Source organism: Pseudoalteromonas sp. NEC-BIFX-2020_002 (genome assembly GCF_013002825.1).
In the GTDB taxonomy this organism is placed as follows: domain Bacteria; phylum Pseudomonadota; class Gammaproteobacteria; order Enterobacterales; family Alteromonadaceae; genus Pseudoalteromonas; species Pseudoalteromonas neustonica.
Genome location: NZ_JABEPJ010000006.1, coordinates 115343 through 173013, shown reverse-complemented (window position 1 = coordinate 173013; position 57671 = coordinate 115343). Strand labels below are relative to the sequence as shown.

49 protein-coding genes (2 of these 49 running past the window's edge) are annotated in these 57671 nt (G+C 40.1%); 27 read left to right on the top strand and 22 right to left on the bottom strand.

From position 1 onward, the window contains the following. The 9 genes from serC to HJP15_RS09125 all read left to right on the top strand — a co-directional run. Positions 1–153 carry the final stretch of a 3-phosphoserine/phosphohydroxythreonine transaminase gene (gene serC / locus HJP15_RS09165; protein ID WP_054203626.1) on the top strand. It extends 930 nt beyond the left edge of the window, so 153 of the gene's 1083 nt are visible here — the last part of the coding sequence; its start codon lies off the left edge, out of view; its stop codon occupies positions 151–153. Further along, a complete protein-coding gene (gene aroA, locus HJP15_RS09160) occupies positions 153–1430 on the top strand; it encodes a 3-phosphoshikimate 1-carboxyvinyltransferase (RefSeq protein WP_054453452.1) in 1278 nt (425 codons plus the stop codon). Before serC ends, aroA begins: the two co-directional genes overlap by 1 nt. A gap of 107 nt (positions 1431–1537) precedes the next feature. Continuing rightward, positions 1538–2248: a (d)CMP kinase gene (gene cmk, locus HJP15_RS09155; protein WP_054453454.1), complete on the top strand. Its 711-nt coding sequence runs from the start codon at positions 1538–1540 to the stop codon at positions 2246–2248. Between the two features lie 95 nt (positions 2249–2343). Further along, positions 2344–4011: a 30S ribosomal protein S1 gene (gene rpsA / locus HJP15_RS09150; protein ID WP_029216020.1), complete on the top strand. Its 1668-nt coding sequence runs from the start codon at positions 2344–2346 to the stop codon at positions 4009–4011. A gap of 62 nt (positions 4012–4073) precedes the next feature. Continuing rightward, positions 4074–4361, top strand: a complete 288-nt coding sequence (gene ihfB, locus HJP15_RS09145) for an integration host factor subunit beta (RefSeq protein WP_016707218.1) — start codon at positions 4074–4076, stop codon at positions 4359–4361. 21 nt (positions 4362–4382) lie between these two features. Beyond that, complete coding sequence (locus HJP15_RS09140) at positions 4383–4664, top strand: lipopolysaccharide assembly protein LapA domain-containing protein (protein ID WP_054203629.1); 282 nt, start codon at positions 4383–4385, stop codon at positions 4662–4664. A gap of 2 nt (positions 4665–4666) precedes the next feature. Beyond that, positions 4667–5803: a lipopolysaccharide assembly protein LapB gene (lapB, locus tag HJP15_RS09135; protein WP_054203630.1), complete on the top strand. Its 1137-nt coding sequence runs from the start codon at positions 4667–4669 to the stop codon at positions 5801–5803. A 48-nt stretch (positions 5804–5851) separates the two neighbouring features. After that, a complete protein-coding gene (gene pyrF, locus HJP15_RS09130) occupies positions 5852–6556 on the top strand; it encodes an orotidine-5'-phosphate decarboxylase (protein ID WP_054203631.1) in 705 nt (234 codons plus the stop codon). A 98-nt stretch (positions 6557–6654) separates the two neighbouring features. Next, positions 6655–7029, top strand: a complete 375-nt coding sequence (locus HJP15_RS09125) for a hypothetical protein (RefSeq protein WP_054203632.1) — start codon at positions 6655–6657, stop codon at positions 7027–7029. Positions 7030–7039: 10 nt separating this feature from the next. On the opposite strand, the gene HJP15_RS09120 is transcribed toward HJP15_RS09125, so the two are convergent. Beyond that, entirely contained in the window at positions 7040–7873 is an 834-nt protein-coding gene (locus tag HJP15_RS09120; RefSeq protein WP_054203633.1) for a CvfB family protein, read from the bottom strand. Positions 7874–7875: 2 nt separating this feature from the next. Further along, the gene (locus tag HJP15_RS09115; protein WP_054203684.1) at positions 7876–9204 is read right to left on the bottom strand and encodes a DEAD/DEAH box helicase; all 1329 of its coding nucleotides are present in this window, start codon (positions 9202–9204) and stop codon (positions 7876–7878) included. A 210-nt stretch (positions 9205–9414) separates the two neighbouring features. On the opposite strand from HJP15_RS09115, the gene trhO reads away from it, so the two are divergent. Then, on the top strand, positions 9415–10422 hold the full coding sequence (trhO, locus tag HJP15_RS09110) for an oxygen-dependent tRNA uridine(34) hydroxylase TrhO (protein WP_054203634.1): 1008 nt from the start codon (positions 9415–9417) through the stop codon (positions 10420–10422). Positions 10423–10493: 71 nt separating this feature from the next. On the opposite strand, the gene HJP15_RS09105 is transcribed toward trhO, so the two are convergent. After that, on the bottom strand, positions 10494–12341 hold the full coding sequence (locus HJP15_RS09105; protein ID WP_170173578.1) for an ABC transporter ATP-binding protein: 1848 nt from the start codon (positions 12339–12341) through the stop codon (positions 10494–10496). Positions 12342–12419: 78 nt separating this feature from the next. Then, complete coding sequence (locus tag HJP15_RS09100; protein WP_054203636.1) at positions 12420–12749, bottom strand: Mpo1-like protein; 330 nt, start codon at positions 12747–12749, stop codon at positions 12420–12422. A 199-nt stretch (positions 12750–12948) separates the two neighbouring features. Between HJP15_RS09100 and HJP15_RS09095 the strand changes: the two genes are divergently transcribed. Next, positions 12949–15105 (top strand): prolyl oligopeptidase family serine peptidase, encoded by a 2157-nt coding sequence (locus HJP15_RS09095; protein WP_170173577.1) that lies wholly within the window; start codon positions 12949–12951, stop codon positions 15103–15105. A 62-nt stretch (positions 15106–15167) separates the two neighbouring features. Here HJP15_RS09095 and HJP15_RS09090 read toward each other — a convergent pair whose 3' ends face one another. Next, a complete protein-coding gene (locus HJP15_RS09090; RefSeq protein ID WP_054453458.1) occupies positions 15168–16457 on the bottom strand; it encodes an anti-phage deoxyguanosine triphosphatase in 1290 nt (429 codons plus the stop codon). A 169-nt stretch (positions 16458–16626) separates the two neighbouring features. Between HJP15_RS09090 and HJP15_RS09085 the strand changes: the two genes are divergently transcribed. From HJP15_RS09085 to HJP15_RS09075, 3 genes are all read left to right on the top strand, one after another. Continuing rightward, complete coding sequence (locus HJP15_RS09085; RefSeq protein WP_054203639.1) at positions 16627–17436, top strand: glucosaminidase domain-containing protein; 810 nt, start codon at positions 16627–16629, stop codon at positions 17434–17436. Continuing rightward, the gene (locus HJP15_RS09080) at positions 17429–18097 is read left to right on the top strand and encodes a DUF2987 domain-containing protein (protein WP_054203640.1); all 669 of its coding nucleotides are present in this window, start codon (positions 17429–17431) and stop codon (positions 18095–18097) included. The genes HJP15_RS09085 and HJP15_RS09080 overlap by 8 nt, the downstream gene beginning before the upstream one ends. A gap of 276 nt (positions 18098–18373) precedes the next feature. Beyond that, on the top strand, positions 18374–18850 hold the full coding sequence (locus HJP15_RS09075) for a GreA/GreB family elongation factor (protein WP_170173576.1): 477 nt from the start codon (positions 18374–18376) through the stop codon (positions 18848–18850). A gap of 123 nt (positions 18851–18973) precedes the next feature. Here HJP15_RS09075 and asnB read toward each other — a convergent pair whose 3' ends face one another. The 7 genes from asnB to HJP15_RS09040 all read right to left on the bottom strand — a co-directional run bounded on the left by asnB (position 18974) and on the right by HJP15_RS09040 (position 26507). Further along, a complete protein-coding gene (gene asnB, locus HJP15_RS09070) occupies positions 18974–20647 on the bottom strand; it encodes an asparagine synthase B (protein ID WP_169326360.1) in 1674 nt (557 codons plus the stop codon). 154 nt (positions 20648–20801) lie between these two features. Continuing rightward, complete coding sequence (pcp, locus tag HJP15_RS09065) at positions 20802–21470, bottom strand: pyroglutamyl-peptidase I (protein WP_212760655.1); 669 nt, start codon at positions 21468–21470, stop codon at positions 20802–20804. Further along, on the bottom strand, positions 21463–22488 hold the full coding sequence (locus HJP15_RS09060) for a DUF979 domain-containing protein (protein WP_054203643.1): 1026 nt from the start codon (positions 22486–22488) through the stop codon (positions 21463–21465). The genes pcp and HJP15_RS09060 overlap by 8 nt, the downstream gene beginning before the upstream one ends. Continuing rightward, a complete protein-coding gene (locus tag HJP15_RS09055) occupies positions 22485–23192 on the bottom strand; it encodes a DUF969 domain-containing protein (protein WP_054203644.1) in 708 nt (235 codons plus the stop codon). Before HJP15_RS09055 ends, HJP15_RS09060 begins: the two co-directional genes overlap by 4 nt. A gap of 10 nt (positions 23193–23202) precedes the next feature. Beyond that, entirely contained in the window at positions 23203–24141 is a 939-nt protein-coding gene (locus tag HJP15_RS09050) for a 5-oxoprolinase subunit C family protein (protein ID WP_170173575.1), read from the bottom strand. Continuing rightward, a complete protein-coding gene (gene pxpB, locus HJP15_RS09045) occupies positions 24138–24803 on the bottom strand; it encodes a 5-oxoprolinase subunit PxpB (RefSeq protein ID WP_054203646.1) in 666 nt (221 codons plus the stop codon). Before pxpB ends, HJP15_RS09050 begins: the two co-directional genes overlap by 4 nt. Positions 24804–24989: 186 nt before the next feature. Further along, positions 24990–26507, bottom strand: coding sequence for a leucyl aminopeptidase (locus tag HJP15_RS09040; RefSeq protein WP_170173574.1), 1518 nt, complete (start codon positions 26505–26507; stop codon positions 24990–24992). Positions 26508–26680: 173 nt separating this feature from the next. On the opposite strand from HJP15_RS09040, the gene msrA reads away from it, so the two are divergent. After that, complete coding sequence (msrA, locus tag HJP15_RS09035; RefSeq protein ID WP_170173573.1) at positions 26681–27973, top strand: peptide-methionine (S)-S-oxide reductase MsrA; 1293 nt, start codon at positions 26681–26683, stop codon at positions 27971–27973. Between the two features lie 258 nt (positions 27974–28231). Further along, complete coding sequence (locus HJP15_RS09030; protein WP_170173572.1) at positions 28232–30169, top strand: HAMP domain-containing methyl-accepting chemotaxis protein; 1938 nt, start codon at positions 28232–28234, stop codon at positions 30167–30169. A gap of 80 nt (positions 30170–30249) precedes the next feature. Here the strand turns inward: HJP15_RS09030 and HJP15_RS09025 are convergent, their stop codons facing one another. Continuing rightward, on the bottom strand, positions 30250–31455 hold the full coding sequence (locus tag HJP15_RS09025; RefSeq protein ID WP_170173571.1) for a zinc-binding metallopeptidase family protein: 1206 nt from the start codon (positions 31453–31455) through the stop codon (positions 30250–30252). Positions 31456–31520: 65 nt separating this feature from the next. Further along, complete coding sequence (locus tag HJP15_RS09020; RefSeq protein WP_170173570.1) at positions 31521–32321, bottom strand: SHOCT domain-containing protein; 801 nt, start codon at positions 32319–32321, stop codon at positions 31521–31523. 610 nt (positions 32322–32931) lie between these two features. Here HJP15_RS09020 and HJP15_RS09015 point away from each other — a divergent pair. From HJP15_RS09015 to HJP15_RS08980, 8 genes are all read left to right on the top strand, one after another. Beyond that, entirely contained in the window at positions 32932–36243 is a 3312-nt protein-coding gene (locus HJP15_RS09015) for a transglutaminase family protein (RefSeq protein ID WP_169326366.1), read from the top strand. Positions 36244–36344: 101 nt separating this feature from the next. Beyond that, complete coding sequence (locus tag HJP15_RS09010; RefSeq protein ID WP_170173569.1) at positions 36345–38861, top strand: circularly permuted type 2 ATP-grasp protein; 2517 nt, start codon at positions 36345–36347, stop codon at positions 38859–38861. Then, complete coding sequence (locus tag HJP15_RS09005; protein WP_054453477.1) at positions 38858–39736, top strand: transglutaminase family protein; 879 nt, start codon at positions 38858–38860, stop codon at positions 39734–39736. Before HJP15_RS09010 ends, HJP15_RS09005 begins: the two co-directional genes overlap by 4 nt. Positions 39737–39778: 42 nt before the next feature. After that, positions 39779–41233, top strand: coding sequence for a circularly permuted type 2 ATP-grasp protein (locus HJP15_RS09000; protein WP_054453479.1), 1455 nt, complete (start codon positions 39779–39781; stop codon positions 41231–41233). A gap of 1 nt (position 41234) precedes the next feature. Next, on the top strand, positions 41235–42158 hold the full coding sequence (locus HJP15_RS08995) for an alpha-E domain-containing protein (RefSeq protein WP_170173568.1): 924 nt from the start codon (positions 41235–41237) through the stop codon (positions 42156–42158). A 239-nt stretch (positions 42159–42397) separates the two neighbouring features. After that, positions 42398–42775 (top strand): BlaI/MecI/CopY family transcriptional regulator, encoded by a 378-nt coding sequence (locus HJP15_RS08990; protein ID WP_054203656.1) that lies wholly within the window; start codon positions 42398–42400, stop codon positions 42773–42775. Positions 42776–42779: 4 nt separating this feature from the next. Further along, on the top strand, positions 42780–44186 hold the full coding sequence (locus HJP15_RS08985) for a M23/M56 family metallopeptidase (protein ID WP_170173567.1): 1407 nt from the start codon (positions 42780–42782) through the stop codon (positions 44184–44186). Between the two features lie 69 nt (positions 44187–44255). Then, positions 44256–45539, top strand: coding sequence for a M23 family metallopeptidase (locus HJP15_RS08980; protein ID WP_170173566.1), 1284 nt, complete (start codon positions 44256–44258; stop codon positions 45537–45539). A gap of 132 nt (positions 45540–45671) precedes the next feature. Here the strand turns inward: HJP15_RS08980 and HJP15_RS08975 are convergent, their stop codons facing one another. The 8 genes from HJP15_RS08975 to HJP15_RS08940 form a co-directional block, all read right to left on the bottom strand. Next, positions 45672–46328 carry a 3-oxoacid CoA-transferase subunit B gene (locus HJP15_RS08975; RefSeq protein WP_054453488.1) on the bottom strand — a complete coding sequence of 219 codons (657 nt, stop codon included), beginning with the start codon at positions 46326–46328 and terminating at the stop codon, positions 45672–45674. Between the two features lie 12 nt (positions 46329–46340). After that, a complete protein-coding gene (locus HJP15_RS08970) occupies positions 46341–47039 on the bottom strand; it encodes a CoA transferase subunit A (RefSeq protein WP_054203660.1) in 699 nt (232 codons plus the stop codon). A gap of 57 nt (positions 47040–47096) precedes the next feature. Next, a complete protein-coding gene (locus tag HJP15_RS08965; RefSeq protein WP_054453492.1) occupies positions 47097–48005 on the bottom strand; it encodes a hydroxymethylglutaryl-CoA lyase in 909 nt (302 codons plus the stop codon). Continuing rightward, positions 47998–49974, bottom strand: coding sequence for an acetyl/propionyl/methylcrotonyl-CoA carboxylase subunit alpha (locus tag HJP15_RS08960; protein ID WP_170173565.1), 1977 nt, complete (start codon positions 49972–49974; stop codon positions 47998–48000). The genes HJP15_RS08965 and HJP15_RS08960 overlap by 8 nt, the downstream gene beginning before the upstream one ends. Before the next feature lie 8 nt (positions 49975–49982). Then, entirely contained in the window at positions 49983–50753 is a 771-nt protein-coding gene (locus HJP15_RS08955) for an enoyl-CoA hydratase/isomerase family protein (RefSeq protein WP_054203663.1), read from the bottom strand. A gap of 10 nt (positions 50754–50763) precedes the next feature. Continuing rightward, complete coding sequence (locus tag HJP15_RS08950) at positions 50764–52383, bottom strand: carboxyl transferase domain-containing protein (RefSeq protein ID WP_054203664.1); 1620 nt, start codon at positions 52381–52383, stop codon at positions 50764–50766. A gap of 11 nt (positions 52384–52394) precedes the next feature. After that, entirely contained in the window at positions 52395–53570 is a 1176-nt protein-coding gene (locus HJP15_RS08945; protein WP_170173564.1) for an isovaleryl-CoA dehydrogenase, read from the bottom strand. Between the two features lie 64 nt (positions 53571–53634). After that, complete coding sequence (locus HJP15_RS08940) at positions 53635–54069, bottom strand: MerR family transcriptional regulator (RefSeq protein WP_054203666.1); 435 nt, start codon at positions 54067–54069, stop codon at positions 53635–53637. Between the two features lie 329 nt (positions 54070–54398). Between HJP15_RS08940 and HJP15_RS08935 the strand changes: the two genes are divergently transcribed. The 3 genes from HJP15_RS08935 to HJP15_RS08925 form a co-directional block, all read left to right on the top strand. Further along, positions 54399–55580 (top strand): thiolase family protein, encoded by a 1182-nt coding sequence (locus HJP15_RS08935; RefSeq protein ID WP_054203667.1) that lies wholly within the window; start codon positions 54399–54401, stop codon positions 55578–55580. Between the two features lie 90 nt (positions 55581–55670). Continuing rightward, positions 55671–57161, top strand: a complete 1491-nt coding sequence (locus HJP15_RS08930) for a CoA-acylating methylmalonate-semialdehyde dehydrogenase (protein ID WP_169326374.1) — start codon at positions 55671–55673, stop codon at positions 57159–57161. Positions 57162–57280: 119 nt separating this feature from the next. Then, on the top strand, positions 57281–57671 hold the beginning of the coding sequence (locus HJP15_RS08925) for an acyl-CoA dehydrogenase family protein (RefSeq protein WP_054203669.1). 767 nt of this gene lie beyond the right edge of the window; 391 of the gene's 1158 nt are visible here — the first part of the coding sequence; its start codon is at positions 57281–57283; its stop codon lies beyond the right edge, outside the window.

Here is a 57671-nt window from a genome sequence, read left to right as displayed (position 1 = left end):
TTTCTATCACACGCTAAAGAAGCTGGTTTACTAGCCCTTGAGGGACACCGTATTGTTGGTGGCATGCGCGCGAGTATTTATAACGCAATGCCACTTGCCGGTGTACAGGCTTTAGTTGATTTCATGGCAAAGTTTGCCAAGGAGAACAGCTAATGGAGCAACTACGTTTAGAGCCAATTAATAACGTAAATGGTAGCGTGACATTACCTGGCTCAAAAAGTTTATCAAACCGTATTTTATTATTGGCAGCACTTGCCGAAGGCACAACGGTTGTTGAAAATTTATTGGACAGTGACGATATTCGCCACATGCTAGGCGCATTAAAATTATTGGGTGTAGATGTAAGCCTCAATGATGATAAAACAGTTGCAACAGTAAAAGGTGTTGGCGGGCAATTATTAACCCCATCAGAGCCATTATTTCTTGGTAATGCTGGTACAGCGTATCGTCCTCTAACGGCCGTACTTGCTGCTGTATCAGGCGAGTACGAATTAATTGGTGAACCGCGTATGGAAGAGCGACCAATTGGTCATTTGGTTGATGCACTGCAAGCGCTTGGCGGTGATGTAACTTATTTAAAAAATAAAGATTATCCGCCACTAAAAATCGTGGGTGGACAGATTAAGGGCGGACAGGTTGAAATTGACGGCAGTATTTCAAGTCAATTTTTAACCGCGCTATTAATGGCAGCCCCCTTATTCAGTGGTGACACCAAGATCACAATTAAAGGCGCGTTAGTTTCAAAACCGTATATTGATATTACCCTCGATGTCATGGCACGTTTTGGTATTGCAGTAGCGAATGATGATTACAAAACCTTTATCGTAAAAGGCGCACAGCAATACCAAGCGATTGAACGCATTATGGTTGAAGGTGATGCGTCATCAGCCTCTTATTTCGTAGCTGCAGCTGCGATTGCAGGTGGTGAAATAGAAATCAAAGGCGTTGGTGCTAAATCAGTGCAAGGTGACATTGGTTTTGCCAAAGTGATGGAGCAGGTGGGTGCTAAAATTGATTGGTATGATGAGCGCTTAGTTGTTCGCAAAGGGCAATTGAAAGGTGTAGACATAGATGCCAACGCTATTCCTGATGCAGCGATGACACTTGCAACAGTGGCTTTATTTGCAGATGGCCCTACAGCTATTCGTAATATTTATAATTGGCGCGTAAAGGAAACTGACCGCTTACATGCAATGGCAACTGAGCTTCGTAAAGTCGGGGCTGAAGTTGTTGAAGGGGAAGATTTTATCGAAATTATCCCCCCAACACACTTTAATGACGTTGCAATTGATACGTACGACGATCACCGCATAGCCATGTGTTTTGCTATGGTAGCAGTAGGTGGAAAAGCAATTACAATTAATGATCCTAAATGTACCTATAAAACATTTCCGACATTTTTCAAGACCCTAGCGTCAGTAAGTCATTAAGGTACAGCGTTGTTGATATAAAAAGTTACATACAAAAAGCGGATAAATTTAATTATCTGACGTATAATATGGCGGTTTTATTTTGGTGTGCATTGAAGGAGGTTTAAATGCAGGCGTTATTAATGCCCGTAATCACCGTTGATGGCCCAAGTGGTTCAGGTAAAGGAACTGTTTGTCGCTTGTTAGCCGAGAAATTAGGGTGGGATGTATTAGACAGTGGTGCTATTTATCGTGTTTTATCACTGGCTGCACTTCACCATCAAATTGCATTGGACAATGAAGAGGCATTAGTGCCTTTAGCTGCCAATTTAGATGTGCAATTTTTAGTGGATAGTCAAACAAATGCTGGAAAAGTTATTCTTGAAGGCGAAGACGTATCAACTACAATACGTAATGAAGAGGTTGGTGCTGCAGCGTCAAAAGTTGCAGCGCTACCACGCGTTAGAGAGGCCTTATTACGCCGCCAACGCGCATTTCGCACAGAAAATGGCTTAGTTGCAGATGGCCGAGATATGGGCACTGTCGTGTTTCCAGATGCGCCATTGAAAATATATTTAACCGCAAGTGCAGAAGAACGTGCTCGTAGACGTTTTGTTGAGTTGAATGAGCGCGGTCTTGATGTTACACTAAGTGGTCTATTAGAAGACATTAAAGCACGTGATGATCGCGATATGAATCGCGCTGTTGCGCCGCTTGTGCCTGCAGATGATGCAATTGAACTCGATACTAGCGAGCTTAATGCTCAGCAAGTATTTGATAAAGTTATAACTTTAATCGATATTGCAATATCTGAAGGTAAGTTTCCTAAACGAAACTAAACACATTTTATGCACCAGCAGGATGCCAGTGCTATTTTAACAACCCCATGCAGCATGGTTGCTAATTGGTAATAATATATGAGACGTATATTCGTATGTCAGAAAATTTTGCGCAGTTATTTGAAGAAAGCTTAAAGGGTTTTGAAGCAGAGCAAGGCTCTATTGTTAAAGGTACAGTTATCTCAATCGAGAACAACATTGTACTTGTAGATGCTGGTCTTAAATCAGAAAGTGCTATCCCTGCAGAGCAGTTCAAAAATGCTGCTGGTGAACTAGAAGTTGCTGTTGGCGACGAAGTAGATGTTGCACTAGATGCAATTGAAGACGGTTTCGGTGAAACTATCCTTTCTCGTGAGAAAGCTAAGCGTCACGAAGCATGGATCCGTCTTGAGAAAGCATGTGAAGAGCAAGAGACTGTTACTGGTGTTATCAACGGTAAAGTTAAAGGCGGTTTCACAGTTGAAGTTGATTCAATCCGTGCTTTCCTACCTGGTTCACTTGTTGATGTTCGTCCAGTACGTGACACAACTCACCTTGAAGGCAAAGAGCTTGAATTTAAAGTAATCAAGCTTGATCAAAAACGTAACAACGTTGTTGTTTCACGTCGTGCAGTTATCGAATCTGAAAACTCACAAGAACGTGAAGAGCTTCTTGCTAACCTTGTTGAAGGTCAAGAAGTTAAAGGTATCGTTAAGAACCTTACTGACTACGGTGCATTCGTTGACCTTGGTGGTGTTGATGGTCTACTACACATTACTGATATGGCGTGGAAGCGTGTTAAGCACCCTTCAGAAATCGTTAATGTTGGCGACGAAATCGCAGTTAAAGTTCTTAAATTCGACAAAGATAAAACTCGTGTATCTCTAGGTCTTAAACAGCTTGGCGAAGATCCATGGGCAGCTATCGCTGGTCGTTACCCAGAAGGTTCTAAACTTTCTGGTCGTGTAACTAACCTTACTGATTACGGTTGCTTCGTAGAAATCGAAGAAGGCGTTGAAGGTCTAGTACACGTTTCTGAAATGGATTGGACTAACAAGAACATCCATCCTTCAAAAGTTGTTAGCCTTGGCGACACTGTTGAAGTTATGGTTCTTGAAATTGACGAAGAACGTCGTCGTATTTCACTTGGTCTTAAGCAATGTATTGCTAATCCTTGGCAAGAATTTGCTCGTCTTCAAAACAAAGGCGATCAAGTTACTGGTAAGATCAAATCAATCACTGACTTCGGTATCTTTATCGGTCTTGACGGTGGTATTGACGGTCTTGTACACCTTTCAGACATTTCTTGGAATACACCTGGCGAAGACGCTGTACGTGAATTCAAGAAAGGCGACGAAATCACTGCTATCGTATTGCAAGTTGACCCAGAGCGTGAACGTATCTCTCTAGGTGTTAAGCAAATCGAAGCTGACCCATTCAATAACTACCTTGATGCAAACAAAAAAGGTGCTATTGTTAAAGGTAAAGTGACTGAAGTTGATGCGAAAGGCGCAACTGTTGAACTTATCGAAGGCGTTGAAGGTTACATCCGTGTAGCTGATATCGCTCAAGAGCGCGTTGAAGATGCAACTACTGTTGTTTCTGTAGGCGACGAAATTGAAGTGAAATATGTTGGTGTTGATCGTAAGAACCGCACTTTAAGCCTTTCAGTTAAAGCTCTTTTCGAAGCAGAAGAGAAAGAAGTACTAGAAAAGCTTAAGAAAGAAGAGCCAGTGTTTGAAAACGCAATGGCAGCTGCTTTCGCAAATGCACAAAAAGACTAATTAATCAGTCTTAATTGGAAGGGCAGTGTTGCCCTTCCTTTATCTCTTTTTAAGGAAACGTTATGACTAAGTCAGAATTGATAGAACAATTAGCCGAGCAACACGCACATGTCCCTGTGAAAGATGTTGAAAATGCTGTTAAAGAAATTCTTGAACAAATGGCCGGCTCATTATCAAGCTCAGATCGCATAGAAATTCGTGGTTTTGGTAGTTTCTCATTACATTTTCGCTCACCTCGCACAGGTCGTAACCCTAAAACAGGCGATACTGTTGAGTTAGAAGGTAAGCATGTACCACATTTTAAACCAGGCAAAGAATTACGCGATCGTGTAAATGCGAGTATTGCCTAGTTATTAAGTTGGAGTAGTTACTTGTTTAGGGTATTAAAAATTATTCTGGTAGCAATATGCCTAATTTTTGCATTTGTACTTGGTTCGCAAAATCCGCACTTGGTGAAAATCAATTATATTATTGCCAGTAATACGTTACCCCTCGCAATGATTATAAGTATCTGTTTTGCTTTAGGTGTCGTGATCGGTTGCTTTATAAGCTTTAAGTTGTTTTCACAATTGAAGTGGCAAAACTACCGTTTGAAAAAAAAATTAGCACCTGAAAAAAATAAAAATAAGCTCGTAGCTAATAAAGATTCTTAATTATGATTGAGCTTTTGTTTTTACTTTTGCCTGTTGCGGCTGGTTATGGCTGGATAATGGGTAAGAACAGTGCTAAAAACCAAGCTCATCAGCTAAATCGTCAGATCACGTCTGAATACAGTAAAGGCTTAAAGTTTTTACTCGACAGAGAAGAAGATCAAGGTCTTGAGCATTTAATTAACTTGCTTGAAGTATCAGCTGACTCTGTTGAACATTATTCTACACTTGCGACTATGTTTCGCCGTCGAGGCGAGCTAGACCGCGCGATAAAAATTCACGAACTACTGCTTAAACACCCAAGCCTTAATGAACAACAAGCTGCCAGTAGCCGACTTGAACTTGCCGAAGATTATATTATGGCGGGTTTGCTTGATGGCGCCGAAGAGCATTTAGTGTGGTTGATAAAAGCAAACCACAGTGATGCTTTAGAACCGATACTTAATTTATATTCACAAACACGTGAATGGGAAAAAGGTATTAATATGTTCGAGGCTCACAGCGACTTATTTTCAAAGCCACAGCATTTTAAAGCCATAGCCAATTTTTATTGTGAGGCTGCGTTAATAGATAACGACCCACAAGTTATGCGCAAAGCTATTAGTCTAAATCATAAAGCAATTCGCCCTTTGTATGAATTAGGTAAGTCTGCTTATGCAAAAGAGGATTATGTAAAAGCGATTTATTATTGGCGTGAGCTGATATGTACTTTTACTTTTTTTGCTCCTTTATTTATTGATGATCTTGCTCACAGCTATAATCAATTAAAGTTGACTGAGCAATTTCATGCGTTACTTTTACAATTGCTTGATAAGGGCGGGGTGTTGATAAAAATAAAACATTGCCAAGCATTACTTGAGCAAGGGCACACAGATCAAGCAATTAAATTTTTAACTGATAGCTTAAAGCGTCAACCTACAATTCGCGGTTTTAGTTTTTTATTACAGCTTCTTGCTAAACAAAATACAGATATTAAAGATGTGCTTGATCAAATCGATAAGTTAGTCACCTCTTATATTGCCACAAAACCAGATTTTCAATGTCAACACTGTGGTTTCACCAGCCATACAATTTATTGGGTTTGTCCATCGTGTAAACATTGGGAAACCATTGTACCAAGCCGTGGTTTAGACGGTTTTTAGTTTTCTATAAAATATTCACTTACTTCTACAATTAGTTTTAGGAAAGTTATGTCTCTCGAACATTCAAAAAAAGTTCTTATCGCCCTCGATTATGATGATCAACAAACAGCTTTAAATTTCGTTAAACAATTATCACCAGATACTTGCCGCTTAAAGGTTGGCAAAGAAATGTTTACTTACTTTGGGCCTGCTTTTGTTAAAGAACTCATTGATTTAGGTTTTGATGTATTTCTAGATTTGAAGTTTCATGATATTCCTAATACGGTTGCAAAAGCGGTAACGGCGGCTGCAAAAATGGGTGTTTGGATGGTTAATGTTCATGCCAGTGGCGGTGTTGAAATGATGACTAAAGCGAAGCAAGCACTTGAACAATTTGGTGATGAAGCGCCATTATTAATTGCAGTTACAGTATTAACAAGTATGGATAGTGCCGAATTAAAAAGACTCGGTATTGATAAAACACCTGCTGAACAGGTAGTTTATTTAGCAAAACTGGCTAAAGAGTCGGGGTTAGATGGCGTTGTGTGCTCAGCACAAGAAGCCAAACAACTAAAATCAATATTAGGAAGTGACTTTAAACTTGTTACACCTGGTATTCGCCCAGAAGGCAGCGCAGCAGGTGATCAGAAGCGGATAATGACACCAAAACAAGCTATTGACGATGGTAGTGACTATCTAGTTATCGGTCGTCCTATAACACAAGCAGATGATCCTGTTTCTGTTTTGATAAATGTTAATAATTCGATTTCTTAAAATTAACGTTTACCTATACTTTAGTACCAATGTTTTTAATTACAATTTATAACTGATCTGTTATATTAGCCTATATTAGTTTGTTGTATGGGCTTTTTATGAAATATATTATTACTTCTATTTTGTTGTTTGTTATCTATTTTTCGGTTAATAAATATGGGGTTTCTGCTAATTCATTTGATGATTCATCAAATGTGAGCGATGCATTCAATATTTATCCTGTCAATCTCGTTGACTTTAAGCTAACGCTTGTTAAATATATCCATCATGTATGCGAGAAGAATGAAGAAAGATTAACCCAAATGAAAAGTGATGTTTCAGAATGTATTTCAGCTCATGATCTTGCTAAGGATAAATGTGAGGTAAAAGTTTTACGTTTAGCGCCATTTAATATTGAAAATAAAGAAGATTTAGATGAGTATGGGCAAGATTACAAACAGTGTACCTTGCCCTATAAAAATTTAGTGGGTTAGTTTTTGTTATTTAAGCTTTTAAGCGAATTGCTTTTGCTTCTATATCAATTAAACCTTGCTTAAATAAACCACCAATCGCTTTTTTATAATTAGCTTTGCTGGTTGAAAAAACTTTTTTGATTACTTCTGGATCTGATTTATCGCCAAGTGCAATGACACCGCCCTCGGCTTTTAATTTATCCATTATTTTTTCACCAAGGTCACTTACCTTTCCCATTCCTGGTTTTTCAAGAATGACGTCAATTTTTCCGTCTTCACGTACTTTTTGAATAAAACCAGTTAAGCGCTGGCCAACAAACATGTTTTTAAACACCATGTTGTAAAAAATTACGCCATAATGTGCTTCTTCAATTAACACTTTATAGCCAATATCCGTTTTACCGGCGACAATCAATTGTACTTCTTGCAGTGGTGTATATTCTGGTTCAGTTTTATTGATGAAGCGATTAAAGTTATTTGAAGCACAAATACGGCCACTTGCATTATCTAAGTACAAACGAACTAAATAAGAATAGCCTTCTTGCATTCTAGGTTTTTGTTCGTTAAATGGTGCAAGTACATCCTTCTCAAGACCCCAATCTAAAAAAGCACCAATGCTGTTCATTTCTTTTACGCGAAGCAGGGCGTACTCACCCACTTGTGCTAATGGCTTTTTAGTTGTTGCTGTTGCTAAGTTAGCATTATCTAAGAAAATGAATACGCTGATACTATCGCCAGCTTCTAATTCATATTTGATTTCATTACTTGGTAAGAAAACCTCGCCTAGGTCATGACCATCAAGGTACGCGCCTTCGTTACTTACTTCATTAACGAATAGTGTTTGGGTGGTTCCGAGGTAACTCATAATTATTCCTGTTCTGGCTTTTTACGACGGCGCATTGGGGCATCGCCATCAATATTAAGGGGGGCTTTAATCGGTGCTTGTGGCTTTTTAGGCTTAGACTTACGCTTGGTCATTACCTTTGCTTTTGGTTTTGCTTTATCTTGCTCTTTAGCCCAAATAGCATCAGGTTTTGGTTCGCGGAGACCTTTAAATTTACCTTTAAGCCCTTCGATGGTATGAAACTCAAGTTCATCATTTAAAAAAGCTTTAATTGCTTTGTAGCTTAACCAATCTTTAGGTCCAACGAGTGAAATTGCAGTGCCTTTAAAACCTGCACGACCTGTCCTGCCTATACGATGAACATACTCTTCAGCGTGTTTAGGTAAATCAAAATTAATTACGTGTGTGACACTGAGTAAATCAAGGCCGCGGGATGCGACATCTGTTGTAATCAAAATCTTAAAGTTTTCACGACTAAAGCTGTCCATAATCTCAAGACGTTTATTTTGTGCAAGGTCACCTGCTAAGGCTTGTGCTTTAAACCCTTTAGCGTTGAGCGCATCACTTAAACGGCTTGTATCTGCACGGGTTGCTGTAAAAATAATACATTGGCCCACATCATCTTGCTTTAAAAAGTGCTCAAGCAATGCTTCTTTGTGATCAAGGTGATCAGCTAAAAATAAACTTTGCTTAATGTCTGAATGTTGTTCGTTAGCGGCACTGAGCGTAATTTGTTTTGGCTTTTTTAATAAATTACGTGATAGCGCATCAACTTGGGCATGATCAAGTGTTGCAGAAAACAATAAGGTTTGACGCAGGCGATGATCCGCTTGTTCATTGATCATTTTTAGCTGTTCGGTGAAACCTAAATCTAAAATTCGGTCTGCTTCATCAAAAATAAGTAATTCAAGGCCACTTAATTGTAATGAGCGTTTTGTTATGTGATCAGCTAAACGTCCAGGTGTTGCAATAACGAATTGTGGATCATTACGAAGAGCTTTAATTTGATCATTAAAATTCTCACCGCCTAGTATTTTTACCGCTTTAATATTAGTACCCGCAATTAAAAGTCGAAGCTGAGTAAATACTTGTGTAGCAAGTTCGCGAGTAGGCGCGACGATAAGTACTCGAGGATCGCGTTTACTGAGCGCTTTTTGCTTCATGACTCGTTGAACTGCTGGGAGTAAAAAAGCTAAGGTTTTGCCTGACCCAGTTTTAGACTGAGCGAAAATGTCATGACCTGCAAGTGCTGTTGGCACTGCATGGGCTTGAATATCTGTAGGCTGGGTGATCCCTTGATGAGCTAATTGTGTTTCAAGGCGAGTATCAATCCCAAGATCAGTAAAGTGCAAAGTGTATTTCTCCAAATGAGCAATTAATTGGGTATAAGCCAACAATAATGTCGCTATTATAGCGTAGTAGAGTGCTTGGCCGACAGTAAAAACCTGTTTATCACTGCTTTTTTTGCATTTAACCGTAAAATGCGTAAAATATGCGCCCCAATGCGCCGGATTTACGATTCGGTTACCGCCAATAACGGCTAAAGCAAAATAGGAATACCCATGACTGCAGTACATAAAGATAATGTCACCAGTGAGCACTTTGTTGTATGCGCGCTGTATAAATTTGTTGCACTCCCTGAATTTGAAGCACTTCGTCAACCACTTTTAGATGTAATGGAAGCCAATGAAGTACGCGGTACTTTATTAATTGCTGCTGAAGGGATTAATGGCACAGTATCAGCTAAGCGCGAAGGTATCGATAATTTACTATCGTGGCTTGATACTCAACCAAACCTCGATAACATTGTGAGTAAAGAGTCGTTTGATGATGAATGCCCATTTTATCGTACGAAAGTAAAGCTTAAAAAAGAAATCGTGACTATGGGTGTTGAAGGTGTTGATCCGCTTAAAGTTGTTGGCAGTTACGTCAAGCCACAAGATTGGAATGCGTTGATTTCAGACCCTGAGGTTATTCTAGTTGATACCCGAAATGACTATGAAATTGAAATCGGTACTTTCCAAAATGCCGTTGATCCAAATACTAAAACATTTCGCGAGTTCCCGCAGTGGGCAAAGGAAAACTTAGACCCTACAAAACATAAAAAAGTAGCGATGTTTTGTACGGGTGGTATTCGCTGCGAAAAATCAACGGCTTATATGAAAGAGCAAGGCTTTGAAGATGTATATCATCTCGAAGGCGGCATTTTAAAATACTTAGAAGAAGTGCCAAAAGAAGAAACAATGTGGGAAGGTGAATGTTTTGTCTTTGATAACCGCGTTGCGGTGGATCACGACTTACAAAAAGGTTCGTATGATCAATGCCATGCTTGTCGTATGCCAATCACAGAGGCTGAAAAACTAAAATCAGAGTATATGGAAGGTGTATCGTGTCATCACTGTATTGACAACGTTACAGATGAACAAAGAGAACGATTTGCAGAGCGCCAAAAGCAAATTGAGCTAGCACAAGCGCGTGGTGAAGGTCATATAGGTAATGAAGCGCAAGCGGTTTTACAAAAACGCAAAGATGCTAAAAAAGCACAAAAAGATGCGCAACGCGGTAAATAATCTAACCACTTATTAATAATGATAAAAAGAGCCACTAAGGCTCTTTTTTATCATTCGGACATTTTAGTACTCTATTCAACCCCAATAAATCCACCCGTTTGATGTGCCCATAACGCAGCATAAATCCCATTTTGAACGAGTAATTCATCATGACTACCTTGCTCAACAATACCGCCTTCATCAAGTACAATGAGTCTGTCCATTTGAGCGATCGTTGAAAGACGGTGTGCAATTGCAATTACTGTTTTACCTGTCATTAAATCATCAAGGCTTGCTTGAATTGCAGCTTCAACTTCAGAATCAAGTGCGCTTGTAGCTTCATCTAAAATAAGGATAGGTGCATTTTTTAGGAGTACGCGTGCGATCGCAATACGTTGGCGTTGCCCGCCCGAGAGTTTAACACCGCGCTCACCCACTTGTGCTGCAAAACCTTTGTTACCTTGGCTATCTTCAAGGTCATCTATAAATTCGAGGGCTTTAGCCTGCTTTGCAGCGTTTAACATCTCTTGGTCACTCGCATCAGGGCGACCATATAAGATATTTTCTTTAACAGAGCGGTGTAGTAATGACGTGTCCTGAGTGACCATTGCAATGTGTTTGCGTAAGCTTTCTTGGCTGACCTTTGAAATATCTTGGTCATCAATTTTAATAGCTCCACTGTCAACATCGTAAAAACGCAACAGTAAATTAACCAAGGTTGATTTGCCCGCACCGGAACGGCCAACTAAGCCTATTTTTTCGCCTGCTTTGATATTTAAATCGAGACCATTGATCACAGGGCCTCTATTTGTTTCATTGGCAGCTTTACCGTAATTAAAATGCACGTTTTCAAAATTTATAACACAATCACTCACATTAAGAGTATGAGCATCTGGGGCATCGCCAACGTCAATAGGGTTTGAAAGTGTTTTCATGCCATCAGCAACAGTGCCTATGTTTTCAAACAAACCACTAATCTCCCACATTATCCATTGGGCCATACCATTTAATCGCAGTGATAAACTTACCGCTATCGCAATAGCACCGGCACTAATGGCACTTAACGACCATAAATACAAAGATAATGCAGCGACGCTGAACACTAAAAGGTAGTTAAGGGATTGAATCGCAAAATTTAAGCTCGTGACCAAACGCATTTGTTTATAAACTGGCTGTAAAAAAACATCCATGCTGTCTTTGGCGTATTGTTCTTCACGTTGTGTGTAAGAGAAAAGCTTAATGGTAGAAATATTGGTGTAACTGTCGACAATACGACCTGTCATTTCTGAGCGGGCATCGGCTTGCGAGCTGGCTATTTTTTTGAGTTTTGGCACAAAATAAAGCTGTATTAGGGTATAAAATGTAAGCCATACCAGCAGTGGGATCATCAGTCTCCAATCTGCCGCGGCAACTAAAAATACCATAGCGCTAAAATACACCACAATGTACATCAGTACATCAAGTAACTTCATCACCGTTTCGCGCACAGCAAGAGAGGTTTGCATTACTTTGGTTGCAATTCTTCCTGAAAACTCATTTTGATAGAAACTGACACTTTGACGTAGTAAATAACGATGAGCTAACCACCTGATTGACATTGGGTAATTACCCAATAGAGCTTGGTGTAATATTGCTGAATGAAAAAAGACCACCAGTGGTAAAATAATTAATAGCACCACAGCCATTTTAATAAGTTCAGATTTTTGCTCAACAAATAATGTTTCGGGTGTGTGAATACTTAGCCAATCAACTAATTGCCCCATATAACTGAACAGCGATACTTCTAAAATAGCGAGCAGTGCAGCACTAAGTGACATGAGAACGAGCGACAGTTCCATACCTTTTGTATAATGACGGCAAAAGGCAAATAAGGTTGAGGGCGGTTGCGTTGGTTTATCTTCAGGGAACGGCTTAGTCATCCGCTCAAATAATCGATACATTTTAATATCTTAAATAGTAAAAATGACCTTCACTATATCATTGAAAAGGGACAAAAACAGGGGGATTTAAAGTCTTATTTACCACTTAATTTTACCTGTTAGTATATCTCTAAACATCACCCAATCACCAAGCAGACTATAGAGAGGATGTTTAAAGGTAGCGGGACGGTTTTTTTCAAAGAAAAAGTGCCCAACCCAAGCAAAACCATAGCCAATAATGGGTAATAACCAAAATACTTTGAGGTTTAGTGTGAGCAAAGCGTAGCAAATAGCTATGACAACTAAACAACTGCCAATAAAATGCAAACGTCTGTTTGTTGTATTAGTGTGCTCTTGCAGATAATAGGGATAAAAGTCTTTAAAGTTAGTAAATTGGATTGTGCCTTGCTCTGTGGTTTGCTTTTTCATTATATTTATACCAGCTTCAAGTGAAGTGTTTATTGTTAACGCAATGGCACTAAAAGTGCAAACAAGTTCATCTAAATGTCCGTTATAGGTTTACATATATTTACAGTCTAGCCTTTTATTAGTCGCATTACGCTAGACAAGGAGGCACTAAGGAAATATGTTACTCGATCTAATAAATTGTCCTATAAGAAATAATACGATGTTAAAAAAAGTTTTAGCTTGCGCCGTGCTTGTTGCGCTCAGTGGTTGTTCTGACAACACATCAAGTTCTGCGACAACAAATACGCAGGTCAAAGATCAAAAGGCACAAAGTGTTACTTACCCTGAGACGAAAAAGGGTGAAGTAGTTGATGTTTATTTTGATCAAAAAGTGGCTGACCCTTACCGCTGGTTAGAAGATGATATGAGCAGTGACACGGCTGATTGGGTTAAAACACAAAATAACCTTACTTTTTCGTACCTTGAAAATATTCCATACCGCGACAAATTAAAAGCCAGCCTTGAAAAATTAATGAATTATGAAAAAGTGACGGCCCCTTTTATCGAAGGCGATTACACGTATTTTTATAAAAATGATGGCTTACAAAATCAATATGTCCTTTATCGCAGTAAAGGTGAAAGTGATGCTGAGGTATTTTTAGATCCGAATAAATTCAGTGAAGATGGTACGACTTCAATGTCTGGCTTAACTTTTTCTGAAGATGGTTCATTAGCGGCTTATCAGATCTCGGAAGGTGGCAGTGATTGGCGCAAAGTTATTATTATTAATACCCAAACAAAAGAACAAATTGAAAGCGCGCTAATCGATGTTAAATTTAGCGGTATTTCGTGGGTTGGTAACGATGGTTTCTATTACTCAAGCTACAATAAACCAAAAGGCAGTGAGTTATCAGCAAAGACTGATCAACATAAAGTTTACTATCATAAGTTAGGTACTGCGCAAACAGCAGACGAACTTATTTTTGGTGGTACAGATAACGAGAAACACCGTTACATTGGCGCATCAGTAACACGAGATAATAAATATTTAGTGATATCAGCCAGTGTATCAACATCTGGTAATAAACTGTTTATTAAAGATTTAACAAAACCTGACAGTAAACTCGTAACGATATTAGGGCACACTGATTCAGATACATACGTGTTTGATAATGACGGTAGCAAACTATATTTGGTGACTAATCTTAATGCGCCAAACAAAAAAGTAGTTACTGTTGATGCTGCAAACCCAACACCTGAAAACTGGCAAGATCTTATCCCTGAAACTGACAACGTTTTAAGTATGTCAAAAGGCGGCGATTTTTTCTTTGCAAAATACATGGTAGATGCAATTTCAAAAGTTAAACAATTTGATAAAGCAGGTAAGTTGGTACGTGAAATTAGCCTACCGGGTGTTGGTACAGCTCGTGGCTTTGGTGGTAAAAAAGAGAGCAGTACCTTATATTATTCTTTTGCAAATTATACGACACCAGGAAATACCTATTCGTTTGACGTAAATACAGGACAATCTGACGTATATCGTAAATCGGGTGCAAAATTTGACTCTGCGCAATACACGTCAGAGCAAGTTTTTTATACATCAAAAGATGGCACGAAAGTACCGATGATTATATCGTACAAAAAAGATGTAAAACTTGATGGTACTAACCCAACAATTTTGTACGGGTATGGTGGCTTTAACGCAAGCTTAACACCAAGCTTTAGTTCTACTGTAGCCGCATGGCTTGAGCAAGGTGGTGTTTACGCCGTTGCAAATATCCGTGGCGGTGGTGAATATGGTAAGCAGTGGCATGACGCTGGTACGCAACTGAAAAAGCAAAATGTGTTTGATGACTTCATTGCTGCAGCTGAATACCTTAACGAGAAAAAATACACATCAAGTGACTATTTAGCTGTTCGTGGTGGCTCAAACGGTGGCTTGTTAGTCGGTGCTGTTATGACTCAGCGCCCTGAATTATTTAAAGTTGCGTTACCGGCGGTAGGCGTGCTTGATATGTTACGTTACCATACATTTACTGCAGGTGCTGGTTGGGCTTACGACTACGGTACAAGTGAGCAAAGTAAAGAAATGTTCGACTACCTTCATGGTTATTCGCCAGTTCATAATGTTAAAGCGGGTGTAAAATACCCAGCTACTATGATCACCACAGGCGATCATGATGACCGTGTTGTTCCTGCGCATTCATACAAATTTGCGGCAGAATTACAAGCAAAAGGCGCAGGTGCAAATCCATACTTTATCCGCATTGAAACGAATGCAGGTCATGGTGCGGGCACGCCAACGAGTAAAATCATTGATCAATACGCAGATATCTATGGTTTTACCCTTTATAATATGGGCATTAAATCACTTTAATCGTTATAAAATAAATAAGTATAAAAGCCACTTGTCGTAAGTGGCTTTTTTTATTTAAAAACTTAAATTGGTGAGAAAAGTCGCTCGTATGTTTTATACGCATACTCATCACTCATGCCAGACAAGTAATCACAAATAACTCGCATGCCTTGATTTTGTTTACTTGCTTGTAAGTAAATATGCTGTGTAGTTATCGGCAATAATCGTAAAGGATCACTTGCAAAGGCATTGAATAGCTCAATTAGTAAGTTTTGGCCTTTAAATTCAATCTGTTGCATATGTGGCTCTCGAATTAGCTGATTAAACACAAATTGCTTTAGTACCTGAAGTGCACCAGCATATTGATCTGGTAACTCTACACCAACTTGTAAAATTGGGCATTCAAACACACTGTTTTGCTCTGTTAAATGGGCATGAATAATAAACGTATTAACCAGTTCGCCTATGGCATCTTTACGCTCATAATCAAACGGTGAAAACAGGCGCTGAGTTATCGAAGCTAAATTGCTTTTTAACCAAGGTGAGTCAATGGCTGTTAGTGCAGGAACGGCGTGATTTTGCCAATCGGTTAAAGTCAGAGTGTGTGTTGCGATCGCATCTTCTAAGTCGTGTACTGCGTAGGCAATATCATCTGCAAGTTCCATAATCGCTGCATCAAGGGATTTATAATTAGTTTTAGAACGATAGTTATCAACTTTTTTGTGGCTAGCTAAAAGCGTTTGGTCATGAACTGATAGCGGGGCTTTTATCCAATGTAGAATTTCTTTATCGTCGCTGTATAAGCCTTTAGCAGGGCGCCAATCATCGGCCTTAATAAATCGCTGACTAGTGGAGTGCGAAGGGATTGTATGCCATAAATCATCAATGAGTGCTGGGTACTTGATGAACCCGAGTAAAGTGCGGCGAGTCAAGTTCATACCGTGGCCATTACTGTATGGCTCTAACTTAGCAACTATACGCAACGTTTGTGCATTGCCTTCAAAGCCCCCGTGATCACGCATCATATAATTAAGCGCTATTTCACCACCATGGCCAAAGGGGGGGTGACCAATATCATGTGCTAAGCAAAGGGTCTCTAGTAAACTGGTTGTGGGGAAATGATGAAAATCTGTATGTTGATTTTTTAAATGACGCAGCAAACCGCTGCCTATTTGCGCAACCTCCAAAGAATGTGTAAGGCGGGTACGATAAAAATCGTTTAAGCCAATCCCCATTATTTGCGTTTTAGCTTGTAAGCGCCTAAATGCAGCTGCATGGATAATACGAGAGCGATCAACTTGCCAAGGCGAGCGGTTATCATTTGGTCGATTTTTTTGCTGATCAATAATACGCTTTTGCCAGTCTAAATTCATGAATTCAATACCTAATAATAACTTACACGTTTGATGAGCGAATTGTAGCTGAAATTTTTGAATTATAACAATTGTGTTAATTCGCCTTTATTTAGATGCTTAGGTATAATGATTTGTCGAGTGCATGTGTATTTACCATGCATAACTGCTAGTTTTTTTGAGATGATACATGCTTAAATACGTTTTTCGTTTTCTAATGAGCCTCTTTTTTATCTGGGCATTAAGTTACCCATTTATACAACGTCCAACTTCGCTAAGCGAACCACAAACGACAGCAGAAAAAAAACCTGTCGTTAAGAAAATAGAAAAGCCATTGCATTCGGTAAAATTACCTAAGTTTGACAGCTTCACTGATGTGAAAGAAAAAAAGCATGCTTTTTTCGACTTTATTCGCCCACATATTGAGGCTGAAAATAAAAAAATTCGCCAGCAACGCGCAACATTAGAAATTGCGTTAATGATGTTGCAATACGATGAGCCCCTTAATGAGAAACAAACCAAGCAAGTAAAAGCAATTTTAAATAGCTATAAATTGCCTGACACGATTAATAGTTTGTCTTTAAATCAAGCCTTACGCCGTGTTGATATTATTCCAAAAGAATTGGCACTAATGCAGGCAGCCAACGAATCTGCGTGGGGAACATCACGATTTGCCCGTATTGGATTGAATTTTTTTGGCCAGTGGTGTTACAGTAAAGGCTGTGGCATGGTACCAAATAGACGTAATGCCGAAGCAAAACATGAAGTTGCAGCATTTAAATCAGTTCGTGCAGCGGTAAACTCATATTTTAAAAATATTAACACGCATGGTGCATATAAAGAATTACGCTCGATTCGTGCTGATTTACGTCGCCAACAAAAACCTGTATCTGCAACAAAGTTAACCTATGGTTTAATATCGTATTCAGAACGAAGAGAAGCATACATTGAGGAATTAAACCAAATGATAAACCAAAACCGAGCGTATTTTGATGAATAAGTTAATGTTCAGCCTTCCCCGTTATATTATTATTACATTCATGCTGTTAGGTACTTTTAGTATTCACGCCAAAGAGTTTGTTGTTTCTTATGATGGCTTTTATGACCGTTTAAAAGTGGTAAACAAAGGGGACTTTCAGTTTGCGCAAGTTAATTTCTATATCACAGACATTGCAACAAATGATGCCTGTTTAATTAAAACTGGGCGTATTATTACTGAGCGACAGGAGTTCCCGTTAAACTACACCGATCAAGCTCAAATGCTATTACCGTTTGATAAACAACTAGATTCTGATAAAGCGGTCGTTGTCATTGAACCACAAAATGACAATCATGATTGCCAATTAAAATTACAAATAGAAGCGCGTGAATTTAACGCAAGCTATTTAAATAAAAAGCATCTTTATCAACTTGATCAAGAGTTTGATGAATTACTATCTAACTTGTCAGGTTTTTTCATTAGTAAATTAATGAGCTTTTTATTACCGGAACAAAAAGGTGTTGTGTTGACGTTTGCAGAACCTATCGTAGTTGCTGATCCTGCCTTTACATGTGAAGGTGTGGTTTGCCATGTCGCTATCTCTGACGAGTGGGAAGGCGATAAAACAGCGTTTAATATCACCGCAACGCTTGTTAGAGTCACTCCTTGGATAGCCAATTAACTATTTTATTAAGCACTGTGTGCAGTGCTTAATTATTTTATCTGCTTAAGCCTCTTTCGTTTAGTATCATATTGATTTTGGTTACTTAAATCATGTAATAAATACCCCTAAAAGATATCAACCAATAATTTACTTAATCTACGAATATCACTAACAGTGCTATTTCGATACAACTAGGTAAGGTATCAGTCATTTTTGTCAATTCAGTTACAACGCACTCAAAGCACGTTAAAATAGAGATATTATTGATTTTTATAGCACGTATGAACACAGACTATGAATAAAGCCCATGTTATAGAACACCTACGTTTTGCTCTTGAAGCGCAATTAACCACAGCACAAGCCGCGGCTAAAACGGCTCACGATACTGCCACTCACGAAGAAAATGTTGCAGAAAACAAATATGATACGCTAGGGCTTGAAGCAGCGTATTTAGCGCAAGGGCAAGCGCAGCGTGTGAATGAATGCCATATGAGTATTAAAGCATTCGAAAAAGCCTTTAAAGAACCCTCATCGACGAAGGTGACAATAGGGTCTTTAGTATGCTTAAGTGATGACGATGATGTACTTAATTGGTATTTTATCGGGCCTTATTCAGGTGGCTTAAAAGTGACGATTAAAAGCATTTCTGTTTATGTTCTCACACCATTATCGCCGCTTGGTAAAGCCCTATTGAATAAAAAAGTAGGTGATGATGTTTCATTTAGTGCGGGTGAAAAAACACGTTTGTTGTGCGTTGCTTCTATCGCATAAAAAGTTATTGTTTTAGTTAAGTTGAACTATGGCAAGTGGGGACATTACCAGAGTTCAACTTAAATTAAGTCGGAAACAATATACTCAAACCACCTCACATCTTGAGGTGATTTGGGTATATACCTAGCTTTTTTGCGTGTAGGCGTCGTTATGTATACCCGCAGCTCGTCCTGATGGATCTGCATTATTTTGAAATGAAGCATCCCATGCTAGCGCTTCAGGCGTAGAGCAGGCCACTGATTTACCATGAGGCACACACTTAGCGGCTGCGTCTCCCGGAAAATGTGATTCAAAGATAGTCCGGTAAAAATAGGCTTCTTTAGAATCAGGGGTATTTATTGGATATTTAAACTTAGCATTCGCTAAGTCTTGATCGCTCACTTGCTCAGCAACAAACTCTTTTAAGGTATCAATCCAGTTATAGCCTACACCGTCAGAGAATTGTTCCTTTTGACGCCATAGTACTTCGTCAGGTAAATAACCTTCAAAACCTTCACGTAAAATATGTTTTTCGATTTTGCCATTGCCACACATTTTGGCTTCTGGGTTTATTCGCATGGCTACATCAACAAATTCTTTATCAAGAAATGGCACGCGCGCTTCTACGCCCCAAGCTGCCATTGATTTATTAGCACGTAGGCAATCAAACATATGCAGTTTAGATACTTTACGATTTAGCTCTTCATGAAATTCTTGCGCATTAGGTGCTTTATGGAAGTATAAATAACCACCAAATAGTTCATCGGCCCCTTCACCTGAAAGTACCATTTTAATACCCATTGCTTTTATTTGACGTGCCATTAAATACATAGGCGTCGAAGCGCGTATAGTTGTTACGTCGTAGGTTTCAATATGGTAAATAACCTCTTTTAATGCATCTATCCCTTCTTGAATTGTAAAGTGAATAGGGTGATGCACTGTGCCAATCATATCAGCTACTTTTTGTGCAGCCGCTAAATCTGGTGATCCTTCAAGACCAACAGAGAATGAATGTAATTTTGGCCACCATGCATCACTTTCGTCGTTGTCTTCTATGCGTTTTGCGGCAAATCGCTGAGTTATGGCTGAGATCACCGATGAGTCTAATCCACCTGAGAGTAAAACACCGTATGGTACATCGCACATTAATTGACGCTTAACGGCTGCTTCAAGCGCATCCTTTACGTCTTCTGCTTTTGCGCTATTATTTTTAACTGCGTCGAATGTTTCCCAATCACGTTGGTAATAAGCTGTGAGCACGCCATCTTTACTCCATAAAAAATGCCCTGGAGGGAATTCTTCTATGTGTTTACAAATAGGTGATAGTGCTTTGAGTTCTGAGGCAACATAAAAATTACCATGTTCATCATGGCCGGTATAAAGCGGGATAATACCAATGTGATCACGGCCAATTAAATAAGCGTCTTGCTCTTCATCATATAAACAAAAAGCAAAAATTCCGTTTAAATCATCTAAAAAGTCGGGGCCTTTTTGTTTGTATAGCGCAAGAATAACCTCGCAATCTGATTGTGTTTGAAACGTAAAGTCAGTTTCAAGTTGAGCAGCGAGTTCTTTATGATTATAAATTTCACCGTTCACTGCAAGAATATGGGTTTTCTCTGGGTTATATAGTGGCTGCGCTCCACTAGATACACCTACGATAGCTAAACGCTCGTGGACTAAAATCGCTTTGTCAGATGAATAGACACCTGACCAATCAGGGCCGCGATGACGCAGTAATTTTGACATTTCAATTGCTTGACTACGCAATTGTGTGGCATCAGACTTTATGTCTAATACACCAAAAATTGAACACATAGTAACTCCTCATTCCTATCATGTGTGTAGCATAGGTACATTTTCCTAAGCGCTAACCTTTGTTTTAACAGAAACAATTAACTAAGTCACATAGCTTTTACAATATTTAAAGAATAATTTATGCACCACAATGAACTGCAGTGCACCACAATGATCAGTGTGTAGTGCCTGCGGCCACCTTAACGTCTTTTTTTGTACTCAACGCTGCCGTAATCAGTACTTTTAGAGCATTGATGACGGTATCTTCACTCATACTTGGTGCACCGTGGTGGTGCACCGCTTGGCTTGGTAAATACGGTATATGAATAAAGCCGCCTTTGAGCTGCGGTTCATACTCTGCAATATAGTGTAATAAGCCATACATAACATGATTACAGACATACGTCCCTGCAGAATTAGAGATAGCAGCCGGGATATGGCTTTTTTGTAAGTCGACGAGCATGCGTTTAATGGGGAGGTTTGTAAAATAAGCTGCTGGAGCATCTTCAATCACTGGTTTATCAATAGGCTGAGTGTTGGCGTTATCTGCAATGCGGGCATCATCAATATTAATGGCAATACGCTCTATGCTTACTTCACTGCGCCCACCTGCTTGACCAACACATAACACTAATACGGGGTGATGCTGTTCTATCGCTTTGTAAAGCACATCTAATGAGCGGTCAAATTCACACGGTAGCTCTAAAGCAATCACTCGATGCTTAGCAATTAAGTCATCGCCTAGTTTATTTACAGCTTGCCATGAGGGGTTAATTGATTCGCCACCAAATGGTTCAAAGCCGGTGATAATCACACACGGCATACTCGATGTTAGTTTAGTCATTAAAAATCACCATATACATTAAAATAATATTAACAGTTAACAAGGTCAGTGCAGTGGGTATTTGCACCTTTATAACATGGTATTTGTCTTTTAAGTCGAGCAATGCAGCAGGGATAATATTAAAGTTTGCTGCCATGGGCGTCATTAACGTGCCGCAGTAACCACTGTACATACCAATTGCTACTAATGGTGCAGGGTTAGCGCCGTGACCTTCAATTAGGAATGGCATTGCAATACCTGCGGTCATCACCGGAAATGCGGCAAATGCATTGCCCATTATCATGGTAAATAATGCCATGCCAACACAATACAAAACCACCAACATAAAACGATTTTCGGGTGCAATAAACAAAGTGACTAATTCTTTGATAGAATCGCCTGTTTGCGCCACAATAAATACGCCGCCAAGCATGGCCAACATTTGCGGTAAAATAGCAGCCCAACCAATTGAATCAACCAGTCGGCGAGACTCAGTGATCGCTTCAACAGGGTTACCTCCTGTAATTTTCCAGCCAATTAAAAGTGCAAAAATACAGGCTGCTGTCAAAGACGCTAGCGTTAGATGGCGTTGGTCTAGTAAGTAATAATCACCTATAGCGACCCCATCAAATGATACTGTAAGTAATACAGTGATTACGGGGATCATTAATGCAGGAATAAATAACTTATTGCCAAGACGTGAGGCAGACTCAGTTTGTTGTCGCTCTGTTAGAGGTTTATAACTGCCCATACTAACAAGATTAAACCCTGCCAGAAGAGCAATTAATATTACGCTCACCCCAACCAATAAATAAGTAGTGGCTCCACCTAATATGGCAATAGACAAATCACCAAATAAAAAACTACTTCCGAATAAAAACCAAAATAGTGCTGTAGTGAGTCTTTTCGGGTGGTTTTTATCTTGTAACGTGCGTACGACTAAGAACATTACAATGATACCAATCAATAAATAAATGTTTTCTATGGTAATTATCGCAGTGCTTGAGCTGCTTATATCCGTTGTTGATACTTTACTCATATTGCTTCCTGCTGTTTGTGTGCGGCAACGGCTAAGGCAATTTTTGCTTCTAGGCGAGATAATCTAAATAGGTGAATAATCAGTGCAGCAATAGCCGTAGGGATTGCCCATAAACCGATGTGCAATGGTTCGATACCTGCGATCCCATTTTCTTTTAAAAAAGCATCCATTAAAAGTACTGCGCCAAAAGCAATAAAAATATCTTCACCAAAGAACATTGCAATATTATCAACAGCCGCAGCATGCGCACTGATCATGTCCTTAATTGGTTTTGGTAATTCACCATATTTATTCGTCGCAGCCCCTAATGCCATTGGAGCCAATAATGGACGAACAGTTTGTGCTTGACCGCCAAGGCTTAATAAACCAAGAGCAGCAGAGCACTCACGAACAATGAAGTATAAGGCTAATATGCGTGCGCTAGTGGCGCTTTTTATTTTTGCTATCCAATTTTTAGCGTGTTGCTGTAGGCCATAACGTTCAAGTAAAGCAATGACGGGTAAGATTAAAATGAAACTAGCAAGCTGACGCGAGTTCATAAATTTCTCACCAAAAGTTTGCAACAAAGTGATGATATCTAAATTAACCGCCCAGCCTGTTGCAATACCAGCGATGGTTACGACCATTAAGGGGTTAAAGCGCAATGCAAAACCTAGCACAACAACTGGTATACCAATGAGTGGCCAAAAATTAAGTTCAAACATACTATAATTCCTACCTCTTTATTTTTAATGTGTTTAGCGCAAGTTTTAATTGTTGCAGATGGGCATTTAATTTTGACTGAGCTTGTGCTGCGACGGCTAAATCTACATAACTAAATTTTACTGTATCACCGGGTTTTAACTGAGCAAACTGATGTAAATCAGCACTAATAACAGTACCCAACAATGGGTATCCTCCCGTTGTTTGCGCATCATTTAAAAGTACTATTGGCTCACCACTGGGCGGAAGTTGAATACTGCCAGGGCCCACAGCTAAAGAAGGGAGCGAACGAATGTGTGTTAAATCACAAGCTTGGTTTGTTAAACGTAAACCCATTCGGTTACTATTAGGGCTTATATGCCATGTTGTTTGGCAAAATGCTGTTAAAGATTGTTCAGTTAGTAAGTGTTTATGTGGACTTGAATGAACTCTAATATGTTGTCTTGCCGCTGGTGAAATTGCCCCTCTTTGTGACCAAATACCATTATAAGGGGTTATAGGGATGTGATCTCCAGTTTGTAAGGCGCGACCGGTTAATCCACCAAACTGTGCTGCTACATCTGTCGCGCATGACCCCATTGTAGGACTGCACACTATACCGCCCTTAACAGCTAAATAGGCTCTAAAACCACTTCGAGATGTGGCAAAGCATAATTTTTGGCCCGCTTTTATTTGGTATGTCCACCCAGGTGCCAATGGAGAATTGGCCAATGTGGCTTTCATATCAGCGCCCGTTAATGCGACTACGCAATCGGTTGTAAACGTAAGTTGCGCAAGTCCAAGAGTGATCTCAATGACAGGTGTATTATCGGGGTTGTTAAGTAGTCGGTTTGCGATGATCATGGCATAGGGATCTAAAGCACCTGAACGAGCAACGCCAATATGACGATACCCATTACGGCCTAAATCTTGAATCGTCATTTGCATACCCGGTTTGTTTACTGTGATCATGATGCAATGTCCTTCGCAATAAACTCAATGGTATCGCCTGGGTTGATAATGCTGGGCACGCTTTGGTTTGAATCAAACAAAGTAAAATCAGTATGACCAATAATATGCCAGCCACCAGGGGAGTCAGCTGGATAAACACCCGTTTGATCGGCACCAATTGCAACCGAACCTTTTGGAACATGGGTTCTTGGCTCACTTCGTCGAGGTGTATGTAATTGCGTATCTAAGCCATGTAGGTAAGTAAAACCGGGCTGAAAGCCAAGAAATAAAACCTGATAGTGCACGCTAGAGTGGCGTGCGATAACATCTTCAATGTGCATATTATGAAAACGCGCTACGTGTTCAATATCAGGTCCGTTTTCACCGCCATAACGCGTTATTAGTTTGTGATGGCGTCCTTTAAAGTCCTCCGGTTGGAGTGTTTTCCAGCTATTTAATAATTGCTCTTTTAAATCAATGAATTTAGTTTCATTTGAAAAATAAAGAGTTAAAGAGTTCATTGCCGGGACAATATCAATGCATTGATAGGTTTTTTTGCACTGTGATGCTAAGGCCCAGATACGTTTTTGAATGGCCAGTTTATCGCCAAGTAGGGTAGTGGCGTCAAAAAGTACGCTTGAGTTGCTTAGAATATGGATGGTTGGTTGGTCTTTTTTGTCCATCATTAATTATTTTTATTAGTAGATCATACCAGCAAGCTAGCACACTCGAAGGTAAATGTTTATAACAATACGATTAGCATACTCCTTTTTAAGTACCTGTTAAGTGTATAATTACGAGTCGGCATTACAAATGCATTAAATTTAAACTACGCCAAAAAAACTGGCGCAGTTTAAATAGATAGCTGTTTAGTTATTGAGTAACCATTCAGATAATAAACGCACGCCAAAGCCAGTACCGCCTGGCGATATTTCATCTTTACCTTTTGTAGCTAAAGCATTTCCGGCAATATCTATATGAACCCAACGAGTGTCATCTGCAAAGTGCTGTAAAAAGCTTGCTGCAGTTGTCGCGCCTGGACCACTTGATCCAATATTTTTAAGGTCGGCAATATCAGAGCTTAGAGTATCCTTATAGCCTAGCGGTAAGCGCCATAGGTTTTCGTTTACGTTTTTACCAGCAAAGGTAAGTTGTGACACTAAAGTATCATCATCAGAAAATACTGCGGCGTAATCATTACCCACGGCTCTAATTTTAGAACCCGTTAATGTTGCAACATCAATCATGATTTCTGGCTTGAAGTGTTCGCGTGCATACCACATCGCATCACTTAGAACTAAACGGCCTTCGGCATCGGTATTCACTATTTCTACACTTAAGCCTTCAGCAGTTCTGACGACGTCACCAGGAGCGACTGCAAATTGCGACACCATATTCGCAGCCATACCCATAACAGCAACCACATTTTTATCCGCTTTTGCCAAAGCCATTGCTTTAACAGTGCCTAAAACGGCTGCTGCACCAGCCATATCAGATTTCATACGCGCAATAGACGCACCTGTTTTAATGCTATAGCCGCCAGAGTCAAAGGTGATCCCTTTACCGACCAAAGCAATAGGAGTGTCATTTGAACCTTTATAATGCGCAACAACTAAGCGTGCGCCTTGTTGGCTGCCACGGCCAACGGCTTCTAAGGCACCCATGCCTAGTTCTTTCAATTGCTTAGGTTCTAAAATTGTAATTTCGACACCGAATGATTCAAGTTCTTTTGCGGCATTGGCAAAATCAACAGGGGTCATCTCTGTGGCAACTTCAGATGTTAAATCGCGCGCGAGAAAAACACCCGCCTGAATGCTTTCTAGCACTGTATATTGCTTGCGCGTTTGTTTAGTACTTGCAACATCAATTGTATAGCTAACTGTATTTGTGCTTGGTTTTTGCTTGTATTTTTCAAACCGGTGATCACGTAAGTTAGCACCATGGGCAAAGTTAGCAGCCAGCTCGCTATTATTAACAGCTCCTTTAACACTATCAAAAGCGATAGAGGCCGTCGTTGTTTTGTTAGCGATTAGACGCGCGTGGATGTTGCCACCTAATTTAGCGATAAGTGCTTTATCGAGCTTTTCTTGCTCGCCAGTACCAACGATTAGTACGCGTTTAAAATCACTATTAAAAGGGGCGAGTAGTTCAATAACACTGGCGTATTTACCTGTAAAGCTTTCACTTTCGACAGCGCGTTGCAATTGGTTATTTAATTGTTTATTTGTTGAATTAAACAGTGTGTTTTTGCCATCTTCACTGTAAAAAAGCACTAAAGTTTGGGCTGTATTATCTATTTTTGAAGAAAAATTAAACTCAGCTGCATATGATTGCGTAGAAAGGGAAAGGGCGATTGTTAATGCCGAAGCTTTAAGGATTTTTTTCATGTTTAAACTCAAATAAAATAAAAGCTCTTTTTACCTTATTTAGGTTCATAGGTTAAGTCGGATACGGTGGATATGCAATAAACAGCGATAAAACTATTTAAATAGATGAAATAAATTAGTTCACGTCAAGGTCTCACTTTATGACTGTGGAGTAATACACTAAAAGGTAAAATATGTTGGAACCAAAAAGTTTACTTAGACTAGCAACATTCGCGCTTTTATTCAGTGCTGCGAGTTACGGACTTTCTCTTGAACAAATAAAATCAAGTGATGTACAAGCAACTATGCATTTAGAAAAAATCGTACTTGGATCTGGATGTTTCTGGGGGGCGGAAAAACGGTATGAAGCATTACCAGGCGTGATCGATGCTGAATCCGGTTACGCAGATGGTAAAGGCTTTAAAGCGACGTATCGTAATATCACAGCACATTCCCGTCGACTTGATGAACATAATTATGCGGAAGTGGTACAGGTAACTTATAACAGCAATATTATAAGTGTAGATACACTCCTTAAAAACTACTTTGAAAGCCACGATCCAACACAAAAAAACCGTCAAGGTAATGATGTTGGTACGCAGTATCGTTCAATTGTATTAACCACAACACAGCAACAAGTAACTGTTGCAAATGCCTTAAAGACGAAATACCAAGCCAAGTTAACAAATGCAGGTTTTGGGGTTATAAAAACGATAGTAAAACCATTAGCAGAATTCTTTCCAGCAGAAGAATATCATCAAAATTACTTGGCAAAAAACCCAAATGGCTATTGCCCAGATCATTCAACAGGCGTTGTGTTTGACAAAACGGCCGATGAAAATATTGACAATTCGACTTTATTAAAAGGAAAACAGATAGTCATTATTGATTCGCGCAGCTATTGCCCATACTGTGAAAAACTGAAAAAAGACGTGTTAAATGATTATCAAGGAACAATTGCTTTAACGTTTAGAAAAGCCGATCAACTTTCTGGACTTACTATAAAGTCAGCGACATGGGCTACACCGACCATTTTGTTTCTCGAAAATGGAAAAGAAGTGTACGCTCGCCAAGGGTATGTCACTAAAGAGGAGTTTTATAAAGCATTAGGTGCGTTTAAACTAGGCGATAGTGAAGCATATCGTGTTGCCTTTAGTGCTCGTACCGACAGCCCATTTTGCAAACAATACGATATATTTAAAAACACGCCCGATGGTCAGTTTGTTGATAAGCTAAGCGGGGCGCCTTTATTTGATACAGATGATCGATTTACTTCAGGCACAGGGTGGCTATCATTTACTAATCCGATAGGTGAGAGTGTGACAATACACGAAGATAACAGTTATGGTATGCAGCGTATTGAGATACGTTCAAAGTCAACAGGCATACATCTTGGACATGTATTTCCTGGTGAAGGGCCAAAAGGAGAAGATAGGTATTGTATTAATGCCACCGTGTTGGAATTTGTGCCTCGAAAAAATAGTTAAAATTAACTCACGACTACAAAGGTTATATTGATTACTATAATAATTTATAGCCTTTATGAGTTTGCAAAGTCGTACATTTAAGTTACATACAGCAGTTAATACTATTTATTTTTGATTGAAATCATAACTTATTGTTATATTTAGTTTTAGTAATGCACTATAGGAAAATTCCTATTGGAATTTTTCAAAAATACGCCTAAAGTTTAAATATCTGTGTTATTTAATCGTTAGGCCTTTATGATTGTTTATATAAAAAATATGAGATTAGCCTCTCAGCTGCGTGGTTCATTCTTTTTTTTACTTGTTCTTTTGGCTGTAGTGGCTGGGTTTAGCCTTTATGGTTTTACAAAAAGCCAGCAAGGATTTGTTGATTATAGGCAACTTGCTATAGAAACAAATTTAGCAGGGCGTTTACAAGCTAATCTACTTTATACACGTTTGAATGTTTTAAAATACATCAAAGAAGACGACCCTGAAACCCTTAAAGAATATACACGCCGATTAGATCTTGTAGAGCAGTTTTTGAGAGAAATAAAAACGGCATCTGGTGAGCCTGGACGTCTACGGTTAATCGATGAATCAGTGAATCTTACTCAAGAATATAAATCAAATTTTGCAAAAGTAGTTGGGTTACTTAAAGATAGAAATAAAATAGTTTTTGATGAGCTAGACCCGGCAGGAAAAGCAATGCGCATTAGCATCTCAGCTTTATTTAATCAAATTAGTAAGAATACTGACTACGAAGATGCTCATTTGCTCTCACAAGTACAAGAATCACTTTTACTTGGTCGGTTATATGTAACTAAATTTTTGGTTTCAAACAAACACTCTGATATCGAACGGGCTGAGCAAGAGCTTGCTAAAACAAGTTCTTACATAGATAAATTGCTTAAAGGAACACTTAATACAGATTCAAGTCTGGAGAATGTAAAAACAAATTTAGCAAAGTATTTAAATGCCTTAAAAAATATAGAGCAAACAATTATCACGCGTAACGATATTATTAATAACAAACTAAATAAGATTGGCCCTAGTATCGCTGATAATTTAGAAAGCGTGAAGTTATCAGTTAAAAATGAGCAAGATGAACTTGGCCCGAAGGTACAAAAGAACAGTGAAATGATGATTTATATCGTTAAGATAGTATCGATATCCGCGCTATTTTTAGGCTTATTATTCGCGGTCACATTACCTAAAATGATCCGCAGACCTATTGGTGGAGAGCCTAAGGAAATAGCAGCTGTTACAGAGAGAATTGCTAAAGGTGACTTAACAGAAAAATTCGAACACCAAGAAGATGCGACAGGTATATTTAAATCTATCATTTATATGTCTAATAGTTTGAAAAGTGTTATTTCACGCATCGTTACTAATGGAGACTCAATCAGCGAAGCGGCAATTACTTCGAGTCAAATTGCGCAAAATACCAACAATGTCGTTAATGAACAACGAGAGCGAACGTCACAAATTGCAACCGCAATTAATGAAATGGCTTACAGCATCCAAGAGGTTGTTAAGCTATCAACGAATTCAGCAAGTTCTGCAAATGAAGCTAAAAAAGCTGCAGAGACAGGCCTTACAGTTATTGATTCAACGGTAGGTGCTATAAACCGTTTGGCAGAAACAATTGAAAATGCCATGAAAGATATCAATAAACTGGAACAAAGCAGCCATGATATTGGCGCTGTTGTTGAGGTTATTAGAAATATTTCTGAACAAACAAACTTACTAGCGTTAAATGCCGCAATTGAAGCCGCGCGAGCGGGTGAACAAGGCAGGGGCTTCTCAGTCGTTGCTGATGAAGTTCGAAATTTAGCCCAACGTACGCAAGAATCAACCAACGAAATTCAAACAATGATTGAAGCACTACAAGCAGGAACAAATACCGCTGTAAGTAGTATGTCTACCAGCAGTGATGAAGCACATCGCACCGTTGAGTTATCAGGGCAAACACGCCAACAACTAGATGGTATTTTATCCATGATCAGTGATATTAATGATATGAATAACCAAGTTGCTGTTGCAGTAGAAGAGCAGTCAACCGTTTGTGAGGATATCAATCAAAATATTACTGGGATATCAGAGTCATCAGATGCGTCGTCTCAAAGTGCTACTGAAGCGGCAATGGCGAGTGAGAAAATGGCTGAACTAGCGCATGCACTACAAATGATAGCGAAAGAGTTTAAAATTAGCTAAACCCAAATTAAACTCATTAATTATGAAATAAGCACACCCTTTTAGGTGTGCTTTTCCTTTTAAACTAAGGCGTTACTAAATCATGATTTTGCTGCTGAAATCTCGTTTTCGCTACTAGTCTTTACTTCTACATTTAAGTCTGGCATCAAATTTAGCCTATTATGAATGGCGTGATGAATGAAAGCTAACTTAGTACGTACCGCTTGAGTTAATACAAATGGATAGGCGTCGGCGAGGCCCATACTACGATTTAATGAATTTAGAATAACTGAAAACTCCATCCACGCATCTAAAATAGTGTCAATTGATGTTTGAGTATAAAAATAGCGTGCGTTTTGGGGTAATTGTAATTCGTCGGTATCTTCAACATCAGACTCATTGCCTGTTGTTGAGCCAGTAATAGAGAAGTTTTTTGCTGTTTCTAATGTATCGATAATATGCATGTAATGCGCCCATGTTTCAGCCCAATCTTCGTATGGGTGCATGGTGGCATATTCACTGATAAAACTCTCATGCCAATTAGCAGGTGCGCCTTGTTTATAATGTGTATCAAGTGCCTGTTGATAATCTAACTCATCATCACCAAAGTACTGTTTACACAAAGCATGTTTGATTGGGCAATGTATAATTAATTGATCAAAATAATAATGACCAAGTTCATGGCGAAAATGACCAAGTAATGTACGGTAATGCTCGCCCATCGCCATTTTAGTGTGTGATCGCGCTACATCATCGGCTTCAGCTAAGTTTATTGTGATGTGACCATCGTTATGCCCAGTAAACACGGTTTCTTGACCTACAATAGGGCTAACAAAGTGATCGTTTACATTTCGATCTGTGATAAAATCAAAACTTAATCCGCCCTCGGGAACTTGAGTTATAGTGTTAAGTGGCAGTGATAATGACTTTAATGTGTACAGGGCTCGGCGCTTCGCGGTCTCCATTTTTTTCCACAGGGGGATATGGTCAACAATACTTAAATCGGGCACCGTTTCGTTAAAGCGACACGCAAAACACAATACTTCATCTTTATCTGAAACAGGCACAAATGTACTTAAATTCACCATACCGTTACACACTTTGAATTGGGCATTATTATCACATTTTTTATAATGGACTTCTGGGCTTTCAGATTTATAAAATAGCCCTGATGCTTCATCAAGCTCATAAGGCTCGACTTGCTCAAACTCATCATCAATTCCCACTGTTTTGCCGCACGCTAAGCAGTGACTACTTTCAAAAAATAAAATGAGCTCTTCTTTGCAATTACATTTAAATGTTTTCATATTTTTTACCAAAATTAAATAAACTGCTATGAGGTTATCTTCATAGCGTATTAATACCTGATTTATTAGAGCCTTTTTAATAGCTCTGATTTTTTGGAATTAAACTCTTCATCGCTCAGTGCATTAGAGTCACGTAATTGCGCAAGTTTTTCTATAATTTGTAACGTCTCGTTTGTTGAGTACTGCGGATGTGTATTCACAGGAGCGTCCACATTATTTACTGATGCAGGTATAGAGTTTTGCTCTACTACTTGTTGTGTAGATTGCGCTGCTTGTTGTTGTGTAAAATGCGCAGCAACGTCCTGCTGAGCAGCGCTAGGCTGTATCCCTGATATTAATGGTAATGTATCCACATTAATGGTTCCCCACTGGCTACTAAATGTGAGCGATGTATTGCTACCTTGTTGCTGACTGACGCCACCAATATTGTGATCTAGCGTGTCGTATACACTCACAAGTCCATTGAGTTCAACGGCTAGTCGGTTAGGGAATATAGCGTAGCGAATATTATTTTGCGCGCCGCTACTAAATGGGCTACCCAAATCACCTGGCCACCATTGATTACTACCAGGAGTCCCTGCAGGAATAGTTGGAAATACTTGATTGCTACTTAGAACATTTGAAAGTTCATTACACAAGTTATCGACAGTTGATTTGAGGCCATAATTAAACATATCGCCAACCATTGTCATCCCACCGCGCATCCATTGGCCAGAGCCACCGAGTTCAGGACTATTAAATTGTGCCATTGATCCTCCACCATTATTCACTGCAATAAGCATGTGAAGTACCGCATTTTGGCTAAGGCCATAACGAGAGGCGATACCGTTAACTAAATTATGACCGACATCTGTTAGCTGTTGCATACGAAAATATCCTATTGGTAAATTGGTTTGTTTTAAATATGAATAGAAATGGTAATGCACGCTTTAGCCTAGGCGTGGGTGATAACAAAACTAACACCTTGAAAATAAAACAGCTTGTTTTATTTTACTGGGCTTGTTAACTTTGATGTAACGTAAGTGATTAAAAATCGATCCACTATAACATTGTTATAGAATTTACTCGCAGCTTTATTATGAACTATTTTTTTAGTTTTATTATAGATAGATATGCAATGATTAGTCATGCCTATTTTGCTCGAATAGCAGTTGAAGTGTTTCATTTTTTATTGCTGAGTTATCTATAAAATCGATTAAGTTGCTGATTTTAAATTAATAACTCTCCGTTAGTGTGCGGACCTTACGATTGAAAATGATAATTGCAATATCAAAAAAATTACAAATATATTTAATTAACGTGTCTTCCTATTAATTAGGCCAAAATGATAATTGCATAGTCTGTGTTTTTAAGTGGCTATGTATATAAAGTACAAAACTGGTAAGTGTACTTATACAAGAATTACTGAATGAAATTAGGCCAAGTCATATTTATATGCGCTATGTTATGACTATACATTATAAAAGGGATTAATAGATGACGATTACAGTTGGTATTTCGCACCATACTCAGTACAAATACGATCGGTCAGTCAATATGGGACCGCATATATTTCGCCTTCGCCCGGCGCCTCATAGCCGAACTAAAATTAAAAGTTATTCAATAAAAATAGTACCAGAAGATCACTACATAAATTGGCAGCAAGATCCTTTTGGAAACTACCAAGCAAGAGTTGTGTTTAATAAACCGACCACAGAATTCAGTTTTACAGTTGATTTAGTCGCTGAAATGACTGTAATTAATCCATTTGATTTCTTTTTGGAAGATTACGCAGAAGAGTTCCCATTTGTATATGATGCGGTTTCAAAATCTGAATTGGCTCCCTATCTTAAAAAACGTAAAGCCAGCCCAAAATTTTTAGAATTAATTAACTCTTTGCAGCCTAAAGAACCGTTAAGAAGCGTTGATTATCTAGTGGCCATTAATCAGGCTATATATAATTTAGTCGGTTACGGCATTCGTTTAGAGCCCGGCGTACAAACAGCAAATGAAACAATCACTAAACAAACTGGTTCATGCCGTGATTCTGCATGGTTACTTGTGCAATTGTTTCGTCACCTAGGGCTCGCGTCTCGGTTTGTATCGGGATACTTAGTGCAATTAACTTCAGATCAAAAATCATTAGATGGGCCAAGTGGTCCCGAAGAAGATTTTACAGATTTACATGCCTGGACTGAAGTGTATATTCCGGGGGCGGGTTGGATAGGACTTGATCCTACATCAGGCTTGTTTGCAGGTGAAGGACACATACCGCTTGCTTGCACGCCTGAGCCAAGCTCAGCTGCCCCAGTTACTGGCGGCATTGACGATTGTAAATCAGAATTTAGTTTCTACAACAAAGTAACGCGTGTTCATGAAGACCCTCGAGTAACTAAACCATATTCTGAGGCGCAATGGGCTGCAATTAATCGCTTAGGTCAGCATGTTGATAATGTTTACCAAGAAGAAGACATACATCTTACTATGGGGGGCGAGCCGACATTTATTTCTATCGATGATATGGAGCATCCCCAGTGGAACACAGACGCAGATGGCAAAGAAAAGCGTGTCCTTGCGCAAAACCTATTTGTAGAAATGAACAAGGTTTACACAAAAGGCGGCTTTACGCATTATGGACAAGGAAAATGGTATCCAGGTGAACCTTTACCGCGTTGGCAGTATGCGTGTTATTGGCGCAAAGATGGTGAGCCACTCTGGCAAGATGCAACATTATTAGCGGATCCTAATAAAGACTATAAATACGATCATACAGATACCAAAAAATTCGCCGACACATTATGTGAATCACTGGGATTAGATAATAAAGCACTCACCACGGCCTATGAAGATATTTTGTATCATATGTGGCAAGAGGCTTCTCTACCAACAGAGATAAAACCTGATCAACCTGAGTTACTTAATGCTATGAGCCGAAAAGGCTTTTTAGCAAAAATGGATAAAGGCATTGAAAAGCCTGTCGGGTATGTGCTTCCTTTGAAGTGGAATGACAGTAAAAATTGTTGGCAATCTTGTACATGGGAATTTAAGCGTGGTCACTGCTTTTTATTACCGGGTGAATCACCGCTAGGCTACCGTCTACCTTTAGATAGCCTTGATTGGAGTGGCAATATAATTGATCGCGACCCATTTGATATACCAGACACCTTTAGCAAGCCTAAAAAGCTTAAAAAGGGATTTATTGGTCAAGAAATGGTAAAAACTGCGCTTGTTATGGAAGTAAGAGAGGGGCGATTATACCTGTTCATGCCGCCAACAAGTCATTTTGAACATTATATGGGACTATTAAACAGTATAGAAGCTGTTGCTAAAAAATTGAAAATGCCTTTAGTCATAGAGGGTTATAGCCCACCTAAAGATAGTCGTGTTGAGAAATATGCGGTAACGCCAGACCCCGGTGTTATTGAGGTTAATATTCATCCATCTACATCGTGGGATCAATTAGTTGACCGCACAACCACCTTATACGGCTTAGCAAAAGAATGCCGGTTAGGAACAGACAAATTTATGGCGGATGGTCGTCATACCGGAACCGGTGGCGGTAACCATGTCACTCTCGGTGGTGAAACGCCTGAACAAAGTCCGTTCTTACGTCGGCCTGATATTTTAAGAAGCTTTATTACCTATTGGCAGCATCACCCTGGTTTATCGTATCTATTTTCAGGTTTATTTATTGGGCCTACAAGCCAAGCACCTCGCGTGGATGAAGCCAGAGATGAAGTACTTTATGAGCTTGAAATTGCTTTTTCTCATATGCCAGAAGGGGAAGTGCCAGAACCTTGGCTAGTCGATAGATTACTTCGTAATTTATTAGTCGACCTAACGGGTAATACACATCGTGCAGAATTTTGTATTGATAAATTATATTCACCTGACTCAGCAACTGGGCGTTTAGGTATTGTTGAGTTTAGGGGCTTTGAAATGCCACCGCATTCACAAATGAGCCTAGTACAAATGCTATTGCTACGAACTTTGCTTGCATGGTTTTGGAAAAAGCCTTATCACAAGCCATTAATTCGTTGGGGTACAGAATTACACGATAAATTTTTATTACCACAATATGTTGAGAACGATTTAGCAGAAGTTAGTCGTGATCTACAACAAGCTGGTTTTCAATTTCAATTAAGTTGGCTTAACCCATTTTTCGAGTTTAGGTTCCCTGTTTGTGGTACGCGTGAGCTTGATAACGTCACACTCGAATTACGAACAGCTATCGAACCTTGGCATGTACTGGGTGAAGAGGCGAGTGCCTCGGGTACAGCACGCTATGTTGATTCCTCACTTGAGCGAGTACAAATAAAAGTACAAGGGACAATGAGTGACCGCTATATCGTCAGTTGTAACGGCCGAAGAGTGCCATTGCGACCCGTAAAAGGAAAAGCAAAAGATGAAATGGTCGCTGGGATCCGATATAGAGCATGGCAGCCACCCACAGCTCTTCACCCTACAATAGGTGTTCATGCACCCTTGGTATTTGATCTGATTGATACATGGGAAGGACGTTCTGTTGGCGGTTTTGTATACCATGTAAGTCATGCTGGTGGTCGTAACCCTGAAACGCTTCCGGTTAACGCATTTGAGGCTGAAGGGCGCCGCGTTGCCAGGTTTTGGGAGCATGGTCATACACCATCGTTATTGGCATCTACAGAGCCTAGCTGGAGTCCTTCTGCGGTTACACATAGCTTTCAAGCTGTGCAAAATGTGAATGAATACGTAGTACCAGATGAGGAAAGTATGAATTCGGATTATCCAAATACATTAGACTTACGCAGGCAGCCAAGCTTTAAATAAGCATAGATAGTTGTTGGGAATATGCCGTTTTACTGTGTATTTCACATTGTAAAACGGCGCATTGATGTTGGCTAATTACTATAAATTGGAGCACGTTCAGCTTGTATATAAATACAAATACGATGCCAGAGTTGCCTAGCTGGTTATCTTTATATCTTAATAAAACACATGTTCATGATGAACTTGCAAATCACAGTGGCTCAAACCCAGCGCATTGGGATACCTTGTTTAACCGCTTAGCAAGTTTAACAGCGGATGATGTAAATAGTCGTGCCATTGAAATTAGGCAGCTACTTCAAAATGGTAATATAAAAAACGAAAGTAATAAGCAATGGCATTTTGACCCATTGCCTTTTATGTTATCAAAATCGGATTGGGCAATACTTGAAGAAGGCATTAAACAACGAACCCGTTTATTAAATCTAATACAGCAAGATATCTACGGCGATCAAACACTTCTCGTTGATGGGCATATTCCAGCACAGCAATTATTTCAGGATCCAAATTATTTACGTGAAGGTTTTAGTTTACCAAGTAATGAGTTATCTCTTTTCTTTACGGCGCTTGATGTTTACCGAACATCCGCGGGTGAATTTAAAGTACTTGCCGATCATTGTCAGTGCCCATTAGGTTTAGGCTTGCTACTTAAAAATCGTATTATCGCAAGACGTGTAATGGCCGAAGAGTTTGCCGATTGCAACGTTCAGCAAATCAAAGAGTTTTTAAATCTATTTCAAGAAGGGATTGATGAATATACCCATTATATGGATGACCCACGGATCGTCATTCTTACACAAGGGATCGACGATCCTAACTACAATGAACACGCTTTTCTCTCTACTTATTTTGGCTACACATTAGTACAAAGCGCCGATCTTACTGTGCGTGGTGGGGAAGTGTGTTTAAAGTCGTTGCAAGGGCTGGGGAAAGTAAATGTTATTTTGCGTTGGGTTACAGACCGTAGTATTGACTCATTAGAGCAAACAGAATATTCACTGCATGGTATTCCTGGTTTACTACAGGCAGTACGAGAAGGATCGGTTAAGGTATTAAATCCTTTTGGTAGCGGCGTATTATCGTCTTCTTCTATCAAGAGTCATCTAGCAGATTTATCACAGCACCTTCTAAAGCAGCCATTGTTACTTGGAGAGCCTAATTACTATAGTGTCTTAGAGGCTAAAAAATTATCATGGGATAATCTTGAACTGTTGTGTCATTTAAACCCGAAACTAAAGTTAGACGGGGTGCTTGATGAGCAGGAAATTAAATTACTTATTAGTAATGATCCTGATAATTATTTTTTCCAAGAAAAACCATCGTTTAGCAGTGCGCCATTTTGGCATGATGGTCAGCTAGTGGCTAGACCGGTTGTATTTCGCTGTTATGCATTAACAACAGAAAATGGCATAGAGGTTTTACCCTCAGCATTATGTTTTTCTAACGAAACAAGCAGTGATCCACACCTCTCAGGTTGGATAAAAGATACGTGGATAAATACCGCCGATCGCATTGAGGCCAGTGAGCATAATATTGCCCCGATCAGAAAAAGAATGGACGTCACTTTATTAGAAGGCGTGGTCTCAAGTCGTACGGCAGAGCATCTATTCTGGCTAGGCCGGTACTTAGAGCGATGTGAAAATACCATTCGTATTTTACGTATTTTTATCGATAAATACACTGAGCTTTCTATTTATCCCGATTTAATAAGGCAAAATATTGTAGCGAGACTTTTGAATGCGATTAATCTGCAATATATCGTGTATCCGTATATTGAACCTGATTTAACACGTGAGCTACCTGATGTTAGCTTTTCCAAAGAAGCCGCATTCAAACTGTTAGCAGATGAGCAATGCGCAGGCAGTATTGTTAATACACTCAAGTATATCGCCAATGCATCTGTACAAATACAAGAGCTATTATCTCATGATAGTCGGCGAATTATAGACAGCATTAATGATCAAATTAAAATATTTAAGAATATTAACCTCAACGTGCCAACTCGCGCTATGCAAAGTAGCTTAGACAACGTTATTGGTACGATTATGGCGTTTAATGGTTCTATCACCGATTGTATGCCAAATAGTAATGGCTGGTTTTTATTAGAAATGGGGCGACGAGTTGAACGAAGCATGCAAATAACATCGTTAAGTGCAGCTTTGTTAACTCAAGAATTAGAAGAGCCAGAAGAACTCGGTTTGCTTGAAGTTGCGCTAAGCTGCCAAGTGAGTTTAATTACGCATAAGCGTCGTTATAGAGTGTATCAAACCATTGGTACTGGGTTGGAGTTATTACTTTTAGATGCAGAGTATCCGCGTTCAATATTATTTCAATTAGAGCAAATTCATCAGCTGTGTATTCATTTACCTAATAAGCGACGTCAAGGAGTAATTGCGGCACATGAAAAAGCTATATTATTATCTAAAACAAGTTGTTATGTAACTGAAAAAGATTACTTACAAAAAAGTGATGGTGGGTTGCGTAAGCAATTAATAGAATTTAATCATAACACGCGGATGAATTTAGAAACGTTTTGCGATGTGTTGTTACTGCAATATTTTTCACATACTCAGACCGCAAACAAATTAAACTGGACTAATATTGAGCAAGCTCAATCGTGAAATATAAAATAAAACATTCAACAACCTATAACTATGCTGACTATGTCAGTTTATGTCAAAACCAAGCCCGATTAACACCAAAAACAAACCGTGGGCAAATATGCCACAGTAGTCGTATTGAAATTGAACCAACACCCAATTACATACGATCATTTAGTGATTACTTTAATAACCAAGTAACCGCATTTGAAATAGCAATACAGCATAAAAAACTCAAAGTAACTATGATTAGTGAGGTTGAGTTGTTAATCGATGCGAACGACAATTTAAAACGAGTAGACGTCCCATGGCAAGATGTACGTAATTTATTGGCTAAGCCAAATACTACTGAGCTGTTAAAAACCTCTGAGTTTGTATTACCCTCAGGGCTTATTCCTATTGATGATGGCATAAAAGACTATGCATTAATCTCGTTTAAGCCTGAAGTAACAATTATTGCCGCATGTAAAGATTTGATGGCAAGGATTTTTCATGAGTTTCATTATGATCCTGGTTTTACAACTATTAGCACCCCGTTGAGTGTTGTTTTTTCACAAAAAAGAGGCGTTTGCCAAGACTTTGCGCACTTTGCAATTGCGTGCTTGCGCAGTATTGGTTTAGCTGGAAGGTACGTCAGTGGGTATATTGAAACGATGCCGCCAGAGGGAGAAGTGAAATTAGAGGGAGCAGATGCGACTCATGCTTGGTTTGGCGTGTTTATCCCAAATATTGGCTGGGTTGATTTTGATCCTACTAACAATGTATTGCCATGCGATCAGCATATTACGCTCGCTGTAGGGCGAGATTTTTCTGATGTGACTCCTCTCAAAGGAGTCGTGTTTGGCGGCGGTAGTCAGCTGCTGGACGTAGCTGTGGATATGATTCGATTAGAATAAATTAAATAACGTCATAGTAATGATGGATAAGGTGAGTAGTGTATGAAAATTGATTGGAAAGAGTACCAAACAAATGGTTTTTTTGATGAATTAATTGATGCCAAAGGAAATATCAGAACACACGGAAAACAATTAGCGCAATTCTTCTCGAGTTTATCGGCGGAAGAGCTGGTCAAAGCCAGAGCAGTTGCTGATTTAGCCATCAAAGAAATGGGCATTACTTTCACTGTTTACAATGAAGGTAACATGATCGATAGAGCATGGCCGTTTGATATCATTCCTCGTACTATTGGCAAAAAAGAATGGCAAAGTGTTGAGACTGGTTTAAAGCAGCGTGTTGAAGCACTTAATCTATTTATAGATGATTTATACCACGATCAAAAAATAATAAAAGACGGTATTTTCCCCAAAGGTTTATTAGAAAAATCGGTGAATTTTCGTAAGCAATGTGTTGGTATTAATCCGCCAAATAAAATATGGGCGCATATTTGTGGCTCAGATCTAGTACGTGACGGCAATGGCACCATGTATGTATTGGAGGATAACCTGCGTGTTCCGTCTGGGGTTTCTTATATGCTGGAAAATCGCTCTGTTATGAAGCGCGTATTTCCTGAGCTATTTGAAGAAGTGTCTATTTTACCTGTAGATGATTACCCTTCTCAGTTATTTGATATGTTAGCTGCCATGTCTCCTCGCCCAGATGATAAACCGGAGGTAGTTGTATTAACCCCGGGGGTGTTTAATTCGGCTTACTTTGAGCATTGTTACCTTGCCCAAGAGATGGGGTGTGAATTAGTTGAAGGGCGCGATCTCGTTGTTGAAAAAGACGACTGTGTATATATGAGAACAATAACAGGACTTCAACGAGTAGATGTAATTTATCGCCGTATAGATGACTTGTTTTTAGACCCAGAAGCCTTTTTACCAGAGTCTCAACTCGGCGTTGCTGGCTTAATGCGTGCCTGGTCTAAAGGCAATGTGGCTTTAGTTAATGCGCCAGGTGCAGGTGTTGCTGATGATAAGGTTGTTTATGCCTATGTTCCTGAGATGATTAAATATTACTTAGGAGAAGAGGCTAAAATTGCTAATGTACCTACATTTAAATGCCTTGATCCTAAAGAGTGTGATCATGTTATTAAAAATATAGACAAACTTGTTGTAAAACCTGCCAATGAATCAGGTGGCTACGGATTGTTGATTGGTCCCAAATCAACCAAGCAAGAGCAAGAAGCGTGCATCGCGCAAATCAAAGCAGATCCTCGCAACTGGGTCGCACAACCAACATTAGATTTATCAACGGTTCCGACATTTGATGATAATCAACCAGATGGTCGACATGTAGATTTAAGACCGTTTATTTTATCATCAGGAAAAGACACTCAAGTTACAACGGGTGGTTTAACGCGAGTTGCAATGGTTAAGGGATCGCTCGTGGTGAATTCATCACAAGGTGGTGGCAGTAAAGACACGTGGATTGTTGACGAAGAGGCTAAATAATATGTTATCAAGAGTAGGTGAAACTTTATACTGGGTATCTCGTTACATTGAACGTGCAGAAAATATTGCCCGTCTTATCAATGTTAATAATTTACTAATGATGGACTTACCCAAAGGTGTTTGCACTGGTTGGCAACCGCTTATCGATATTATTGGTGTACGTAAAAACTATCAAGAAAACCATACTGATTTTTCTGATCAACATGCTTTAAAGTATTTGCTAGTGGGACGTGACAATAGTTCATCAATTCTTAACTCTATCAGTTCGGCACGAGAAAGTGCTCGTACTATTCGAGATGTAATGCCAAGAGATGTATGGGAAGCGATAAATTCACTGTACTACTATGTCAAAGATAATCAAAACGAAGGCTTAACAAAGCGTGGTCGTTTTAATTACTTAAAAGAGATCATTGAGGCTGCCCACCAAATATTTGGTGCATTGGATGCGACGATTAACCATGATCAGGGTTATATTTTTATACGATTTGGTTCACTGATAGAGCGTGCAGATATGACTTCCAGAATATTGGATATTCGCTCGGCGACGCTTATAACAAATGAAGAAGAAGTAAAACCGTACGAAAATATTCAATGGATCAGCCTATTGCGCTCACTCAGCGCATACCAAATGTACCGCCAAGAAATGAGTGTTCGAGTACAACGTTCAGATGTTATTGAATTTGTCATGCTAAGCAAAGTGTTTCCGCGATCAATTTTATTTTGTATGAATGAATTAAAAACGTTAATTCAACAGCTACCTAATTCAGCTGATATTATTAAATCAATTGATAAAGCAACAGGCGAACTGGCCAGCGACGATGTACGTGCGTTAAAAAATGGCTTACTCCACGATTTTATTGATGAAATACAAATTAACTTAGCCGATATCCATAATGGCTTAGCAGAGACATATTTTTTAAAGTAGTGACTACTTAAGGGAACTGCGCAAATTTCAAGGCTATTTAACCTGAACTAAAGAGAAGTTAATGCTCTAGCTCAGGTTAAATAGATTTTTAAACACCTCGACTCATCAGCACTATAAATCCCAAAATGATAACGCGTTATCTGTTTGTCATATTTAATGTGACAATTGTCGCAGTTCTTACTTGCCTTTGTGTGACTTATGTCGCAGTATAATTGGAATTGTGAATTTATAGGTGATTTATGCAACCAACAGCGCCAGAATTAGAAATTTTAAAGCAACTTTGGTACAAGCAACCACGTACCGCCAGAGAACTTCATGATCATATTGCACCACTTTATGATTGGAGTTACTCATCAACTCGAAAAACCTTAGAGCGAATGGGTGAAAAAAAATTCATCTACAGTGAAGCACAAGGAAATAAGCGAATCTACTTTGCAAAGCTCGATAAAATGACGACGTTAGCACGTATTACAAAAGATTTCGCCACACGTGTACTTGAGCTCGATGGACCGCTTCCTATAGCGATGTTTGCCGACAGTAAATTGATAAGTAACACCGAGATTGATGATTTAGAAAAATTGCTAAACGATTTACAGCAGCCAGTAAAGGGAGAATAAACGAATGAGTGTTTATGGGTTGCTAAGCACCTTTATAATCCCATTACTGGTGTGCTTTATAAGCAGTGCGGTGTTAGCAGGGTTAAGTGTATTGGTAAAAAAACATGCCAAAAGTGTTTTCGAGTGGTCAAGGTTTTGGCTGTTACTCGCGGGACTTTCATTACTGCCTATACTGCCGTTGTCAATATTAGCAATTGATACGGTTATACCTGTGGCACTGCTGCAAAGTATTGAAGGTGCATCGCCCATGTTAGTAGGAACACATGCTAATTTTGATGCAGTAGAGATACACAACAATGTGTTTGTTAATAGTGTTTACTGTGTATTTGGTATTTTATTATGTTCATTTTTATACGGTTTTTACACTTTTATTACAGGAGTGGTTGCAATAAAACGCGTGATAAATAATGCTAAAAATATTACCAATCTCAGTATTTTTTCAATTAACCAACAAGCTTTTATTATGAAAAAGCATATAAATATCAAAGTAAGTGAAATAAACCATTCACCATTTGTATTTGGCTTGTTTTCCCATGTACTTGTATTACCCAATACAATTGAGAAAATGTCACCTGTGCAGCAGCAACTCTTGTTAGAGCATGAACTAATGCACATACATCGTAATGACAATCGCACTGTACTATTGTTTCGGCTTATCTGTTGTGTTTTTTGGTTTAACCCTTTTATAAAATGGTTTGAACGACGGTTTTTAATGGCCATGGAATTAAACTGTGACGCAGCTGTATTGGCAAAAAATCCAGATCATAAAATGGATTATGCGAAAACATTATTGGTTAGCTTAAGGTTAAACAAAGCGATTATCCCACAAGCCAGCAGCTCTTTCTTTGGCGATCCTCTAGGGAGTAAAGCCGAATTTGAACAACGGATCCGAGCTGCCATGTTGGATCAACCCCGATTTAGATTTAAAATACAGAATGTATTTATCCTGCTGTGCTTTTGCGTTATATCGTCAGGTTTTATGGTGTTTGCACAATCGCCAAATATGACTGTCAATGAAGAGAAAGGGTTTAACCCTGTAATGACAGGTTGGATCAGCTCTGATTTTGATGATGTAAATAGTTTTCGTGGCGATAAACCCCATCAAGGCATTGATTTTGCTGCGCCCACAGGTACAAATATTATTGCAAGCTTTAGTGGCAAAGTGATTATTGCTGATAATACGAGTCTGCACAAAAATTACGGCACTGTGATTCTAATTGAGCACAATGATCGTAAACAATCTCTGTATGCGCATTTAAGTGCCCTTAATGTTAAAACCGGCCAGATGGTTAAATCAGGCGATGTAATTGGCAAGGTAGGGCAAACAGGGCGCACAACGGGGCCTCATCTACATTTTGAGCTATTAGAAAATAATCAACGTCTCAATCCCAATTTATATTTAAACCTGTAGCGCTTTAATAATGATTACCTCAGGGCATGCCCTGGGGATCACTGCGCCCAAAATTTAATAGAGAGAATTATGAAAAGCTTTATTTTTATATGCTTGGTACTTTTGTGTGCCTGTACTGATCCCATTATTAATCGCGTACCTGAGAAGAGTTGCTGCACAGTACACAGCGATAAATCAGTGAATAATTACAACGTGAATAACAATCGAGAAAAATTGCTCGTTAAAACAACTATGCAGACAATAGCGCTTGCCAAAGGGCAAACATTGGCGCATTTACTCACGCCTTATGGTTTAACTGCGCAAGAAATTTGGCAAATAGCAGAGCAACTAGAGCCAGTCTATCCAGCCAATGAATTACGCGCAGGTGAACAATTTACCGTGTATCTTGAGCAAGGGCTTCTACAAAAAGTGACTTTTTTTGCTGCGTTTGCAAAGCGTATTGTGATAGAAAAGCAAGCTGTAAACTGGCAAGTTACAACCCAAAAGTTGGCAACCACAACTGCCACCATTTATGTTACTGCACGTGTTGAAACGAGCTTATATAAAAGTGCCTTAGAAAATAATATACCGGTGAATGTGATCCAGCAGTTTCTACTTCTGTATTCGTATACGGTCGATTTTCAACGTGAGCTGCGCAGGGGCGACCAATTCGCTGTTATTTATAAACAACACGCTTTAGTGGAAAATCCAGCGATAACGAAACTTGCAAGTATTGAATTCACAAAATTAGTATTAGGTAATAAAATCTCTCGTTTATACGCCTTTGCTGATAAACAAGGTAACAATGATTTTTATAATGACGCTGGGCGTAAAATGGGTAGTTTTTTAATGAAAACCCCCTTAGATGGAGCGCGATTATCATCTTACTTTGGTAAACGAAAGCACCCTGTATTAGGTTATACACGTATTCACAAGGGCATTGATTTTGGAGCTCCGGTTGGGACACCTATCTTTGCTGCAGGGAAAGGTGTAATCACCAAAGCTGGCCGAGAAGGATCTTTTGGTAACGTAGTAAAAATAAAACATGCAAGGGGTTATCTGACTTTATATGCGCACCTTAACGGGTTTGCAAAGGGAATTAAAAAGGGGGTGCATGTAAAGCAAGGGCAAACAATCGGCTATTTAGGCAATACCGGACTCAGCCAAGCTAGGCATCTGCATTATGAAATACATAAGCATGGGCGTGCAATCGATCCACTTCGCATTAAAGACAGTGGCGGTGAAACACTAAAAGATAAAAATTTGTCCGCTTTTCTTACCACTAAAAAAACGCTTGATGAGTTAATCGACTTGTATGAACAGTCAGCGCCCCCTCGTTTGGCAGATAAATATGAGAATCATATCAGTGAATAGTCGTTAGTATTAAGCATTACGAACTTGTAAAAATTAATAGGCAAAAAAAATCCCTCTTGCGAGGGATTTTGGGTAACTCAGCGCCATTGGCACTGGGAATGAGGTCGGTACAGAGTGAAATTAAGAGTTAGTTTAAAAAACCATCTCTGGGATTTCACCATCAACAAGTAATTTACCTGCTGTTTTACTAATTATTTCATCGACAGATACGCCAGGTGCGCGTTCTAGCAGATGAAAAGCGCCGTCTCTAACTTCAAGTACGGCTAAATCTGTTACTATTTTCTTTACACAATTAACGCCAGTTAAAGGTAATGAGCAACTTTCTAAAAGTTTTGAATCTCCATGCTTACTTGCATGAGTCATAGTAACGATAATATTTTTTGCACCAGCGACAAGGTCCATCGCGCCGCCCATGCCTTTAATCAGCTTTTTTGGGATCATCCACGATGCTATGCTGCCGTTCTGGTCAACTTCAAATGCACCTAAGACTGTTAAGTCTACATGACCACCACGGATCATTGCAAAACTATCTGCACTATTAAATATGGCCGCACCTTTGGCTGCTGTCACGGTTTCTTTACCCGCGTTGATCATATCTGCGTCAAGTTCTGCTTTTGTTGGGTATTGACCCATGCCGAGTAAGCCATTTTCAGACTGTAACATCACTTCAATATGATCTGGTACATAGTTAGCTACCAAAGTAGGAATACCAATACCGAGATTGACGTAATAACCGTCTTGTAGTTCTTGTGCAACGCGCATTGCGACTTGTTCACGTGATAATGCCATGATTATTGCTCCTTAATCGCGAGTGGTGACACGTTCAATGCGTTTTTCAAAGCTGCCTTTGATCACGCGATTAACAAAAATACCAGGGGTATGAATTTGGCTTGGCTCAAGTTCACCTGGTTCAACAATTTCTTCAACCTCAGCGACGGTTATTTTACCCGCTGTTGCGGCCATTGGGTTAAAATTCATGGCAGTGTGGCGAAATACTAAATTACCATAGCGGTCTGCTTTCCATGCTTTAACAATAGCAAATTCACCGGTAATTGATTCTTCTAGTATATAAGGACGGCCATTAAATTCTTTAACGTCTTTGCCTTCGGCTACAGGCGTACCATAACCAGTGGCTGTATAAAACGCGGGGATACCAGCACCGCCAGCACGCATTTTTTCTGCAAGTGTGCCTTGAGGTGTTAGTTCTACGTCTATTTCACCGCTTAATAATTGTTGTTCGAATAGGGCGTTTTCACCCACGTAGGAAGCAATAATTTTTTTAATTTGTTTGTCATGCAATAATAAGCCTAAACCAAAATCGTCTACACCACAGTTATTAGACACAACGGTCAAGTCGGTGGTTTTTTTACGTTTGATTTCGCTAATTAGCCCTTCAGGGATCCCGCATAAACCAAAACCACCAGCGATAATAGTATCGCCATCTTTTAAGCCTTCCATTGCAGCTTCATAACTTGAAACTACTTTATCGAAACCGGCCATGGGCCCACTCCTCATTTTATTAATATGACTGCTGATCAACGTGTTAAATATAGACTATTAATCAGTAGTTTGATTTTTAAGTGCCAAGGAAACCTTGCTCACAGGTTGTTTATTTAATGCCGTACAAATTGCCCAACCAGCTTGAGCTAGCCTTTGTAAATCAATACCATGGTTTATGCCAAGCCCTTGGAGTAAGTAAATTACATCTTCGGTGGCAACATTTCCTGACGCTCCCTTTGCATAAGGGCAGCCACCAAGGCCTGCAACTGCACTGTCAACCGTTGCTATACCTCGTTTTAGGGCAGTGTAAATATTTGTGAGCGCTTGTCCGTAAGTGTCGTGAAAATGAACAGCCAACAACGATTTGTCAATGTGTGCTAATAATACATCTAACAGCTCGTCCACTTTTTTAGCTGTGCCAATACCAATGGTGTCGCCTAGGCTTACTTCGTAACAACCAAGGGCTAATAGCTTTTGGCTTACTTCAAGTACACGTTGTGGGTCTATATCACCCTCATACGGGCAGCCAAGTACACAACTTACATACCCACGCACACGAATATTATGTGCTTTGGCAAACGCCATTACATCTTCAAAGCGGGCAATACTTTCGTCAATCGAGCAGTTAATATTTTTTTGGCAAAATGCTTCGCTTGCGGCAGTAAATATAGCAAATTCTTTAATACCTACCGCATGCGCGGCTGCTGCGCCTTTTAAATTGGGCGTAAGCGCGGTTAAATTTGTATTAGGTAACGTAAGCGCGCTTATTACTTCACTTGAGTCTGCCATTTGCGGCACCCATTTGGGTGATACAAACGCCCCGGCTTCTATATCAGTAATACCCGCATCAGCAAGGGCTGTAATAAGCTTTATTTTATCTTGGGTGCTTACAGCGCTTTCGTTTTGTAAACCATCACGTGCGCCCACTTCAACAATGCGAACATGGCTTGGGAGTGTGTTATTCATCTGCTGAGCTCTCATCGGTGACAATTGCCAATAAGGCCCCATGGCTAACCAATGCGCCTTCAGAAAAACAATAACTCTGTAACACGCCATCATGCGGGGCGGTGAGGGTGTATTCCATTTTCATTGCTTCGATGATAACCACAGCGTCACCTTTAGTGACTGTGCTACCAATGTCAATTAGGTGCTTAACGACAGTGCCATTGAGCGGCGCTGCAAGTGGCAGAGCATCACTTTCGTGCTCGCTCACATAATGTTTGTCTATTACATCAAACGTGCTTTGTAGCGCTTTGTACATCACTGTAATTACATTGTCAGTGTTTACAACATGACATGTGTGCTTATCGCCATTAATAAACATGCTGCATACGCTATTTTCAATGCTGCCGGAGGTTGTATAGTCAACTCCGTCAATCGTGATTATAAAGCCGTTTTGCTGTGGGGTTGCAGTTATAATATGATCAGAAAACGGGATGTTAATGGCCGCTTTTATGTTGAGTTTAAAACCAGAAAGACGATCCCATGGGCTGCTATTGGCTATATTATTTAAGCCAGATAAATAACTAAATGCCGCGATTACGGTACTCATCAAACGTTGCTTGTTATCAACTGTAAGTAAGGTGTCACCTTGCTCTTCAATAAAATGCGTATCTGGCGCACCTTGTTTGAAAGTGGCGTGATCAGCAAGGTTATGTAAGAAGCTTACATTGCAGCTAAAGCCCGCTAAATGGAATTGCTCAAGTGCTGTTCTTAATCGTGCTAATGCGTGTTCACGGGTGTCATCATGAACAATTAATTTAGCGATCATAGGGTCATAAAAAGGGCTTATTTCATCCCCTTGTAAAATACCGGTATCAATACGTACATATTCAGATTGAGCTGGTATATACAAGCCATTAATCGTGCCAGAGCAGGGGATAAAGTCATTACTTGGATCTTCTGCGTAAATACGCGCTTCAAAACTGTGACCTTGTAACTGGATGTCATCTTGCGCAAGTGGTAATGCTTTACCTGCGGCGACGTTTATTTGCCAATTGACTAGATCAACACCGGTCACCATTTCTGTCACTGGGTGTTCGACTTGCAGGCGGGTGTTCATTTCCATAAAAAAGAATTCATCGCCACACAGCAAAAACTCAACAGTACCCGCACCACGATAATTAATCGCAAGGGCGCATCGAACAGCGGCTTCCCCCATTTCCTTACGTAGTTCATCAGATAAACCAGGCGCAGGGGCTTCTTCGATCACTTTTTGGTGGCGACGTTGCAATGAACAATCACGATCGCCTAAATACACACAGTTACCGTGGTTATCTGCAAAAATTTGTACTTCAACATGGCGCGGTTTGTTTACGTAACGCTCAAGTAACACTAAGTCGTTACCAAAGCCAGCAATGGCTTCACGTTGTGCGCCTTGCAAAGCACTGATAAAGTCTTTTGCTTGCTCTACAACACGCATGCCTTTACCGCCGCCGCCAAAGGCTGCTTTGATTAGTACTGGGTAGCCAATTTTTTCAGCTTCTGCTTGCAAAAAGGCCGGATCTTGTTTATCTCCATAGTAACCAGGCACCAAGGGCACATTGGCTGCTGCCATAATTTCTTTAGCACGGGTTTTTGAACCCATGGCTTCAATGCTGCTGGCTGGTGGGCCAATAAAGGCAATATTATTTGCTTCGCAAGCTTTTGCAAACTCACTGTTTTCAGATAAAAACCCGTAACCTGGGTGTATACAGTCAGCGCCAGCAGCCAGCGCTACTTGCATAATTTTATCAGCGACTAAATAGGAGTCTTTACTTGGCGCTGCACCAATATGGTAGGCTTCGTCGGCAAGCTTTACATGTTGTGAATTTTTGTCGGCATCTGAATAAACCGCAACAGTGGTTAAACCCATTTGTTTTGCAGTTTGCATCACACGGCATGCAATTTCGCCGCGATTAGCAATAAGAATTTTTTGTAATGATTGTGTGCTCATGGGGATCCCTATTTTTGCCAATTTGGCGGGCGTTTTTCAAAAAAGGCAGTAAGCCCTTCTTGGCCTTCTTCAGATACGCGTATTTCAGCAATGCGCTCAGCGGTTAAGTTTACAATTTGACCATTAATTTCGTGCCCGGCAACATCGTTAATTAATTGTTTGGCAGCACGTACGGCAACAGGACCGTTATTGATCAATGTTTCAAGTAGCTGATCAAGGGCGCATTCAAGTTTGCCCGTTACTTGATGTATTAAGCCTAGCTGTTTGGCTGTGTGTGCATCAAAAATCTCTGCGGTTAAAAAGTACCGTCTTGCAGCGCGTTCGCCAATCGCTCTTATTACATAAGGGCTAATGACCGCAGGTATTAGGCCGAGTTTAACTTCGCTTAAACAAAATTGTGCGTTGTCTTGGCAAATGGCAATATCGCAACAGGCAATTAAACCCAGTGCGCCACCAAAAGCGGCACCTTGCACGGCACAGACTGTGGGCAGTGGACTACTTGCTAATACATGCATAAGTTTGGCAAGTTGTTTTGAGTCAGCAAGATTTTCAGCAAAGTCATTATCTGCCATCGACTTCATCCAATTGAGATCCGCACCAGCCGAGAAGTGCTCGCCCTCGGTTTTTAAAACCAACGCGCGCACGTCTAAGGTATTGGCGTGTTCAATACATTGAATTAGCTCTTGGATTACTTGCTCGTTAAAGGCGTTGCGCTTTTCAGGGCGACTTAAAACGAGGACAGCCACATTTGATTTAGTTATTTGTAGTGTTACTGACATACTCACTTCCTTACATTCTAAATACGCCGAATTGCGAATCACGTTTAGGTGCATTAGCTGCTGCGCTTAGCGCTAAGCCAAGCACATTGCGCGTATCAGCGGGGTCAATAATACCGTCATCCCACAAACGGGCGCTGGCATAATACGGATGACCTTGCTGCTCATATTGATCAATAATGGGCTTTTTAAACTCAGTAACTTGCTCATCAGTCATGCTTTGGCCTTTACGCGCTAAACCATCTTGTTTAACTTGTGCCATTACACCTGCAGCTTGTTCGCCGCCCATCACCGAAATACGGGCATTTGGCCACATCCACATCATGGTAGGTTCAAATGCGCGGCCACACATACCGTAGTTACCAGCGCCATAAGAGCCACCAATTAAAACGGTAAATTTTGGTACATCAGCGCATGATACCGCCATCACCATTTTAGCGCCGTGTTTAGCAATACCTTCTGCTTCGTATTTTTTACCCACCATAAAACCGGTGATATTTTGTAAAAATACGAGGGGGATATTGCGTTGGGCACACAGTTGAATAAAGTGTGCGCCTTTTTGGGCTGATTCACTAAATAAAATGCCGTTGTTAGCAACAATGCCAACCGGGTGCCCATAAATTTTCGCAAAACCAGTGACTAATGTGTCACCAAAGTAACGTTTAAATTCATCAAATGATGAGTCATCCACAGTGCGGGCGATTACTTCGCGTACATCGAACGGCTTTTTCAGATCAGTCCCGACGATGCCGTATAGCTCGCTAATGTCGTAACGTGGTGCTTTTACTTTATTGAGCGCATCATCCAATAATGGTGAAGTAGGGCGTTGATAGTTAATGCGTTCAATACATTGGCGCGCAATTGATAGCGCATGAGCATCGTTTTCAGCGTAATGGTCAGCCACGCCAGATGTTTTACAGTGCACGTCAGCGCCACCAAGTTCCTCGGCTGTTACCTCTTCACCAGTGGCCGCTTTAACGAGCGGCGGACCAGCTAAAAATATAGTGCCTTGCTCTTTTACGATAATGCTTTCATCAGCCATGGCGGGTACATACGCACCACCTGCGGTACATAAGCCCATAACCACAGCAATCTGCGGAATGCCTTTTCCAGACATACGGGCTTGATTGTAAAAAATACGACCAAAATGCAGTTTATCTGGGAATACATCGTCTTGCTCTGGCAGGTTTGCACCACCTGAGTCAACCAAATAAATACAGGGTAAATGACAACGCTCAGCAATATCTTGCGCGCGTAGGTGTTTTTTTACTGTTAGTGGGAAATACGTTCCGCCTTTGACTGTAGCGTCATTGGCGATGATCATACATTCAACGCCTTTTACGCGGCCAATACCGGCAACAACACCCGCACACGGAATGGCTTGTTCATATACACCAAAGGCTGCAAATTGTGAAATTTCTAAAAAGGGTGAGCCTTCATCAATTAATGTGCTAATACGTTCACGAACAAACATTTTACCGCGACCTTCATGGCGCTCAATAAGAGCAAGGCCGCCACCTTGGCTAATTTCGCTTACTTTATCGCGTAAATCATCAACCAGCGCAGCCATGTTTTTATGGTTTTGTAAAAACTGCGGATCGTGGGGGTTAACGCTTGATTTTAAAATAGTCATCGCGTTTATCCTTAACGGCTTTCAGTGAATAATTCGCGGCCGATTAACATGCGGCGAATTTCAGACGTACCTGCACCAATTTCGTACAGTTTTGCGTCACGTAATAAGCGGCCTGTTGCGTATTCATTAATGTAGCCATTGCCACCGAGGATTTGAATGGCATCTAATGCCATTTTGGTTGCCAGCTCTGCGGCATATAAAATTGCACCAGCAGCATCTTTACGGGTTGTTTCACCACGATCACACGAACGCGCTACTGTGTATACGTATGAACGAGCTGCATTCATTTGTGTATACATGTCGGCAATTTTACCTTGAATAAGTTGGAATTGACCAATAGGTGTATCAAACTGTTTACGTTCATGAATATACGGTACAACGATGTCCATACAGGCTTGCATTATGCCCAGTGGGCCTGCTGCAAGTACTACGCGCTCGTAATCAAGGCCGCTCATGAGTACTTTAACGCCTTCATTTAAATTACCAAGGATGTTTTCTTCTGGCACTTCGCAGTTTTCGAAAACCAGTTCACAGGTGTTTGAACCACGCATGCCCAGTTTGTCGAGTTTTTGCGCCGTAGAAAAACCAGGGAAGTTACTTTCAACAATAAATGCGGTAATGCCTTTAGCGCCTGCGGTTAAATCAGTTTTTGCGTAGATGACTAAAGTATGGGCATCAGGGCCGTTAGTGATCCACATTTTATTGCCGTTTAAAATGTACTTATCGCCTTTTTTCTCAGCTTTAAGCTTCATTGATACGACATCAGAGCCAGCATTAGGCTCACTCATCGCCAGCGCACCAATATGTTCACCACTAATTAATTTAGGTAGGTATTTTTCTTTTTGCGCTTGCGAGCCATTACGATTAATTTGATTAACACACAAGTTTGAATGAGCACCGTAGCTTAGGCCAATAGACGCGCTGGCGCGGCTTATTTCTTCCATCGCAATTACGTGTTCTAAATAACCAAGGCCCGCACCACCTAACTCTTCAGATACTGTCATACCTAACAAACCCATTTCGCCTAATTGTGGCCAAAGCTGGTTAGGAAACGCGTTATCAAGATCGGTTTTCTCTGCTAAAGGGGCAATTTCTTGGCTGGCAAAGCTATTAACATGATCGCGGATCATATCGGCTGTTTCGCCTAGGCCAAAGTTCATTTCTTTATATAGTGAAATAGTGCTCATGATTCATTCCTGTGTGAGAGACTGTTAATGAATAGTCATTTAATCGTTATAGTTTAAAGCTCTTTTATTCATCTAATTTATTTAAGGTATCGCGGCAACGACGCTCTGCGGTGACTAATTCCATCAAGACCACTTTAATGTCATCCATTTGTTGGCTTAAATCAGCTTTTTTATCTGAAATTAAGTCAAGCATAGTCACTAACTGCTTAGCGCTGGATTTATCTGCATCATAAAGTTCAAACAAACGGCCTGTTTCAGCCAAAGTAAAACCTAAACGCTTACCACGTAAAATAAGTTTTAAACGCACTTTGTCGCGTTTTGAATAAATACGGGTTTGGCCATTACGCTCAGGTGAAATTAATCCCTGATCTTCATAAAAGCGAATTGAGCGGGTGGTTATATCAAACTCTTTAGCCAGTTCACTGATACTAAAAGTTTGTTCATTACTTGCAGGCTCTGCGGCAGAACTTGCAAAATTTGTTTGATTATCTTGATTCATAGTGTTTTTACCTCATTCGAATAACTCCAATATAAGTGAAGTTTACGTAAAGGTAAAGTGGATTGTAGAACTTATACTTTAGACTAATATAATGTGCAGTGTATTGAAGGCAGTTATCAGTTATAGCAGGGGTTGAGGCTACACTGTTTGTATTAATCTACAGAAAAATAAAGATATGTTTACACTTTTGTTGAGCGTATAAATCTTGATTTTAGATTTACGTTGGCGTAAACGTAAATATTATGTATGCTCATAAGCAGATTATAAATACAGTGTTTGGCTTATCGCTCACACATGAATATTGCCAATTATAAAATGGAGCCTTTTTTATGACTACCGAAGCCGTTGTTATTGTAGCAGCAAAACGTACCCCGATGGGTGGTTTTATGGGTGCCCTTAGCGGTGCAGATGCCACTGAGTTAGGTGCAACAGCCATTGCCAGCGCGCTTGCTGATACGGGATTAAGCGATAATGCTATTGATGAAGTCATTATGGGCTGTGTATTGCCAGCCGGTTTAGGCCAAGCACCCGCACGTCAAGCCATGTTAAAAGCAGGCCTTGCGCGTAGCACGGGTGCTACCACAATTAATAAAGTATGTGGGTCAGGTTTAAAAGCGGCGATGCTCGCGCATGATTTAATTAAAGCGGGTTCAATTAATAGCGCGATTGCAGGTGGCATGGAAAGCATGACTAATTCGCCGTATTTTATACCAAAGGCACGCGGCGGTATGCGTATGGGTCACGGTGAAATTAAAGATCACATGATGAGTGATGGCCTAGAAGACGCCTACGATAATAAAGCGATGGGCTGTTTTGCTCAAGATACTGCTGATGAATACGGTATTGGCCGTGAACAAATGGATGCGTTTGCACTTAACTCGCTTAGTAAAGCCAATGCTGCGATTGCAAATGGTGATTTTGATAGCGAAGTTGCACCGCATACTATGAGTAGCCGTAAAGGTGACGTGACAGTTAGCATTGACGAACAACCAGGTAATGCACGCCCAGAAAAAATCCCAAGTCTACGTGCTGCATTCAAAAAAGACGGTACTATTACTGCTGCAAATTCATCGTCAATCTCTGACGGTGGCGCTGCACTTATCTTGATGAGTGAAGCCCATGCTAAAGCACAAGGGCTTACGCCACTATGTCGTATTGTTGCGCACAGCACACACTCACAAAAACCAAGTGAATTCACACTTGCGCCTGTTGGCGCTATGAATAGCTTACTTGAAAAAGCAGGCTGGACAACGAACGACGTTGACCTTTGGGAAATTAATGAAGCCTTTGCCATGGTCACTATGCTTGCTATCAACGAGTTAAAACTTGATGAAAGCAAAGTTAACGTTAATGGCGGTGCCTGTGCATTGGGTCATCCTATTGGTGCCAGCGGTGCGCGTATTTTAGTTACCCTTATCCACGCGCTTAAAAATCGCGGCCTTAAAAAAGGCGTTGCCTCTTTATGTATTGGTGGCGGTGAAGCGGTAGCCTTAGCAGTCGAAACACTCTAATTTTTAAAAAACTTAAACTCTCACAGCCGCAGGCTCTTTTAATAATAACTACTGCGGCTTAACCAATTACCCTCTGGGGAGGAGTGCGTTATGCACCAAGTACCATTACTGATCAACGGCGAATTTATTCAATCAACATCAGATCAACTTATTGATGTTATTAATCCAGCAAACCAAGAAGTGTTAGCGCAAGTTCCGTGTGCTACAGACGCAGAAATGGATGCAGCGATTACATCAGCTAAAGACACCTTTAAAACGTGGAAAGACGTACCAATCACTGAGCGTGCGCGCATTATGATGAAATACGCTGCGTTATTAAAAGAGCATCATGACGAATTAGCGACCATCATTTGTCATGAGCTTGGTAAAACGTTTGAAGACGCTAAAGGTGATGTTTGGCGCGGTATTGAAGTGGTTGAGCAAGCAGCGAATGCACCCTCATTAATGATGGGTGAGACGATGGAGAATGTGGCACGTAAAATCGACACATATTCATATATGCAACCACTGGGTGTATGCGCAGGTATTACGCCGTTTAACTTCCCTGCAATGATCCCACTGTGGATGTTTCCACTGGCGATTGTATGCGGTAACACCTTTATTTTAAAACCATCTGAACAAGATCCACTAACGCCTATGCGTTTAGCTGAGCTGTTTATTGAGGCGGGCGCGCCAAAAGGCGTATTACAAGTGGTACATGGTACTAAGCCACAGGTCGACCGTTTATTAGAAGATCCAGCTGTGCGCGCAATTTCATTCGTGGGTTCTTGTGGTGTAGGTGAATACATTTACTCTAAAGGCACTGCAAATTTAAAGCGTGTACAAGCGTGTGTGGGTGCAAAAAATCACATGGTGATCATGCCGGATGCAAGTCGTTCTCATGTTGTTAATAATCTCGTTGGTGCCTCTGTTGGTGCTGCAGGTCAGCGCTGTATGGGAATTTCAGTGGCGGTATTCGTTGGTCAAGCAAAAGACTGGGTTGACGACATTAAAGCAGGTTTTGCTAATGTTCGTCCAGGTGTATGGGATGATAAAGATGCGGCATACGGCCCGCAAACATCACCGGCTGCCAAAGCGCGTATTTTATCATTGATTGCCCAAGGTAAAGAACAAGGTGCAACGTGTTTAATTGATGGTTCTGACTTTACTGTTGTAGGTTCTGAGCAAGGCAACTGGGTAGGACCTACCTTATTTACTGATGTAACGACTGACATGGATTTATACAAAGAAGAAATCTTTGGTCCTGTACTGGCATGTATGTTTGTTGATTCACTAGATGAAGCCATTGCACTTATTAATGATTCGCCATTTGGTAACGGCACGTCGTTATTTACCTCAAGTGGCGCTGTTGCGCGTAAGTTCCAACACGAAATTGAAGTAGGGCAAGTAGGTATTAACGTGCCAATTCCTGTGCCACTGCCGTTCTTCTCATTTACTGGTTGGAAAGGTTCTTTTTACGGTGACACGCATACTTACGGTAAACAAGGCATTCGTTTTTACACTGAAACTAAAACCATTACCTCACGCTGGTTTGAAGACGATATTGCGTCAGGCCCTAATATGAGTATCAACCTTAAGTAATTAATTTAATTTACTCCACATAATAAAAAAGAGGGGCGCGAAGGCGGGCACATTTTTAGCCTTCGCTGCTCTTCACGAATAGATTTTACCGACAACAAATTATAAATAAGAGGCCTGCTATGGACTTTAATTTAACTGAAGATCAACAAGCATTTGCACAAACTGCTCGCCAATTCGCTGAATCAGAACTCGCTCCACACGCAGCAAAGTGGGACCGTGAACATATTTTTCCTAAAGACACCATTAAAGCCGCAGGTCAGTTAGGGTTTTGTGGTCTTTATACGCCAGAGGAAGCCGGTGGTTTAGGTTTATCGCGTTTAGATTCAAGCATTATTTTTGAACAGCTTGCGATGGGCTGTACAGCAACCACTGCGATGTTGACCATTCATAATATGGCCACTTGGATGATCGCAAGTTTTGGAACTGAGCAAACTAAAGAGCAATATTGTGACCAACTGGTAATGGGCGAGTTACTAGCGTCTTACTGTTTAACAGAGCCAGGCTCTGGGT

Coding starts and splice junctions, on each gene's coding strand:
- HJP15_RS08960 (WP_170173565.1), bottom strand. CDS start 49,974: ATGAGCACACAATCATTACAAAAAATTCTTATTGCTAATCGCGGCGAA.
- HJP15_RS09025 (WP_170173571.1), bottom strand. CDS start 31,455: ATGAAAACATTTAAATGTAATTGCAAAGAAGAGCTCATTTTATTTTTT.
- HJP15_RS08950 (WP_054203664.1), bottom strand. CDS start 52,383: ATGACTATTTTAAAATCAAGCGTTAACCCCCACGATCCGCAGTTTTTA.
- lapB (WP_054203630.1), top strand. CDS start 4,667: ATGATTGAGCTTTTGTTTTTACTTTTGCCTGTTGCGGCTGGTTATGGC.
- HJP15_RS08975 (WP_054453488.1), bottom strand. CDS start 46,328: ATGGCATTATCACGTGAACAAGTCGCAATGCGCGTTGCACAAGAACTA.
- HJP15_RS09000 (WP_054453479.1), top strand. CDS start 39,779: ATGAAAATTGATTGGAAAGAGTACCAAACAAATGGTTTTTTTGATGAA.
- trhO (WP_054203634.1), top strand. CDS start 9,415: ATGACTGCAGTACATAAAGATAATGTCACCAGTGAGCACTTTGTTGTA.
- HJP15_RS09030 (WP_170173572.1), top strand. CDS start 28,232: ATGAGATTAGCCTCTCAGCTGCGTGGTTCATTCTTTTTTTTACTTGTT.
- HJP15_RS09105 (WP_170173578.1), bottom strand. CDS start 12,341: ATGTATCGATTATTTGAGCGGATGACTAAGCCGTTCCCTGAAGATAAA.
- HJP15_RS09055 (WP_054203644.1), bottom strand. CDS start 23,192: ATGTTTGAACTTAATTTTTGGCCACTCATTGGTATACCAGTTGTTGTG.
- HJP15_RS09085 (WP_054203639.1), top strand. CDS start 16,627: ATGCTTAAATACGTTTTTCGTTTTCTAATGAGCCTCTTTTTTATCTGG.
- pyrF (WP_054203631.1), top strand. CDS start 5,852: ATGTCTCTCGAACATTCAAAAAAAGTTCTTATCGCCCTCGATTATGAT.
- HJP15_RS08955 (WP_054203663.1), bottom strand. CDS start 50,753: ATGTCAGTAACACTACAAATAACTAAATCAAATGTGGCTGTCCTCGTT.
- HJP15_RS09100 (WP_054203636.1), bottom strand. CDS start 12,749: ATGAAAAAGCAAACCACAGAGCAAGGCACAATCCAATTTACTAACTTT.
- HJP15_RS09120 (WP_054203633.1), bottom strand. CDS start 7,873: ATGAGTTACCTCGGAACCACCCAAACACTATTCGTTAATGAAGTAAGT.
- HJP15_RS08940 (WP_054203666.1), bottom strand. CDS start 54,069: ATGAATCAAGATAATCAAACAAATTTTGCAAGTTCTGCCGCAGAGCCT.
- HJP15_RS08945 (WP_170173564.1), bottom strand. CDS start 53,570: ATGAGCACTATTTCACTATATAAAGAAATGAACTTTGGCCTAGGCGAA.
- pxpB (WP_054203646.1), bottom strand. CDS start 24,803: ATGGACAAAAAAGACCAACCAACCATCCATATTCTAAGCAACTCAAGC.
- pcp (WP_212760655.1), bottom strand. CDS start 21,470: ATGACTAAACTAACATCGAGTATGCCGTGTGTGATTATCACCGGCTTT.
- HJP15_RS09125 (WP_054203632.1), top strand. CDS start 6,655: ATGAAATATATTATTACTTCTATTTTGTTGTTTGTTATCTATTTTTCG.
- msrA (WP_170173573.1), top strand. CDS start 26,681: ATGTTGGAACCAAAAAGTTTACTTAGACTAGCAACATTCGCGCTTTTA.
- HJP15_RS08930 (WP_169326374.1), top strand. CDS start 55,671: ATGCACCAAGTACCATTACTGATCAACGGCGAATTTATTCAATCAACA.
- aroA (WP_054453452.1), top strand. CDS start 153: ATGGAGCAACTACGTTTAGAGCCAATTAATAACGTAAATGGTAGCGTG.
- HJP15_RS09015 (WP_169326366.1), top strand. CDS start 32,932: ATGACGATTACAGTTGGTATTTCGCACCATACTCAGTACAAATACGAT.
- cmk (WP_054453454.1), top strand. CDS start 1,538: ATGCAGGCGTTATTAATGCCCGTAATCACCGTTGATGGCCCAAGTGGT.
- HJP15_RS09090 (WP_054453458.1), bottom strand. CDS start 16,457: ATGAATTTAGACTGGCAAAAGCGTATTATTGATCAGCAAAAAAATCGA.
- HJP15_RS08980 (WP_170173566.1), top strand. CDS start 44,256: ATGAAAAGCTTTATTTTTATATGCTTGGTACTTTTGTGTGCCTGTACT.
- asnB (WP_169326360.1), bottom strand. CDS start 20,647: ATGTGTTCAATTTTTGGTGTATTAGACATAAAGTCTGATGCCACACAA.
- ihfB (WP_016707218.1), top strand. CDS start 4,074: ATGACTAAGTCAGAATTGATAGAACAATTAGCCGAGCAACACGCACAT.
- HJP15_RS09075 (WP_170173576.1), top strand. CDS start 18,374: ATGAATAAAGCCCATGTTATAGAACACCTACGTTTTGCTCTTGAAGCG.
- HJP15_RS08990 (WP_054203656.1), top strand. CDS start 42,398: ATGCAACCAACAGCGCCAGAATTAGAAATTTTAAAGCAACTTTGGTAC.
- rpsA (WP_029216020.1), top strand. CDS start 2,344: ATGTCAGAAAATTTTGCGCAGTTATTTGAAGAAAGCTTAAAGGGTTTT.
- HJP15_RS09050 (WP_170173575.1), bottom strand. CDS start 24,141: ATGATCACAGTAAACAAACCGGGTATGCAAATGACGATTCAAGATTTA.
- HJP15_RS08965 (WP_054453492.1), bottom strand. CDS start 48,005: ATGAATAACACACTCCCAAGCCATGTTCGCATTGTTGAAGTGGGCGCA.
- HJP15_RS08935 (WP_054203667.1), top strand. CDS start 54,399: ATGACTACCGAAGCCGTTGTTATTGTAGCAGCAAAACGTACCCCGATG.
- HJP15_RS09095 (WP_170173577.1), top strand. CDS start 12,949: ATGTTAAAAAAAGTTTTAGCTTGCGCCGTGCTTGTTGCGCTCAGTGGT.
- HJP15_RS08985 (WP_170173567.1), top strand. CDS start 42,780: ATGAGTGTTTATGGGTTGCTAAGCACCTTTATAATCCCATTACTGGTG.
- HJP15_RS09040 (WP_170173574.1), bottom strand. CDS start 26,507: ATGAAAAAAATCCTTAAAGCTTCGGCATTAACAATCGCCCTTTCCCTT.
- HJP15_RS09080 (WP_054203640.1), top strand. CDS start 17,429: ATGAATAAGTTAATGTTCAGCCTTCCCCGTTATATTATTATTACATTC.
- HJP15_RS08995 (WP_170173568.1), top strand. CDS start 41,235: ATGTTATCAAGAGTAGGTGAAACTTTATACTGGGTATCTCGTTACATT.
- HJP15_RS08970 (WP_054203660.1), bottom strand. CDS start 47,039: ATGGCCGGTTTCGATAAAGTAGTTTCAAGTTATGAAGCTGCAATGGAA.
- HJP15_RS09020 (WP_170173570.1), bottom strand. CDS start 32,321: ATGCAACAGCTAACAGATGTCGGTCATAATTTAGTTAACGGTATCGCC.
- HJP15_RS09060 (WP_054203643.1), bottom strand. CDS start 22,488: ATGAGTAAAGTATCAACAACGGATATAAGCAGCTCAAGCACTGCGATA.